The sequence below is a fragment of the Desulfosarcina cetonica JCM 12296 genome, assembly GCF_001311845.1.
GTDB classification, from domain to species: domain Bacteria; phylum Desulfobacterota; class Desulfobacteria; order Desulfobacterales; family Desulfosarcinaceae; genus Desulfosarcina; species Desulfosarcina cetonica.
In genome coordinates this window covers 1-57,353 of sequence record NZ_BBCC01000004.1, presented here as the reverse complement: position 1 = coordinate 57,353, position 57,353 = coordinate 1, and the positions used below count along the sequence as shown (strand labels likewise).

The following is a 57,353-nucleotide window of genomic DNA, read 5'->3' as shown; positions in this document are numbered from 1 at the left end:
GTAAAATCGGTGACGGTAAAATTTTTGTCTTCTCCATCGAGGAGGTCATCCGAGTCCGTACCGGAGAAAAAGGCAAAGACGCAATCTGAGCCGCATATGCGTAAAAAGCGTCTCATTTCAAAAAGAATCACGAATTAATTTACTCAACACTTCTTTGTGGAGGAAACATGACCCCAGCACAAGTAATGGCAATGGCGAAGGAAAAAGGCGCTAAGATCGTCGACATCCGCTTTATGGACTTTCCGGGGATGTGGCAGCATTTCAGTGTTCCGATCAGCGAACTCAGTGAAAGCAGCTTTGAGGAAGGTTTCGGTTTCGACGGTTCCAGTATTCGCGGTTGGCAGCCGATCAACGCCAGTGACATGCTGGTGGTGCCCGATGCCACCACGGCAAAGATTGATCCCTTCTTCAAGGCCCCGACCCTGGTGCTGATCGGCAACATCGTCGACCCGATTACCCTGGAAGCCTATAGCCGTGACCCGCGCAATATCGCCAAAAAAGCCGAGGCCTACCTGAAAAGCACCGGCATCGGTGACACCGCATTCATCGGTCCGGAAGCCGAATTTTTCATTTTCGACGACATCCGCTATGATAGCCAGCGCAACGGCGCCTTCTATGCCATCGATTCCATCGAGGGCATCTGGAATTCCGGCCGTTGCGAAGAGCCCAACCTGGGCTACAAGCCGCGTCACAAGGAAGGCTACTTTCCCGTGCCGCCGACCGATAAATTCCAGGATCTGCGTTCCGACATGCTGCTGACCCTGGAAGCCCTGGGCATCGACGTGGAATGTCAGCACCACGAAGTGGCCACCTCCGGTCAGTCCGAGATCGACATGCGCTTCAAGCCCCTGCTGCAGATGGCCGACCAGCTCATGTGGTTCAAGTACGTTCTGAAAAACGTGGCCTACAAGGCCGGTCACACGGTGACCTTCATGCCCAAACCGCTGTTCGAGGACAACGGGACCGGCATGCACACCCACATCAGTATTTGGAAAGAGGGCAAACCCCTGTTTGCCGGTGAAAAGTATGCCGGCGTCTCCCAGGAAGCCTGTGGGCCATCGGCGGCATCCTGAAACACTGCCGCGCCCTGTGCGCCTTCACCAACCCGACCACCAACTCCTACAAACGTCTGGTACCGGGCTTCGAAGCGCCGGTGAACCTGGCCTATTCCAGCCGGAACCGCTCCGCGGCCATCCGTATCCCCATGTATTCCTCCTCGCCCAAGGCCAAACGCATCGAGTTCCGTACACCGGATCCGTCCTGCAACGGTTACCTGGCTTTCTCGGCCATGCTCATGGCCGTTCTCGACGGCATCCAGAACAAGCTCGATCCGGGTGACCCGCTGGATAAGAATCTCTATGATCTGCCGCCCGAAGAACTGGCCGAGATTCCGTCCGCACCGGGCGCCCTCGATGAATCCCTGGCCGCCCTGGCCGAGGATAACGAATTCCTGCTCAAGGGCGATGTCTTTACCAAAGACGTCATCGACATGTGGTTGGAATACAAAACCGAAAACGAAGTCAATCCGGTGCGCCTGCGTCCGCATCCGCACGAATTCCAGCTGTACTACGACATCTAACAGGACCGGTTTCCCTCGCCTGTAGCTGGTGTTTCTAACTGCGGCAGCACCCGAGATGATGGTGGGCTGCCGTTTTTATTGTAATATTGCCGTCGGGCGGTTATAACGCATCTCATGCAAAAGCGGTTACGCGTTGTTTGGCGCGACCCAACCAAAACCACTGATGCGCTGATGGGGAGGGGTTATGTGCGGCATTGCCGGTATCGTCAATTTCGGATCGCGTGAGGAGATGGTTCCGGTGGTGGGCCATATGCTTGATCTGATGGCCCATCGTGGACCCGATGCAACCGGAATCTACCAGCGGGATTCCGTGGCCCTGGGCCACGCCCGTTTGAGCATCATCGACTTGTCCGACAGCGGTCATCAGCCCATTCATAACGAAGACAAAACCGTATGGATCACCTTCAACGGGGAAATCTTCAACTATCCTGAATTGCGCGAGGATCTGGTTGAGAAGGGCCACCGCTTCTACACCCAGACCGACACAGAGGTGCTTGTTCATCTTTACGAAGCCTACGGCACCGACATGTTTGCGCTGCTGAATGGCCAGTTCGCCTTTGCCATATGGGATGTCAACCGGCAGTCCCTCTTGATGGCCCGCGACCGGGTCGGCATCCGACCCTTCTTTTATCATCGGCATGGCCAGCGGCTGGTGTTCGCTTCCGAGATCAAGGCCCTTTTTGCCGATCCATCCATCCCCCGGGCGCTCGATCCGGGGACGCTTTCAGATATTTTTACCTGTTGGACCACCATGGACGGTGCCACGCCATTTTCCGGGGTCGCGCAGCTCCCTCCCGGCCATTACGCGCGCTTCGACGCGCAAGGCTTGTCCACTTGCCCCTATTGGCGGCTTCCCTTCGGCACGCCGGTCGACGTGGATAAGCCCGTTGGGCAGTGGGTCGAGGACGTGCGTGCGGTGCTTCTGGATGCCACCCGGATCCGGCTGCGGGCGGATGTCCCCGTGGGTGCCTATCTCAGCGGCGGCATCGACAGCACCTACACCAGCACGGTTGTCAAACGCCATTTCAACAATCGCCTGCATACTTTTTCGGTGGGGTTCACCGACCCGCGTTTCGATGAAGCCGCGTTTCAGGAGATCGCCGTTGCCTCGCTGGGCACGGAACACCGCGCGGTGCGGTGCTCGGAGGCCGATATCGGCCGCATCTTTCCCCAGGTGGTCTGGCACGCCGAAACCCCGCTGCTGCGCACGGGACCGTCCCCCCTTTTCCTGCTTTCCCGCCTGGTTCGGGAGAGTGACTTCAAGGTCGTCCTCACCGGTGAGGGCGCCGATGAAGTGTTTGCCGGCTACAACATCTTCAAAGAGGCCAAGATCCGCCGGTTTTGGGCGAAGCATCCGGAATCCAGCCTGCGCCCGGCCCTGCTGGGTCGTCTCTACCCCTACATTTTCAGCGATGCCAAGGCCGGTGCCTTTCTCAAATCATTTTTCAAACGGAACCTGACCGATGTGGATTCGCCGGCCTACTCCCACTATCTGCGCTGGCACAATACCGATCAGTTGAAAGGCTTTTTCTCACCCGACCTCAAAGCCCAGGCCGATACGCTGGACGGGTTTATCACCCGATTCACCCAACGCCTCCCGGACGACTTTACGCACTGGGACATGCTTACCCGGGCTCAGTACATCGAAAGCCGGCTGTTTCTTTCCAACTATCTGCTCTCCTCCCAGGGGGACCGGATGGCCATGGCCAACTCCATCGAGGGACGTTTCCCCTTCCTGGACCACCGGGTTGTCGAATTGGCCGCCAAGATTCCGTCACGCTTGCGCATGCCGGGCCTGACCGAAAAATCGATCCTGAAAAAAGCGGCCCGCGGATTGATTCCGGATGCACTGATCGATCGCGCCAAACAACCTTATCGGGCGCCGATCAGTCGTTGCTTCTTTGGTGAAACGGCACCGGCGTACGTGGCCGACTTGCTTTCGGAACCCAAGTTAAAGCGGTTCGGCTATTTCGACGCGCAGAAAGTGGCCCGCTTGGTCGCCAAATGCGGTCAGGGCAACGGTGCGCTGCTCAGTGAAAGGGAAAACATGGCGGTGGTCGGCATTCTCTCCACCCAGCTGATCCATCATCAGTTCATCGAGGACTTTCATCTTCCCCAGGATCGAAAGCGCGCGCACCGCGAGGTGATGTGACGCCGCAATTCATGTGGATGGCGTGAATAGGGGGGCAACCCCGCAGGGTTGCCCCCGATGTTCGGGCGGGAGATCTATGCTTGACGGAAGACGATCCGTTCGCCTTCGGCTTCGGCGTTGATGCGTGCCCCCTCGCCGATCCGTCCGTCCAGAATTTCCATGGCCAGGGGGTTCTCGATCTGTTTCTGGATCACCCGTTTCAGCGGCCGGGCACCGTAAACGGGATCATATCCTTGGCGGGCGATGAGATCGCGGGCCGAATCGGACAGGATCAATTCGATGTTCTGTTCGGCCAGGCGTTTGGCCAGGCGCTGCATCTGGATGTCGACAATCTTGCCGATCTGCCCCGGTTCCAGGTTGAGGAAGATGATGGTCTCATCGATACGGTTGAGAAATTCCGGTTTGAACCCGGCGCGCAGGGCCTCGGTGACCCGTCGCTCCATCTCTTCGCGGTCACGCCCGCCCAGCTCCTGAATGTACTGGCTGCCGATGTTGGAGGTCATGATGATGATGGTGTTCGTGAAATCCACCGTCTTGCCGTGGCCATCGGTCATGCGGCCGTCATCGAGGATCTGCAGGAGCACGTTGAAGACCTCGGGGTGGGCCTTCTCGATCTCGTCGAAAAGAACCACGCAGTAGGGCCGCCGCCGCACCGCTTCGGTGAGGTAACCGCCTTCGTCGTAGCCCACGTATCCCGGAGGGGCACCGATGAGGCGGGAAACCGAGTGCTTCTCCATGAATTCGGACATGTCGATGCGCACCATGGCCTGTTCGGAATCGAAGATGAATTCGGCCAGGGCCTTGGCCAGCTCGGTCTTACCCACGCCGGTGGGCCCCATGAAGATGAATGAGCCGATGGGCCGGTTGGGGTCCTGCAGGCCCGAGCGGGCCCTGCGCACGGAATTGGAGACGGCGGCGATGGCCTGCTCCTGGCCGATGACCCGCTGGCCCAGACGCGCTTCCATTTTCACCAGCTTCTGGCGTTCGCCTTCCAGCATGCGGCTGACGGGGATGCCGGTCCAGCGGGAGATGACTTCGGCGACATCTTCGTTGTCGACCTCCTCTTTGAGCATTTTCTGGCCGGCCTGGAGTTCTTCCAGGTCCTTCTTGGCCGCTTCCAGCTGGCGCTTGAGTTCGCTGCTGCGACCGTAGCGCAGTTCGGCCACGCGGGCCAGATTGCCCTCGCGTTCGGCGCGCTGCTCCTCAATGCCCAATTGCTCCTGTTCTTCCTTGATCCGGCGGATATTCTGGATCAGGGTTTTCTCCGCTTCCCAATGGGTTTTCATGCCGGCAATCTGGGCGCGCATGGCCTCCAGGCTGTCTTCCAGGCGGGCCAGCCGTTCCTGGGAAGCCGGGTCGCTCTCCTTTTTCAGGGCTTCGCGTTCGATTTCGGCCTGGAGAATCTTGCGCCGGACCTCGTCGATCTCCACCGGCATGGAATCGATCTCGATGCGCAGCTTGGAAGCGCATTCGTCGATCAGATCGATGGCCTTGTCCGGCAGAAAACGATCGGCGATGTAGCGGTGGGAGAGGGTTGCGGCGGCCACGATGGCCGAATCCTTGATCCGCACGCCGTGGTGTACCTCGTACTTCTCCTTCAGACCGCGCAGGATCGAGATCGTATCCTCGACCGTGGGCTCGCGTACCAGCACCGGCTGGAAACGCCGTTCCAGGGCCGCGTCCTTTTCAATGTACTTGCGATACTCGTTCAGGGTCGTGGCACCCACACAGCGCAGGGTCCCCCGTGCCAGGGCCGGTTTCAGCATATTGGAGGCGTCCATGGCACCCTCGCTGGCGCCGGCACCCACCAGGGTGTGCAGCTCGTCGATAAATAGAATGACCTCGCCTTCGGCCTTTTCCACCTCCTTGAGGACGGCCTTGAGCCGATCTTCGAACTCGCCCCGATATTTGGCGCCGGCGATCAACGCGCCCATATCCAAGGCGACCAGGCGCCTGTTTTTCAGGCTTTCGGATACATCGCCGGCCACGATGCGCTGGGCCAGCCCCTCGACAATGGCCGTTTTGCCCACCCCCGGCTCACCGATGAGGACAGGATTGTTTTTGGTCCGTCGCGAAAGCACCTGAACGATGCGCCGGATCTCGTCGTCGCGGCCGATCACCGGGTCGAGCTTACCGCTACGGGCGATATCGGTCAGGTCGCGGCTGAATTTTTTCAGGGCTTCGTATTTCTCCTCGGGATTGGGATCGGTGATGCGTTGGTTGCCGCGGATCTCCATGAGCACCTTGAGGACGGCGTCGCGGTCAACGCCATTGCCGGCCAGGATCCGGGCCGCTTCACCGGCCTTCTTGTCGCACAAGGTCAGCAGAATGTGCTCGACGCTGGTGTATTCGTCCTTCATTTTGCCAGCCTCGCCAAAAGCCGCTTCAAGCACCGCCCGAGCCGTGGCTGAAAGATAGACCTCACCGATGCCACTGACCTTGGGCAGGCGGTCGATGGCCGTGGCGGCGTCGCTGGCGATGCGTTCCGTCGAGGCCCCCAGTTTCGTAAATACCGATCGGGCCACCCCTTCCTTGTCCTCGAGCATGGCGGCCAGGAAATGTTCGGGCTCGATCTGCTGGTTGCCGTGCGTGGATGCCAGGCTCTGGGCACTTTGGATCAGCTCCTGGGATTTAATGGTAAACCGGTCAAACCGCATATTTTCTCCTCCTTTGCGTTTCAAACGGGTGATAGTTTTATTTTGGTCTGCATTTTGCAAAGCAATATAAACATATGCCCGATGATGTCAAACCCGGGGGTGCGATTAATTGATGATATCATTGGGCATGCCATTTGGCCGGGCGTATGCCGAGGCAGCGTTTTTCCCGGCGCGATCCGGTCCACAAGGGCTTGACGCGAAAAAGCGGTTGTGCCAAAAGCGGTGAGAGACAACCGTTTGAAGCAAAAGAAACGGTCTTCCTGGAAAACGATCGCGTCAGGGAGGATGAATTATCGCCAATATGAATTCCAGTGGAGAGCCCATGTCCGGTTTCGTGCCTGTTTCATTGAGTCAGTTTGTGAGGCAATATCTGAAGAAAAACAAGGGGGCCGATGCTGAAACCGTTCGTGCTGGCGTCGAGGATGCGCTGGCGGCTTGGCGCCAGGGGGTTCGCTGTGCCTGCGGGAACCCCATTTGGGTGGCCGGGTCTGCCGTGGCGGGATATGGTTGTTTCCGTTGCATCACGGGGTTGGCGGAACCGGATGGGGATCCGGAGCTCGAGGAGGTTTGCGGCAATCCCTTTTTCGAACTTGAAAATCCGGAAGCGCGCTTCGCCCAGGTGAGTGAGATCATTCGAAACCATCCCCAGGATTATCGCGACCGGTTGGAAGAGATCGGCTTCGACTGGCAGGATGACGACTACGACCTGCAATATGAGGAGGAGGTCAACGAGGAACGCAGCGCTGTTCCGGAAACCGAGAATCAGCGTCGGTTGATCTCTTTTCTAGAGAATGGCGGGCGTGTGACCCGGCGCATTCTGGATGCCTATCTGGAAGAACGCTACACCGACAGCCCCAACCTACCCCTGATCCGTCGATACTTCAAAAAGGCCAACCCCCAGCTCAAGGCGATCCTGCTCAAGGGCCTGTCGCTCAATCCCACGGACCTGGACCTACTGGACGACTTGGCCTATTTCAGTGAGTTCGACAGCATGCTGGGCGAACTGATCGGGTTTTATACCGACGCCTGCATCCGGGAGACGGATATGGAGCGCTTCTCGCTCCTGGCCCAGGATTTCCATATGAACACCTACGACCAGGGGTACGATGCGCTCCAGGAGCTGTCCATCATTTTCCCCAGCGGCACCAAGGGTGCCGTCGTCAGACAGCTTTTCGATACGGTCGATCAATATGCGGGGCCGGAAGATATCCTCTTTTAACGCCGCCTTCGGTCATCCGACGGAGTGCCGGGCGCCGGTTGCCGCCAGGGCGCTGCCCAAAACATCGCCCAGGATGGCGGCGGCACGGGCCAGCGAGGTCTCATCGGCCATGGTGTAGTTGAGCCGTAGGGTTTCCCGGCCGCGACCGGCCCGGGCGTAGAAGAACGTACCGGGCACGAAAGCCGTATGACGGGCCACGGCCTGCTGGTTGACCCTTTCCATATCCATGCCTTGCGGGCCCCGCACCCAGACAAACATCCCGCCTTCCGGCTTCGTCCAGGTGAATTCGCCCGGAAAACAGTTTGCCATGGCATCTAGGAGCGCCTTCTGGCGCGGCCCGTAGAGGTTGATGATGCGGGGCAAATGGCGCTTCAGGTGACCGCCGCTCAGGTACTCGGCGGCCAGGGCCTGGTTGAATGTACTGGTGTGCAAATCCACGCCTTGCTTGGCAAGCACCAGCCAGTGATGCACCGGTTCCGGGGCCAGGCAGAACCCCAGGCGCAGACCCGGAGCAAAGACCTTGGAGAGCGTGGAGATGTAGACCACATGCTTCGGGGCCAGCGCTTTGATGGATCGGACGGGCGTTCCCCGGTAGCGCAGATCGCCGTATGGATCGTCTTCGATCAAAAGCGCATCGTGTCGCTGGATGATCTCGGCGATGGCCTGGCGGCGGTCGGCCGGCAGGGTGCAGCCGGTGGGGTTCTGGAAATTGGGAACCAGATAGATGAACTTTACCGCATGGCGGGAAAGGATCCGATCCAGCGCATCGGGCAGCAATCCCTGATCATCGGTGGTGATTTCGAGATAGCGGGGAGCATACGGGGCAAACGCTTGCAGGGCGCCCAGATACGTCGGGGCTTCCAGGGCGACCTGATCACCCGGGTTGATGAGAATTTTGCCGATTCCGTCGAGCACCCCTTGAGAGCCGCTGGATACCAGGACCTCTCCGGCGGTCGTCGTCAGGCCTTTGCCGGTCAGGTAATCGGCCAGGGCTTCGCGCAAAGGGGGGAAGCCCTCGGTCAGGTCATACTGAAAGGCGTTCGAACCATATTTTTCGATGGTGCATTCGGTTATTTCCCGTATCATGTCCATGGGGAAACTTTCCGGTGCCGGAATCCCGCCGGCCAGGGAGATCATCCCGGGCCGGGAGACGACTTTGAGGATTTCACGAATGGCACTGGCGCCCATGTGGTCTGTCCGCCGGGCCAATATCGCTTCACTGGGCATGTTGATTTTCCTTATTAATAAAGACCGGTTGGTATTTTTATTTAAACCCTATACGTCCGCCGATATTGGGTTTTTTACGAAGCCCTCCTAATTTATTCTCGCAGCTGACCGATAAAAAAGCGCAATTGGTCGTTGGCCTGGTGCAGAATGTTGCCCTCGCGGGTCGACATGTACAAGGTTGCGGCGCCATTCAAGGCGATGATGATAAAATCGGAAATGGCGCGATAGTTTAAATCGGGCTTGAGCAGGCCAACCCGTTCGGCCTCGCCCAACCAGCTTTGGAACAGCTTCGAAAAGCCCACGAACCCTTTCAGGATGTGGCGCCCCATGGTGTCGGACTGACCGGAGAGTTCCACCAGCATGTTGACGAAAAAGCAACCGCCGTCGAACACTTCCCGCCCCAGGTACTCGAGCAGTACATTTTCGATGGTTCGCTCGATGCGCTTCAGTGGATCGCCGATGGAACGGACGTCCTTGAAAACCATCGTGCGCCAGACCGTGGCGGCATCTTCATAAACCGCGTACCAAACCTCTTCCTTGCTTTTGAAGTGGCAGTACAGCCCGCCCTTGGTCAGCCCCGTGGTTTGGAGGATATCGCTGATGGAGGTGTTGAAGTAGCCCTTTACGGAGAAGAGCTGCAATGATTTTTCGATGATATTGCGACGGGTCAACTCCCCTTTGGCGGACATATGGTGCTCCTTTTTTAAAACCAACCGGTCTTTATTTAATTGGGCGCCTGGATAAAGTCAATGGTTTTGTGGGGGCGCCGGTGAAGGCAGGCAAAGCTTTCAAGCCGCCGCTTATCGGACGAATGGACCGAAATCAGCATCCGATGGCCGGCTACCGACCGGTGGGGGAGGAATCGAGATGAATCGGCGCCAGATGAAAATTGTCCCCCGCAGCACCCCGATGGTCACTCCCAGGACGATGAAGATGGCCAGGAAGAGAATTAAAAACGCGATCAATGCAACCAGAACCAAGTCGGTCACGCGGATCTCCTTTTTTCACCGGGTAAGACGGACGGATGGACCATGAATCGGATGTCAGCGATGGTCAGGTATTCCTGCAAGACTGTGACCGACTTGATGCTTGATTTAAAAATATTGAAATTTATGTAATATTTATTCATCCTGGTCCACGCGAATGCCGCCATGGGATGAAAATATCCGTCTTTTCGTGCCTGCCGTGGGAAAAAAAGGTAATTGTGGCGTCGCTTTTTACGAATCCGTCAAACTTCGTTTGACTCGGTATCCGGCGGGTGGTATCGCGAATCAAGACGGACGACCGGCAGCTCATTTTCCATGGGGTTTCCCCAGGGCAGATCCTGACCTGGGCTGCCAGAAAGGGATGGGGACGATGCACAAGCAGATGGATCGTTTTCGCGAATCGGTTGCCCGCGTCGCCGATACATGGTTGGCTTCCGGTCTGCCATCGCGTCAGGTGCTTGATCAGACCGCGGATGAACTCTTGGCCTTGCGCCGTCAAATCGGCGTGGGCGGTATCTGGCAGGATCCACCGACCCTGGTGACCGCCACCCTGGATGATGGATTGGGCCAGGGATTGGCGGTGATTGAAAAATATGCAACCCTTATCGGCATGCGGGTGATCCGCTTGGGGTTGATGCAGACGCCCGAGGCGGTCATTGACGCCTGCCGGCGCCATCAGGCGGATTATCTGGGGTTGACCGTTCTCCAGTACGATACCGAAGACGCGGTGTGCGCCATCGCCCGGGAGTTGCCAGACCATACCCGAATCATTGCCGGTGGTCCCGTATTCCGTGGGGATCCGGATTTCGCACAGCGCGCCGGCGTTCATTACGCTGCCCGCAACGTGGCCGCTTTTTTGCGGTTTATGTTGGCGGCCGCACCTGGATCCGGCAGCAGAATGTCCACCTCCTGAAAGCGCTGTTTTTTTACGAATCCGTCACCCCCTGTCGCGAGCCAAATGGCAACCAAACCCACCATACGTTCCCGGTTATTTCTCAAACCGTCGGAGTTGGCGCTCTCTCTCAAAATCCTCATTCCGACGATGTTTATTTTTCTTCTTTTCGTTTACTTCTCTTTTTGGGTGGTGATTCCTTATGTAGAGAACAAGCTGACGGATCAGTACCAGCAAATGCTGCGCAGTATGGGTACGGTTGTGTGGCATGTGGTGGATGGGTATCATCAAAAAGCCCGATCCGGACGGCTCACCGACACCGAGGCCCGATCGCAGGCCCTGGAGACGGTGCAACACCTAAGCTTTGACCCGGTAGAGAAGGTCTCTTTATGGATCAGTGATTTGTCCGGCGAAATGCTCATTTCAGCGACGCAATTTCATCTGGAAAGTCGATCCCTCAAGGCCCTTTTCCCCTCCGATGATCATCAGGCCTATTATCGGCTGCTGGAAAAGGTCCGGCTGATCGGGGAAGGGACTTTCGATTTCTCATGGCCGCGGGCGGAAGATCTTTCAGACGCCACCCGTAACCAAGCCTATGTCAAACGATATGCACCTTGGGACTGGATCATCGGGACGTCGGTTTCCGAAAAAAATATCCAAGGAGAAATTGCCGATTTGCGGCGTCAGTTGGTCCTGTTGCTCATTGGCATCGGGGGCGTGGCCCTGGTTTTCGGCTTCTATATCTACTGGCAGGCCCTGGCCATTGAGTCCGGGCGGCAACGCGTTGAAGAAATCAACCGGGCCTTGACCCGTATCGCCAATGCGGTCAACACGACGGCCGACATCGACGCCTGTATCGATCGGTGCATCGGACCCTTGGCGAAGTCATCGATGTGGCCAACTTCTTTATCGCCCTTTATGATGTCGAGCAGAAAACGGTTCTTTTTCCCTACTATCTGGACACCGTGGATCCCCAAGCACCGCGTATCGAAAGCATCGAAAACTCGGGTGCGCTGACCCGCAAGGTGATTCTGAACGGCAACCCGGTATTGGCCAATCGGGGGCAGATCCTTTCCTGGGCCGCTCGCCAGGGGGCTTCCCCGGTTGGCACGCTCGCCGCCCAATGGCTTGGGGTTCCGCTGAAAATCCGCAACACGGTGATCGGGGTGATGGCCACCCAAAGTTATACGGATGCGAGCCATTACGACCAGGACGATGTGGCGGTATTTGTTTCGGTCGCCGATCAGGTGGCGGTGGCGATTGAACGCATGCGCAATGAACAGGCCCTGCGGCAAAGTGTCCGGCAGTATCAAATGCTGGCGGAAAATCATCGGGATGTGGTCGTGGCCCTATCGCCAACGGGAGGCCTGACCTATTGCAGTCCGGCGATCCGCGAATTCGGTGGATATGAACCCGCCGAGGAGATCGGGCGGCATATTGGCGCCTATTTTGCCGATGCGCGCGAAAAGGCCAGAGGGGTGCGACGCTTTGCCCGCATGGTGAAAAATCGTCAGACGGGAGTTTTCGAGATGCGCTTCAAGGCCAAGCGCAAAGCCCCTTTCCCCGTGGAAATCAGTCTTAAGCCGGTGCTGGATAATGGTGCCGTGGTGTCGGTGATGTGCGTCATGCGGGATATTTCCGACCGCAAAGCGGCCGAGCTGCAGTTGAAGCAGGCCCGCGATGCCTTGGAAATGCGGGTTCGCGAGCGAACCGAGGATCTTTTGAAATCCAACCAACGCCTGGAGAGCGAAATCCGCAAGCACCAACGGACCGAGGCGATCCTGCGGGAAAGCGAGGAGAAATATCGCACCCTTGTGGAGAACATCCCCGACGTGATCTACTCCACGAACGATCATGGCGACATCGTCACGGTGAACAACCCGTCGGAGACCTTTTTCGGCTACGCGATGAAGGAGGTCATGGGACGCAACTTCTCCTTCTTCCTGCATCCCGAAGATCGCAAGGCGTTTGCCGCGCTTTTTTTGCAGGCCATCGTCGATCGTACGGAAATCAGCAAGGGGTTCCAGGGGCGCTTGATCGCCAAGGACGGCGCGATATGTTGGATTGAAGCCAATTTGCGCCGCCAGTTTGATGCCGGTGGCCATTTCCTGCGTACCGACGGCGTGCTGCGGGACGTCACCCAGACCAAGATGCTGCAGGAACGCTTGATCCGAACCGAAAGATTGGCCGCCACCGGGAAGTTGGCGGCATCGGTGGCCCACGAAATCAACTCGCCGCTTCAGGGGGTGACGTCGCTGCTCAACGTGATGCATCGGGAGTACGCTTCGGATGCGAACCTGATGGCCCACTTGGCCCTGATCAAAGGGGCCTTCACCAGCATCCGGAACACGGTGAAGAACCTCATGGACCTCAACCGACCGGGAAAGGAACGCAACCAGCCGCTTCGGTTAGCGGACATCCTGAACCAGACCGGGGCGCTGGTGAAAAGTTATCTCAAGGACAACAGGGTCCAGCTTCACCTGACCGTTCCTGCTGACCTTCCCCCCATCATGGGGTCACCGCAACAACTGGGTCAGGTCTTCATGAACCTGATCAACAACGCCGTGGACGCCATGTGCGCCAATCCGGCGAATTTAGAGCGCTTCATCAGCATCGTCGCCAGCCTGGAGGGTGACCATATCGTGATATCCGTGGCCGATAACGGCGGCGGGATTGCCGATGAGGACTTGCCGCATATCTTCGACGCGTTTTTCACGCGCAAGAAGCGCATGGGCATGGGCGTGGGCTTGTCCATCTGTCATCGGATCATCGAAGAACACAACGGCAGCATTTCGGTGAGAAATCTGAGTCCCTGGGGAGCGGAATTCACGCTCCGGCTGCCGGTCAAGCGTGTGCAAAACCATAAGACATGAGAAAAAGGAGGCCGGCATGCAATATGGCGCCATGAACTTTCCGGTGGCACCCGTCCTGGATGAGATCGATGCCTTTGCCCGGATGGGGTTCGATTATCTGGAACTGGCCATGGACCCGCCCATGGCCCATCACAGCATTCTGGCGGCAGAGCGCAAGGCGATTGTCAACGCCCTTAAGGCAAACCAGATGGGATTGGTCTGCCATTTGCCGACCTTCGTGAGTACCGCCGATCTCACCGAGAGCATTCGGCGGGCCTCGGTGACGGAGATGCGCCAGTCGCTGGGCGTGGCCGCCGACCTCGGCGCGGCCAAGGCGGTCCTGCACCCCAGCATGGCCGGTGGCATGGGCATTTTTGTCCTGGAGACGGTCAAGGGGTATCTTTTTGATTTCCTGGGAGAGATGGTGACGGCGGCGGAGCAACTCGGCATGGTCCTCTGCCTGGAAAACATGTTCCCGCGCTACCGGATGGGCGTCGCGGTGGAGGACTTCGAGGAGATCTTCGAGGCCTTTCCGGCTTTGAAAATGACCTTGGATACCGGGCATGCCAACATTGACGATGCGCGGGGACGGCGTTTGAAAGCGCTGGCGCAGCGGTTTGAACACAGGATCAACCATCTGCATGTCAGCGACAATCGCGGCCGGGTGGACGATCATCTGGCCGTCGGCCAGGGAACGGTTCGTTTCGATGCGCTGGTGACCCACCTTAAGCGGGTCGGTTACGACCAGACGATCACCTTTGAGGTGTTTGACGAGAATCGGCGCATGCTGGTGGAGAGCCGCGAGCGGATTAAAACCCTTTTTGCCGGTTAGGACGCTTCGTTTGCCTGCAGAATGGCGACGATGCGCGCCAGATAGCGGTCCGCTTTTTCCCGGGCGAAGCGGCAGGCACCGGCGCCGCGATGGCCCCCGCCTTCGAATGCGGCGAGCATTTTGCCCACATTGACATGGCATCCGCGATTCAAAATGCTGTGCCCCACCTTAATGCTGGCGTTGTCTTCGCCGACATGAACGATTTTGACGTTGACCGTGCATTCGGGAAACAGGGAATAAATCAGGAAGCGGTTGCCGTTGGGCACCGGATCGAGAAGTCGGAAATCGGTGATCGACACCTGGCCGGCAAGCCGGGTGTGGGTCCTGAGGGCTTCTTCGTAGAGGATATTGGCCGCCACCACCGCCTCGCAGCGCTGTCGGACCCATGGGTCGATCATCACCTCTCCCATGGAACGGGAGCGCAACAGGCCGATCAGGTGCTCCCAGTAGTTTTTCTCTTCGATATCGTTGGAGATGGTCATGGACAGCAGTACGAACGGGTAGTGTTCCGGGTGGAGAATTTCGTCCAGGGTCAGATCCGCCGAATCGATGCGGTCGGTCTGGCGGACCAGTTCCCGGTAATCCCGCGTGATCTTCTGACGATAGGTGTCATAGATGATACCGGCGGCCGAGGGCGCAAGCCTAAAGGCGCCCGTTATCGGCTTGTCCGGCTGGTTGGAGACGTGGTGATCGAACCACAGGCTGCAACGTTCATGGTAGGGAAGGTTGGCGATGACATCGCCCTCACGGATATCCACCCGTCGGTGTTGCATGTCGCTGGGTTGCACCCAGTGCACCGGTGGGGCGATATGGAGTGCATCCATCAGCAACACGGCACATACGATACCGTCAAAATCAGGCCTTGTAACCACTCTCATCAGATGGGTTCCTCTATCGGCTACCGTTTTGTTTTCCATATTAGGTGCCAGATGCATTCAGCGTGCGCTCATGCGGCGGAGGCAACCGTCCCGGGGCAGGCATCTTTCTGGGACCATTGATAAAAAAGAATGTATCAATATTTGGGGCTTCCCGCAATAGCCAGTGCATGCGCGTTCCCATGGATGGCGCCGGTGGTGTTGGGCGGTGAATTGGGCTTGCAGTTTGGGTGGATCCATGCCAGACAAATTCGCTCATAAGGGCGCGATGCCCGTTAAAGCGAAACGGATGTTCACGTCCATGATCTGGAGAGGCATTCCGACGATGACTGAAAACCAGCTGGCAAACCTGGTCAGGATGGAATCCCCGCAAGCCGTTTTGGAATAGGCCTTGGTGATTGTCCCGCATCTTTCAGTGGATGTGGACGTGATTGCCATGCGAGGTGCCTTTGAGCGCACGGTGGCGCTTTACCAGGGCGCATGGGCTGGCATCAAGGGCTGCAATACCGATTACCACGACCTGAAGCATGTCACCGATTGCTACCTGGCGCTGGTCCGGCTGCTGCACGGCGCCTGCGAAACCGGTGTGACCGTTACCGCTCGTCAGGTCCATCAGGTGCTGGTGGCGGCCCTGCTCCACGATTCCGGATATCTGCAGTACGGTGAGGATTCGGTGGGAACCGGCGCCAAATTCACCCTCAGCCATGTCAGGCGCAGCATGGATTTTTTGGAACGGTACCATGATCGTTTCGATCTTCGGCCGTCGGAGGTGCATGCCTGCATGACAATGATTCACAGCACCGATCTCAACGGCGCGCTGGCTGGCATTCCTTTCCCGGATTCCGCGACAAAATGGTTGGGCAAGATGCTGGCCGGCGCCGATGTTTTGGCCCAGTTGGCCGACCGTACCTATCTAGAGAAGTTGCTTTTCCTGTATTTTGAGCTGGAAGAGGCGCGGCTGCCGGAATATCGGGATGAGCTGGATTTGTTGCAGCAATCCATCCATTTTTACCAACGCATCAATGCGCGCCTGAAAAACCAGCTCGGTGCGCCGGACCGGTTCATGCGCCACCATTTTAAGGCCCGCTGGGACATCGATGAAGATCTTTACCGCCGGGCCATCGACAATCAGCGTCGCTATCTGCGGCAAGTCCTCAAGACGGGAGGCGGGGATCCCCGTGATTACCTGCGCCGGGCCAATATTGTGCAAAAAATCCGATCCCGTTACAACTAGTTGCCTGCCGACGCTTAGACGACGCCCTCGGGCATGGGGGCAATTGCCTCGCCCCCCAGCGGGTAGCCGCCGTCGATGCGCAGTACGCTGCCGGTCATGAACGGGGCTTCGTCCAGCAGGAAGCGCACGGCCCTGACAACATCGTCTATGCGACCGATTCTGGCCAACAAGGTGTGGTCTAAAATGGCCTGGCGTTGCCCGTCGGTCAACAGTCCCCATCCCCGGGTATCGTCCATGGCGGGTCTCGATCACGCCGAGCATCAGTTCGTTGACCCGCACCCGGGGCGCGCCGAGCCGGGCCCAGGTCTCCGTCAAGAGGGAAATGCCGCGGTTGGCGGCGGCATACCCCTCGTTGAACAGGTAGCTGGCCGGACCGCTGCGGCCGACGATGCCGGCGATGGAGGAGAGGTTGACCACCGCACCGTGGCCCGAGGCTTTCAGATGGGGCAGGGCGGCTTCAAAAACCCATCGCTTGGCCCGCAGGGTGGTGGCCAGCTCCAGGTCCCATTGCTCGGGGATGTAGCGGCCATGGACCACCGGCCAGCCGCCGCGTTCGATGTTGTTGATGAGGATGTCCAGGCGACCGAAGCGATCGACCACCCGTGCCATCATATCGGCAATGGCGGCTGTGTCGAGCAGGTTGGTGTGCAGGATCAGGTGCGCGGTACCCGTGCTTTCGAAATCGGCCTGCATGGTCGGTTGGCTTTCGGGCCAGTCGAACCAGGTGGCCGCCACGCGGATGCCGCGCTGGAGCAGATCCATGGCAATGGCCTTGCCGATGCCTTTGACCGCTCCGAGGACCAGGGCGACTTTTTTCGTATCGGACATGGGTCAAGGGGCTTTCGGTGAAAGATTAAAAACGTTTATCCTTACCCACGCCAGGGCGGCCTCCAGGAGTACCCGATCATCCGTGCGTGCCCGGTCGGCATCCGCCGGGTCGGGAAAAAGATCTCCGGGGGTGGCCTGGGCGAACAGCGCCTCGCGGAAGGCGTCCAGATCGTACAGGGCCGTATGGACCGCCTGGCTTTCGGACGGGGTGAGCGGTTCCGGATGCAGGCGGTTCTTGTCGCTGATCAACTCCAGGAGCCGGTCGTTCATGCGGTTGTGCAGGGCAATTTCCTGATCGGCCACCCATTCGTCCACCGTTTGCACGGTGCCGCATTCAAAACCGAGACAATGGGATTCGCGGATCAGCGCCCAGTGCTCGTTCAGCGTTCCGGTCTGCCGGTCGCGCGAAACACCGCGGGCCAGGGGATAGTCCGGCATGAGGCGGGACGGGCCGGATATACCCGGCAGCCGGCCGCGCCGACGAAGGGACAGGCCTTGTCGGCGGAGTCGCTGAAGCGCAGCGAGACCACCGGCAGCCGGTTCCGGGGCCGGTGCTTTTCTCGGTGTAACGATGGAGAAATTCGGTTGAGGAAATCCCGAGAAACTGCTTCAGACAAACGATGTCATAAGGGGCCAGGACCTGTTGCAAATCCCGGCAACAGGCATTGAAACAGGCTACTTCCGGCGCGCAGCGGAAACAAAAGGACTGATCGCGATGGAGTGGCGTGACCGGATTGTGCATATCGATTTTTCCTAGTCAAAGGGTGTTGATGAATCCTGGCGGAAGAGGTAACATGCTGGCCGATCAAGTCAACCGCAAAGTTCGGCTCTGTTTGGACGTGGACGGCGCCACCCGGACCCTGTTGTGGACCATGGACCGGTCAATAATTGACGGATTCGTAAAAAGCCCGATATCGGCGTTACGCGTATCCTTCGTCACTGCGGCGTACGCTAAGTATTTCTCATTCCTCAGGATTCGCAAGCCTTGATCTCGGGCTTTTTACGAATCCGTCGGAAATGCGACTTTTTACGAGACCATCAATAATTTCATCGGACGAAATTTTGCAGCTTTTTTTTCTACCATATGTTGTGCAGGCAACCACGAATCCACCGATATGTAGGAAAAGCGGCGAATGAATGTAAGTCATTGCTTCTTTTGGGATTTTGTGTCGCCGAAAATTCTTGACAATGAAAATGCCGGATGGTATTGATCTTAACTTGCATTACGCTGTAACTATCTTCCCGATATTATACAATTAATCAACCGAAACAACCAATGCCGCAGTGCATTGAATCAAATCCGAAATACGTGTTTTATCAAACAGAGTATGGGGATTTTGCTTATCAGTTACGGTGTCATTGTCCGGATTGAAACCATTCGGACGCTATTCTATGGAAGGGAGGTGCGACGAACAGGAGGTTCTTACCTTTAGTTTCGGAAGTTGGTTGAGTGAAATCTTTTAACTAACGTAGGAGGTATATTAAATGCCAAGTTTTGTAATTCAGGAAAAATGTGACGGCTGCAAGGGTGGCGACAAGACCGCTTGCATGTACATTTGTCCCAACGATCTGATGGTTCTGGATCCCAACGCCATGAAGGCCTACAACCAGGAACCGGATCAGTGCTGGGAGTGCTTTTCCTGCGTAAAAATTTGCCCCACCCAGGCCATTGAAGTTCGCGGCTACGCCGATTTCGTACCGCTGGGAAGCTCCATCATGCCCATGATGGGCACCGAGGATGTCATGTGGACCTGTAAGTTCAGAAACGGCCTTATCAAACGCTTCAAGTTCCCCATCCGGACCACCCCCGAAGGCCAGGCCAATGCCTACGCAGACCTCAAGGGCAAGGACCTCGAAAGCCCTCTGCTGTCCACCCAGGAAGCTGACGGCGTCACCCTTCCGACCCCTAAAATGTAAGATCGGTTGATTGCTGGAAGACAACCTTTAAGAATCTGAATTTTCTACAGGAGGATAAGATATGGCATTACCGAATAAACCTGTGGGTGAACTCAAGGCCGTCCGGATCCCGAAGTTGTTGAGAAAGAAGTTGACATTCTCATCGTCGGCGGTGGTATGGCTGCCTGTGGTACCGCGTTTGAAGTCAAAAAATGGATGAAAGACGGTCAGAGTGTTCTGCTGTGCGACAAGGCCGCCATGGAGCGCTCCGGCGCCGTTGCCCAGGGTCTGTCCGCCATCAACACCTACGTCGGTGAAAATGCGGTTGAAGATTACGTCCGCATGGTCCGTAACGACCTGATGGGTCTGGTCCGCGAAGACCTGATCTTCGACCTGGGCTGCTATGTTGACGACTCCGTCTACCTGTTTGAAGAATGGGGACTCCCCGTTTGGAAAAAAGACGAAGCCGGAAAGAACATGGACGGTAAAAAAGGCCAGAAAATGGGCACCTTGAAGTCTGGTGCGCAGCCGGTCCGTACCGGTAAATGGCAGATCATGATCAACGGTGAGTCCTACAAGCGTATCGTTGCCGAGGCCGCTAAACTGGCTTTGGGAGAAGACAACATCATCGAACGCTGCTTCATCGTTGAACTGCTTCTGGACGCCACGGTGCCGAATCAGATCGCCGGCGCGGTGGGTTTCTCCGTTCGTGAGAACAAAGTCTACATCATCAAATGCAAAACCATGATGATTGCCTGCGGCGGCGCTGTGAACATCTACCAGCCCCGTTCGGTCGGTGAAGGTAAAGGCCGCGCCTGGTATCCGGTATGGAACGCTGGTTCCACCTACACCATGGCCATGAAGGTCGGCGCCGAACTGACCATGATGGAAAACCGTTTCACCCCGGCCCGTTTTAAAGACGGTTACGGCCCGGTCGGTGCCTGGTTCCTGCTGTTCAAGGCCAAAACCCTCAACGGTCTGGGCGAAGCCTTCGCCGGTAGCGACGCCGCCAAGAAAGAGCTGGAAAAATACGCTCCTTACGGAACCGCCGCCATTACCCCGACCTGCCTGCGTAACCACCTGATGCTGTTCGAAATGAAGGAAGGCCGCGGCCCGATCATGATGGATACCGTGACGGCACTGGCCGCCCTGGGCGCCACCATGGACAAGAAAGAACTCAAGCACCTCGAGTCCGAAGCTTGGGAAGACTTCCTGGATATGACCTGCGGTCAGGCTAACCTGTGGTGTGCTCAGGATTGTGAGCCGGAGAAGAAAAACTCCGAAGTTATGCCCACCGAGCCCTACCTGTTGGGTTCTCACTCCGGTTGCTGCGGTCTGTGGGCTTCCGGCCCCGATTACGACTGGGTCCCGGATGCATACAAAATCAAAGCCCGCAACGGCAAGGTCTACAAACAGATGACCACCGTTGAAGGTCTGTTCACCGCTGGCGACGGCGTGGGCGGCTCCGGTCACAAGTTCTCCTCTGGTTCCCATGCCGAGGGTCGTATCGCTGCCAAGCAGATGTGCCGCTACGCAACGGACTTTGCCGATTTCACCCCGACCCTGAAGCAGTCCAAGGAAGAACTGGTCGACCTGGTTTACAAACCGGTCCGCACCTTCCTGGATAACTGCGAATACACCACCGCCATCGACATCAACCCCAACTACATCAAACCCAATGATGATGTATCGCCTGATGAAGGCCACCCATGAGTATGGTGCTGGAACCGCCACCTTCTACATGACCAGCAGCAAGTCTTTGGAAATCGTCATGGATCTGCTGGCCACCATGCGTGAAGACTGCGAGAAGCTGGCTGCCGGTGACCTGCATGAACTGATGAGATGCTGGGAAATCGAGCATCGTATCTGGACCGTGGAAGCCCACCTGCGTCACATCCAGTACCGCAAAGAGACCCGCTACCCGGGCTTCTACTATCAGGCGGACTATCCGGGCCAGGATGACGAGAATTGGTTCTGCTTCGTCAACTCCAAGTTCGATCCGGAAAAGAAGGAATGGGATGTCAAGAAGGTAGACTACATCAAAATCATTCCGTAGTGATATGTCGGCAGATGAATTAGCCGAATAGCAGCTCACCTCCAGGTGTCTTTACGACACCTGGAGGTTTTTATTACCGAATTGGCAGCGTATTTTCTCTCGGGTAGTACCCATCTGGAGCAGGGCAGATGGATAGCCGTTGGAGCCTGAAACCGGCACCTGGAGATCCGCCACCGCCGGCAATGTGGTTTCCAGTTCCCCGTTTCCAGCTTCAATAAAAGGGTATTACCCGAAACGAAGGCCGTTAAATCCTCAATTTTATTCATTACCTTTTAGAAACGTTGATGCACGGAGGGATAGCATGACAAACGACAAAGCAGCCCCTGCGAGTGGAAGCATTATGGTGGTCGGTGGCGGCATCGCCGGTCTGACCACGGCCCTTGAGGCCGCTGAAGTGGGGTATGAGGTGTATCTGGTCGAAAAGAATCCTTATCTGGGCGGAAGAGTTGCACAGCTGAATCAATACTTTCCCAAGCTATGTCCTCCGACCTGCGGACTTGAGATCAACTTTCGGCGGATCAAGGACAATCCCCGAATCAAAGTGTTCACCCTGGCGGAAGTGGAAAGCGTCGACGGCGGGCCCGGGAACTACAAAGTCAGTGTCAAGCTTAATCCCCGTTACGTGAATGAGAATTGCACCTGCTGCGGCGCCTGCGGCGAGGCCTGCGAGACCGAAGTCTCCGACGAGTACAACTTCGGCATGTGCAGAACCAAGGCCGCCTACCTGCCCTTTCAAATGGCCTTTCCGGCAAAATATGTCATTTCGCCCCAGGTGATCGGCACCGACGACGCCACCAAAATCAAGGAAGCGTGCAAATACGACGCCGTGGACCTTGAGATGCAGGCCAAGACCGTCGACTTGCCCGTGGGCGCCATCGTCTGGGCCACCGGTTGGGAGCCTTACGATGCCCACCGCATCGACAATCTGGGCTTCGGCCAGTACGACAACATCGTCACCAACATGATGCTCGAACGCCTGGCGTCCAACAACGGCCCCACCCAGGGAAAGATCCAGCGCCCATCCGACGACAAGGCACCGGCCAGCGTGGCCTTCGTCCAGTGCGCCGGCTCCCGTGACGAGAATCACCTGCCCTACTGTTCTTACATCTGCTGTATGGCTTCGCTCAAACACGCCACCTACATCCGTGAGCAGTATCCGGATACCAAGGTATACATTTTTTACATCGATATCCGTTCGCCCGGCGACCGGTACGAGAAATTCTACAATAAGATCAAGGAAGACGAAAACGTCATTCTGATCAAGGGCAAGGTCGCCGAAGTCAGCGAAGATCCAGATACCAAGAACATCACCGTGGTTGCCGAAAATGCGGTCACCGGGGAGAAGATCCATCAGACGGTGGAGATGGTCGTTTTGGCCACGGGCATGCAGCCCACCGCCGCCAACACCAAACTGCCCGCCGATCTCAATGTCAATGATGACGGTTTCATCATCAACGACTACGCCAAGGGCGGCATGTTTGCCGCCGGCTGTGCCAACAAGCCGGCAGACGTGATTTCATCCAACCAGAATGCGACCGGCATGGCCCTGAAAGCCATTCAAACCCTGGTGAAAAGGTAGGAGGTAACCCATGAACAAAAAGTATGGTGTGTATATCTGCGAAGGTTGTGGCATCGGGGAATCACTCGATGTGAAGGCCCTGTGCGGGGTTCCCGAAGACGAGGGTGTGCCTGTCAAAACCCATCCCTTTCTGTGTGGCCAGGAGGGTGTGGAACTGCTTAAAAAAGACATCGCCGACGGCACGAATTCGTTGGTTATCTGTGCCTGCTCACGCCGGGTCAACTTTGACATCTTCCGTTTCGACGGTTGCATCGTCGACCGTGTCAACCTCCGCGAGGGGGTGGTCTGGTCACATCCGCGCAGTGAGTTTCCGGCGCTGACCGAAGAAGAGAAGGAAGATGAGGACAACTTCGATCGCGTCCAGATGATGGCTGAGGACTACATCCGTATGGGCATGATCCGGGTCGAGAAAATCAAGCTTCCCGAGCCCTTTCTGTTGGAAAATATATCCAAGAAAATTCTCGTCCTGGGCGGTGGTATCACCGGTATGAGCGCGGCCATCGATGCGGCCAAGACGGGGTACGATGTGACCATCGTTGAAAAGACGGACAGCTTGGGCGGCTATGCGGCCAAGGTGAGAAAGCAGATGCCGGTGGCGGCGCCCTACGACAGCTTGATCGAGCCGATCGTGGCCGCCAAGATCAAGGAAGTCGAGGCCATGCCCAACATCACCGTCAAAACCGGCACCGTGGTGGCCCGTATCGCCGGCCAGCCGGGTGAGTTCACGGTGACGTTGAAAAAACCGGGCGAGAAGATTCCCTTTGACGTCCCCTACCCGCTGCCCGACGAAATGAAGGTCGATGAGAGCGGCAAGGAGTTGGATGTCGAGAAACAGCGCGAAGCCTATTTGGCCTACAACGAAGGCAGAAACGATATCCTGCAACTCGATCCCGACGGCGAGCTTTTCGGTGCCGTCATTCTGGCTGCCGGCTGGCGTCCGGATGATCTAAAGAAGGGCGATTACAGCCATCTGGGTTATGGCGAGCTCCCCGACGTTCTCACCAACGCCCAGTTTGAAGAGATCGCCAAGGCCGGCAAAATCGTGCGTCCGTCCGACGGTCAGCCCGCCAAATCGGTCGTCTTCGTGCAGAGCCCGGGCAAGGGTGAGTCGGACGGCGATTTTGCCTATGCCGGTGCCGTGACCAGCATGGTTTCGCTGAAACAGGCCAAGTACGTCCGTGAGGATTACGCGGAGGATGGCAAAGCCTTCATTTTTTATCAGCACATGCGCACACCGGGATTCTCCGAGCTGTTCTACAAAGGGCTTCAGCAGGATCCGGGTATTTTCATGACCAAGGGCGCGGTGATGAGCGTGACCAAGAACGGCGACGGCATGATCGTGGAAGCCGAGAACACCCTGTTGGGCGAAAAGCTGCAGGTCAAGGCCGATGTGGTGGTCCTCGGTGCCGGTATGGTACCGGTGACCAAGGACGATCCGGTGGTCAACCTGGCCTACCGCCAGGGCCCCGGCTTCCGCGATATCGGTCTGTTCAACAGCTATGTGGACTCCAACTTCATCTGCTTCCCCTACGAAACCCAGCGGACCGGTATATACGCCGCCGGTGCCATCCGTCGCTCCATGACCATGGAAGAGGCCATGGAAGACGCCTCCGGCGCCGCTCTCAAGGCGATCCAATGCCTCGAATCGGTTAACCGCGGCGTCAGCGTCCATCCGCGTTCCGGTGACATGACCTTCCCGGACTTCTTCTTCCAGCGCTGCACCCAATGCAAGCGCTGCACGGAAGAGTGTCCTTTCGGCGCCCTGGACGATGACGAAAAGGGGACCCCGAAACCCAATCCCACGCGCTGCCGCCGCTGCGGTACCTGCATGGGCGCCTGCCCCGAGCGTATCATCGGGTTTGCCGACTACAACATCGACAGCATTGGTTCGATGGTCAAATCCATCAAGGTGCCCTCCGAAGACGATTACACCGAACCCCCGCTACGCATCCTGGGCCTGGTCTGCGAGAACGACGCCTATCCGGCACTGGATATGACCGGTTTGAATCGCATGGGGTATTCGGCGGATGTGCGCATTATTCCGATTCGGTGCCTGGGCTCCATGAACGTCATCTGGATCAAGGATGCCCTGTCCCAGGGCATGGACGGTGTCTTCCTGTTGGGCTGCAAGCATGGCGATGACTACCAGTGTCACTTCGTCAAGGGCTCCGAACTGGCGGACATCCGAATGAAAAAATCGGTGATGCGCTGGCCAGCCTGGCCTTGGAAAACGAGCGGGTGGCCCAGTTTGAGGTCGCCATTGACGACTACGACAAGGTTCCCAAGATCATCAACGATTTCGTGGAATCCATTGAGGCGCTTGGCCCGAACCCGTTTAAGTTTCTAGCCAACTAATGATATGAGGGCAGGGTGTCGTCCGGCGCCCTGCTTACCCTTTTGTCCAAGTGAGGAGGTTATCAATGGCGGATTCATATCTGGTCAATCCTGATGTGAGTTTTATTGAAGAAGTGAGCCGGCTGGGTGGCGCCGATGTCAAAAAATGTTTCCAGTGCGCCACCTGCTCGGTGGCGTGTCCGATCTCTCCGGATACCAAACCGTTTCCCCGCAAGGAGATGATCGCTACTTCCTGGGGCTTGAAGGATCGCTTGATCGGCAACGGCGACGTCTGGCTGTGCCACAACTGCGGTGATTGCTCCACCCTGTGTCCCCGCGGCGCCCACCCCGGCGAAGTTCTGGCCGCCGTGCGCGCGGCGACGGTGATTGAGTACGCCACGCCCAAGGCCATCGCCAAGATGGTCAGCGATCCCAAGAAACTGCCCATCCTGCTGGCCATTCCGGCGGCCATTTTCCTGGTCGTGGGCCTGTTGCTCAAGATGGTCGGCGTTGACTGGCTTAATTTCGCGCCCAGCGGCGATCATCTGTGGCAAGCCGACTATATCGGCAACTACTTGGTGGACATCATCATGATTCCCACCTTCTTCGGTGCGGTGGCGGTTTTTGCCTTGGGGCTCAAGCGCTTTTTGGCCGACATGCACGCCAATGCCCTGAAAGAGGGCAAGACCAACAAAGATAAAATCGATCCGGCCGGTTTCATCCAGGCCTTGATCAAGGTCGTGCCGACGATTTTGCGACACGACCGGTTCAACGAGTGCGGTGAGAACCAGGATCGTTCCACGGCGCACATGATGGTGCTCTTTGGTTTCATCGGCCTTTTTATCGTGACCAACTGCTTTTTCGCGGCCGAGTGGATTTTCCACATCGAAGGCCCCTATCAGCAGATCAACCCGGTCAAATGGTTGGGCAACGTCGCCGGGATCTCCCTGGTTATCGGCGGTATCCTGTTGCTGAAAAACCGGCTGGGCAAGAAAGACCAGTTGTCCAGCTACTGGGATTGGTATTTGGTCGGACTGGTGTTGGCCCTGGGCATCACCGGCATGCTGACCCAGATGTTGCGCCTGGGCGGGATGTACGGGATGTCGGCCATCATCTACTATCTGCACCTGATCACGATTTGGACGCTTTTCGCCTACACGCCCTTCTCCAAGCTGGCCCACATCGTCTACCGGACGGTGGCCATGACCTATCAGGAGTACAGCGGCCGTAAATAAACACTGGGGTAGTACATGGGGTAGAAGGAGGGGCATGAGGGTGCCCCTCCTTTTTTGTGCCTATAGGCGATCTGTACCCATTGAATGCGGTCACGGTAGATGGGGTAGACCCCATGATCGTGGGGTCACTATCAACTGCTATTCGGATGCGTCCTTTTCAAGCTCCGCGATCCGGTTTTGGATGGATTCCAGCGAGGCTTTCATGGCATTGGCCTCGGCCTGGAGCATCGCCATTTCATCGGCACTGCTCACCGGATAGGTGGCGCCGAAGGCGGGTGGTGCCGGATATCCGCCGTATCCGCGATATCCGAAACCGCGCCCCCGTCCCCGGCCGCCAGACCCGTGTCTGAATCCCATGCCCCTGCCTCCGCCATAGCCAATATTAACGGGGCGGCCGTATGGGCCGCCACCGCACTGTCCTCGGCGGCCACCGGTCATCGGCCCGGCTCCCATGGGGCCACTTCTGTCAAATCCTGGCATGATAGTATCTCCTTGTTTAGGGTTGAGTAATGGCACACATGGCCATATCCTGTTTTTAGTTGGCGGCGAGTAAAATCACGTCAGCCTGGGTAGCGTTAACGGTTTTGTCCGCGCCCACCACCACCGCGACCTTGGCCTTGTCCGCGACCCCTGCCGCCGCCTGTGCCCTGGCCACGCCCGCTACGTTTTCCACCTTGTCCTTGCGTCGGACGATTTTGCCCGCACGGCCCTTGTCCACGTCCGGCTTGCTGGCCCTTTCCGTCCGGGCCGGTTCCATCTCTTCGAGGCATGTTTTTCACCTCCTTTCTGGGTCATTTCCCACGGATGATTACTCATCCATCCTGCCCCGCCGTCGGCGGTGGCGTCTGCCGCCGCCCCGCATGGCATAATTTCCACCGCTGACCCTGAGGCTTTGCCGGTAACCAATGCCTCGCCAACGATATGGCGGGCCGTGGCCAGAATTCTGCCATACGTCTGCCGGGACACCTGCATGAGGTTGGCTGCCGATTCCTGATCCAAGCACTCGAAATCGCTTAAACGAATTGCCTCCAGTTCTTCAACGGACAACATCAGCTCGCCGGAGATCGGCATCCCCTGGGGGACAAAGGCGGCGATGGTCGGATAACTGGAAACAAACCTGGGCTTTTTGGGTCTGGGCACGGTTCAACCTCATAGTAATGGTCTTTTGATTAAAAAATAAAAGTTATAATACCGGTTGTCAAGGACAATTAAGGTCATTTGACCAAAATAATCATCCCGGCTTCGGCGGGCGGGAAAAATGGGACGGGGATGTTTTATGCGTTTTGATCTATCGACGTCTTTTCTTTAAGGGGGGGTGGAACGCATAAAAACATCCCCGTCCCCAAAACGACGTCCAAAACGACACGAGTCCCCAAAACGACAAAACGACGTCCTACGAATTCGTCAAGTTTCAGAAACGTTCTTGATTACCGGATGCTTAATAATGGCACGGGGCAGCGGCGGAAGAGCCTTTCGGCATTGGACCCGAAAAGAACACCAGCAAGGTCGTCGCGGCCCTTTTTGCCCATGACCATCAAGTCTGCGTTTTCCTCTTTGATGGCTTCGATCAGCTCAAGAAAAGGCACGCCCAACCGGAATACAATTTTGGGTGACGGATGGGCGCGACTTATGCTCTTCAGCATTTCGTCAATCTGACGCGTGCGGTCCTTCTTTACCTGCTCAACATAAGACGCCGCGCTTTTTTGTACATATTGTTCGATTTGGCGGTCAAACTGACCTTCGGCCACCTTGAGAATCGTATCGATATCCCGCTTGTTGATGACGTTGACAACCACAAGCGCTGCTTCGAAACTTTCGGCTAAACGGGCGGCGTATGCCAGCACATCCTTGGCATAGCGGGAACAGTCACAGCCGACCAGTATTTTTCGGATGTCATGCATGGGTTCCCTCCCTCCCTGGGTTCAATCCCTTTTGGGCAGGATAAAACCGGCCGATGCCTTATCGGGCGGCCACACGGTTTCATATCTACCGTTGATGATTTGCAGCACCAATGTATGGATATTGTTTTGGCGCTCAAAATCCTCGTGAGAATAGAATTTAACCGGACCAAACGGGGTTTTCATATAAATGCAGTTCAGTGCCTGGCGAATGTCATGCGGCGCAAATGACTTCGCCGTTCTCAATGCTTCGGCGGCAACCATCAATGCCGAGTATGCCTCTGCACCATGGTAATCCGCCTTGTGCCCGAAGCGTTGCGCATATCTTTTGTGAAAGGAACCGTTGTCGAGGGTATCCACCTGATCGGACCATAACGCGGCAGTCAAAAGAAGATCGGCGTCTGCACCAGCTGCTTGGGCAAATGCCGCCAGTGTAAATCCGCCGCCGCCGCCGCAAAGCATGGAATCGATCCCCAAGGCCTTTATGCTTTTTACCAGCATTAGTGCATCTTCAAAATACGAAATCATGTAAATCACGTCGGGTGGCTCGAAGGTCAAGGGGGCCAGGCGGGAACGCAAACGGGCCGGCGTCAGCGTCACTCGGTCATAGCCGATATGGGTGATAATCTCGATGGCCTGCTCGCGACAAAATTCCATCATCCGCAGGGCGCCTTCTGTGCCGAACATGCTATCTTCATGCAAAATGGCCATGGATTTGGGTTTGAAATTTTTAATCCAGAAATCTTCAAGGCCCTGGGTATATTCGCTGATGGGTGGATTCAACCGGTAAATGTTGGTCCACCCGCGTTGGGTGATCTTGTCTGCCGATGCCGTGCAAACGAGGAAGGGAAGGTCTCCGCTTTCAGCCATTCTGGCCATCCGGTAAGTGGCGTCACTGGCGTAGCCGCCCACGAGCATAACGGCCCCGGCCGATGCCATGCGCCGATAGGCGTCGTCTACCCTGGCGGCATCGCCCCGGTCATCGGCAAACCGGAGCTCAACGGAGCGGCCATGGATGTCACCGGCACGATTGACATCTTCGACAGCCATCTCAAAGGCGTTTTTCATCATCTGTCCGAAGGCTTCCAACTGACCGCTCAGCGGGACCGGCACCCCGATGACAACCGGCTGGGAGGCCGCGCAAATGGAGGCCACCGAGCCCATGAGGCAAGCCGCCAAAAAACATAGGCTGACATAGGTAACGCAGGTTTTGCGCATCACGCGATCTCCCTCATTTGGTCAGGGAACCGGCTATCCGGGCCCATTCCGGAAAAAGGTTGGCGTCAATTGAGAACAGAGCGGTCCCGACAAAGTAAAAAAACAGGCTGATTATCAACACACCGATAAGATTGATAAAGATGCCGACCTTGGCCATTTCCGCGATGCGGATGCGGCCGCTGCCAAAAACGATGGCATTGGGCGGCGTTGCCACCGGCATCATAAAAGCGCAGGAGGCGGAAAGGGTCGCCGGAACCATTAGCAGCAGGGGGTTGGTCTGCATGTCGATCGCCAAGGAGGCCAATATGGGCAGTATCATCTGGGTGGTGGCGGTATTGGAGGTCACCTCGGTCAAAAAGGTCAACCCGAAACAGATAATCATGATCATGATGATCGGATGCATTCCCTGAAGTCCTGAAAATTTTTCTCCAATCAACGCGGAAAGCCCGGTAACCTGGAAACCTTTGGCCATGGCAAATCCACCACCGAACAGCAAGACGATGTTCCAAGGGATGTTTTTGATCACTTCGGATCCCATGATGGTGGGATAGGACGCATCCCTGGCTTTAACCGGAATCAGAAACATCAGCATGGCCATAAACAGTGCCACGGTGCCGTCATCGATCATGTCGGGATATGGAATCAGCTGAGACCAGCCTGGAATGGAAACAATGCCCATGTTCAGCTTTTTTCTGAAAATCCACAAAATGGCCGTCAGTGAAAAAACGATCAGTATGACGCTCTCTTCGTAACTCATTTTGCCGAGTTCTTTGTATTCGCGTCCCACAATGGACTTGTCCACCGTTACATGGGGGGGAACCCGGAAAAACACCCGCGTGAGAACAACCCAGATAATGACGAGCATGATTGCACTCAGCGGAAGCCCCATGATGAACCATGTGCCAAAGGCGATGGGTTTGGCGGTCGGAAACGTGATTTCGAAAATCCTTGAAAACGACAGATTGGGCGGGGTGCCGACCAGTGTGGCCATTCCCCCCACCGAGCAGGCATAGGCAATGCCGAGCATCAGCCCCACGGTAAATTTATGGGTTTCCTCGATGTCGAACTTGGCCTCCAATTGGGACACAATGGCCAACCCGATGGGAACCATCATGATGGCGGTGGCGGTGTTGGATATCCACATGGACAAAAAGCCCGCTGCGATCATGAAACCCAAAATGATTCTCGCCGGGCCCCCGCCGATGAGGCGGATAATGAAAAGCGCCATCCGCTTGTGGAGGTTCCACTGTTCCATGGTCAGCGCGATCATGAACCCCCCGATGAAAAGGAAGATGGTGCTGTTGACGTAAATCGGCGCGATGGCCTTGCCTTTCATGATGCCCAGCAGCGGGTAAAGAATGATCGGCAATAAGGCGGTGGCAAAAGGGGGATGGCGTCGGTGATCCACCACACCGCCATGAGCATCGCAACCGCGGCCATGCGGGTCACAATCGGCTTTCCCGGATCCAGATCGACAAAAAGCAGGGTGATCAAAAAAAGCGCAAGCCCAAGGAGAAGGCCTGCTTTTTGGGTCATCGTTCTGCTTGGCTGAATATGGTCGGTGTCCATGATCGAATCTCCTCGTTCGACGTGTTGACCGGATGGCCCATATTATAAGTAAGGGTGCGATGAACAAAGAATACCCTTTGTTTTAGAGCGCATCAAGTCCCAAACCCCTCCCGAAGGAGGAGCGGTATGGCAAGGGTATCCGGCGATGGCGCCTGGAAAGGAGGCCGCCTTGCTGGGGCAGGGTACGGCGAACGCGCGGGGCGATGAATAAGAATTGACTCGGTTGTCGCACCCAGCTTTGAATATGCTGGTTATAACCAACCCCTTGACACTAAATGAGATTTTTGCAAACGTGGATCGGTTCCACCGGTTATTTTCATCCCACGAACGGAGCACCACCCCATGGCATTGACCAAACTGGATATTGTTGAACGAATTTGCGAACAACGATGAATGGAGCTTGAAATGTGCGGCCGGTTTGTCGAATTCACATCCATAAAGGAATTGAGAGAACAATTTCCCATCGATGTTGCAAATGTGGACGTGTTGGCCAGCTATAATGTTGCCCCTATCCAGGAGATCCTTGCCATCGCCCGCTACAAGGCAGAAAATCACTTGGTGCGGTTTCATTGGGGGCTGGTGCCATCCTGGGCCAAGGATGTATCCTTTGGCAACAAACGCATCAACGCCCGATCCGAAACCATCGCCACCAAGCCCAGTTTCCGCAATGCCTTCAAAAGACGCCGATGCCTGATTCCTGCGGATGGTTTTTATGAGTGGAAAAAGACCAACAGCGGAAAACGGCCGGTCTTTGTCACGCTACCGGATGGGAAACCTTTTGCCTTTGCCGGCATTTGGGAAACTTGGCGTGCCAAGGAAAATGAAACGGCCTACAGATCCTGCACGATCATTACCAGAGAAGCCAGTGAATCAATGAAAGAGATCCACCACCGCATGCCGGTGATTCTCAAACAGGAGGCGTTTGATTCATGGCTGGACACGAAAAATCAGGATGTCGAGCGGCTTCAAGAAATCATCAAGAACCAAATCCATACAGAACTCATAAACGTTCCTGTGTCAATGCGGGTCAATTCAGTTCGAAACAATGGTCCGGAAAATATTCGGCCGGCGAAATAAACATGTTCATCTTCCTCGATACCTAAACCACCGGTAGCGGTCCCGATGGGAATACAAGGGGACATTCTATTGGTTTATTGACTGACTTTTCATCGAGGCTTAACCCCAGTGTCGCGCCGGTTTTCAGTAATATGTTGACGTGGTTTGGAATCAAGGACCATGCGTAACAAGGCGTTTCGGTGTCGGTTAAGATGGTTCCCAACCGTTCCAGAAAATTGTCCCGGTCTTCATTGTCATAAAATATCTTTCGACGTTCAATCCCCTGAAAATAATATGATGTAACGCTCCCAGTACGTCAATACGGGCTTTTCATAGTTACCATAAAACATAAAAAATGGAACCAATATTTCAGCCCGAAGCAACAGAAAAGGAAATACTAAAACAATGGCCCAATAAAGAGGGATATGTGTCCAATAGGTATGATGGTGGTGCTGACGATGATCGAAAATATAAAAATAGATCATGTCTAAGTCAGGTGCAACGCTTCCTAAAAGGCCAGCAGTAAAGACGATCTTCATATTTACTGCGCCCTTCACATACCTTGATGCCATTATTTTTGTTGATAAGTATCCTAATGGCAAATGACCGAGTATCATCGTCGTTTTTTCTTTATTTATAATCGCGGTTAACAGGTAGCGATGTACGAGCGGTCCTTTGTGAAACCGCTGGTTATCTGAAAATTAGATCCAGACATTATTGCCAGCTGTCATTTCACCCCCAGCATCGCCAGTATTAATCGTACCAGCAGGCTCGACAAGCATTACTTTGCATTCAATTTTTGCGATTGGCTTATGTTCTATGCCTTTTTATGGTTTGCATACTTTGCATGGCCTATATCCCGCCTCAATAGCATCTTCTCTTGAAGTGAATTTCTTCGTGCATTTTTTGCAATTATAATATCGGCAGCTTGGCTTATGAAATATGTGACTATCGACATTACCATGATAGATTAATGTTTTCCCGGTTGCTACACTTGAAACAAACAGAAAAATCACAGCTAAAGACAAAAACAAACTTTTTTTTTATTTGCCTATTGTGTGACATTTTAGTCATCTTAAGTGACAGGTTGCATGATGATTTAAGTACCTATAAACTTCAACAAGACCGAAACTGTCAGTATCAAGAACAATATTCCGAAAATCACAAATTGGTTTTCAATGAGTCTAAGGTACAGTTGGTTTAAATCTGGCTGCTCAGTTCTGAAAATATTATTCATTATAAATAGAATAAAAAAGCCACCATAAATTCCGAAATAGCCATTAGCTATTTCTTCTCTAAAATGGATTAGCTCATTGGTTTTTGAATAAAACAACAAATAGAAAGCATACAAGAAGCCTATGAATATGATAAGTGAAATATAGTGCCGATTTTTATATGCTCCGCCATCTCGTGCTATTCTACGAAGTTTCCAATTCGAAAGCATCAAACCAGAGCAAATGGCCAAATCTTGTACGATTAGTTTGTTCATTAAGTTATGTAACGTGGCCATCAGTTGCCGCCAGGGCTTCAACTGAGTGGCCAAGTATTTGATGGTGAACAATCTGGGACTGACTTCCCAAGCCCCACCGGCCCTGGCGGTCAAATGCATGGCAGGGTTATGCCGCCCATTTTGGTCGAACATTCTCAAAATAGTCGAAATGATTTAATATCGTCCGCATTTTAGCTTCAATCTCTATCCAAGTATGGGGATGAAATTTCAAAGTCCATACAATTGTAGACAGTATGCTCATAGCGATGTAAACGGATATCTGAAGGCAATCCTTGTCATCAATTCGTCTCTTTCCAAAATAGCCCTCAATCTGTCCACGTGCAAACACCTCGCTCACAGGCCATGTAAACCATTCCAGCTTAACAAATTCATGAAGAGGATCTCCCCAATCATATCTATTAAAATCAAGAACGCCAGCATATCCTTGATTATTAATAATGATGTTTCCCAAATGGAAGTCATCATGTTGAAACTGGTCTTTTGCAGCTTCAGATGTGTCGTAATGCATCTCTATGAACTTTAAGACTTTCTTATCGTTTTCGAATCTATAATCCTGATCGAAATACCGATTCACATAGTATTCATGTTTTTTCCATTTTCGGTTTTTCCAATCAGTCGTTTCGCAACTTAAACTGTTAATTTTCTTTAAATCCGCACCAGCTTCAATGCCGCTTTTGTATTGGAGTTCTTCAGACATGCTGGCGATGTTGTCTTCAGCATCAATGCCTGGCAGAAAGCTATAGACTGCGGATACAGATTCCCGACTATCGTTCCTGAACATCATTATTGGTTTGTTGCATCTCACGCCAATTTTATACAATTTTCGCATTAGTTCAAATTCTTGTGTCTTGCTGTCTATTGTTTTCATTGAAGACACACGCAGTAAATAGTCTCCTTTATCGGTGGTTATCTTATACTTTTTTTCAATAGAGAAACCCTTTTCAATCGGAGTGAGACTTTGTACGGGGGAGATGTGTTTTTCTATTTCTTTTCGTAAATAGTCCTCAATCATGGATTACCCCTGCATGGTAGTATTCATGCTATTGAGCACGTATAAGATAATAGCGCCAAAACAGGCGAATGATGGGAGCCTGATTGCATCTATTATTATTAATACACTTTGCAATAGTGGTCTCCTTATTATTGTATGCCAACGGGCTGCTCATGGGCGCGCGGCTTTTTGCGCGTCCATTTTTATAAAAATATTTCCGGCTCTTTTCTATCCTGGCAGTTTTGTTGTAATGCCTGAATAGCAGATTGAAAATTTGGTTCGTTCATTTGTCTTGCATCTTCCGGACAAATTTTCACACATGCAAAGCATATAAGACATTGCCACCTATCGGTCTGAGTTACATCATCGGAGGAAATTGCTCCGGTAGGACAAACATCGGCACATTGTCCGCATTGTGTGCATTTTGATATGTCTGTTTCAGGGGTCAGGGCTACAACCGATCGGGCTTTTTTTATCATATTCAGGTTTACAGGTTCGATATAGGGGAACTGGCCGGGAATGGTAAAAGCAGTTAAATCTTCCAATGATTTCACGTTTTGCAGTTTCTTTCGAATCGCAACACCAAACTCCTGCGCTTTCCGAATATCACTTTCATCAGGACGATTTAGTGCAATCGGACAAGTTTTTGATGAATACGAATGCTCAGCAACGAAGGCACCTCCGGCTACCGGAATCATTTTAGCATCCACAGCTATATCATGTAATTCTTTGAGGGAATCTTCAAACGCTCTATTTCCATATACTGCAACAAGCACTACAGGAGTTCGCTCCGCGTTTAATGAGGTCAAGTATGGTATTATTTCCTCCGGCACGCGACCGTAATATACCGGAGCTGCGAGAATAACAACATCGTCTTTTCCTGATAGTATTTGACTATTGCGTTGTTGCCTTTTGGTTATATCAATCATTTCAACAGATTCAGGACTAATGCCCTGAGTAATATTTTCTGCAATTGTTTTTGTCGTTCCGGTTGGGGAGAAATATACACAACGAACAGCTTTTATTTTCATTTACTACCTCCATGTTTTTAATGCACAACAGTGGCAATAAGTGGAAAATAAACTCAAAAAATTTCCACTTTTTATTTTTAGGATATACTCATATCTAAGGCCGACCCATGTCAACAAGATTTTTAATGAAAATCAAGAATTTATAACAGGCTATAATAACATATGGGGTTGCGAGGATCACAATAGCTGGGAGGGAACGCCAGTGGTCACCGTAACCCCGGTTATCCTGATCGGGTGATGGCTCTCAAAGCGGATAAATGTTCGCTACATTCTCGAAAAAGCGTTTTTCATTCAACCATTGGATACGCGGGCCAAGGGCAAAGCCAGAGGGTATGATTATTCGTCGACGCCCAAAAAACGCAGCCATCAATCCGCGCCTTTCGATCGACGCCATTCGTAAAGCGCGACGGCGGTGGCGACAGCCGCATTGAGCGACTCCACGCCTTCGGCCATGGGGATGGCCACGGCATGCGCCTGCCAGCGGGTCGGCAGACCCGGACCCTCCATGCCGGCCAGCAGACAGAAGGTTTCCGGGAAGGCGATCGCTTCCAGCGGTTTTCCCGATGCGGCCAAGGCAAGCACGGGCAGATCCTCGGGAAGGTGCTCCAGGGCCGGGCCGGACAGCAGATTAACGCTGAACACCGTGCCTGCCGAGGCGCGGATGGCCTTGGGGTGAAAAGGGTTGGCACTTTCAGCCAACAGGACGATCCGATCGACGCCGAAGGCGGCAGCGCTGCGGATGACCGCGCCGACGTTCTCTGGATCCTGGAAGGGGATCAGCAGGCTGCAGCCCTCCGCCAGGGGCATGGCGGGATCCCAGATCGGCAGGTCGGGCACCTGGTATTGCAGGATCGGGCTGCGGGTGCCGAAGGGGTCCAGGGCCTGAAACAGGGGGGGCGCCAACTGCAGCCAGTCCATCTGTGCCGGTGCGTTTTCGGGTGGTGGCTGGCGCTCGCCACTGGTGATCCATGCCAGGCACTGCGCAGGATGCCTATCCATCACGTCGGCCACCAGACGCGCGCCGCATACCAGGGCCTTGCCCTGTTTTTTGATGCCGCGCCCGCCGAGCAGTTTTTTCAGGTCCTTGAAAAGGGGATTGGCCTCGCTTTCGATGGCGTGGATCCGGTGCCGGGATTGGGGGGCGGTCACGGGAATCCGCTGGGTCTCCCGACGGTAGCACACCAACGGCGCCGGTGCGGGGTCTGGGGGATCTGGTAGGGAATATCCGCCTGCAGGGCATAGGCATCGCCAAGGGCGCGGCCGGCGGCCTCGATCTCGTCATCACAGTGCGGCCCCTTCATGAAAATCACCGTTCCGTGTTGTTCCAGGCAGCCGGCCACCCGCGCCAGGGTATCGGCCATCGGCTCCACCGCCCGGGTGATCACGCCGGCCACCGGCCGCTCAAAATCAGGGGCGATGCCCCGCTCGATCACCTCGATGCCGGATAGGGCCAATTCCTTTACCGCCATTTTGAGAAAATCGATGCGCGGCCGTCGGCTTTCGGCCAACAGGAGTTCAAGCTCGGGCAGAAAGATCTTCAGGGGGATGCCCGGCATGCCCGGCCCGCTGCCCAGATCCATGAGCGGCGAGGGTAGGGCGGTCTGCAGGGCCGGCAGGATCGAATCGGCATAGAGTTTGATCACCATGTTTTCGAAATTGTGGATGCGGGTCAGGTTCAGTTCGGCATCATGCTGCCGCAAAAGCTGATGGTAAGCCCATAGCTGGTCCAGTTGCCGGGTGGAAAGATGGATTCCGCAGCGTTTTAGGAGCGCATCCATCAGGCTGGGTGCGGGGGGGGGCGCAAGCGCCGTTCACCTGGCTTTACGGCTGATTGTGGGCCTTTGGATTTCACGCGGGAAGCCTTTCGGGGGTGTTGATTCTCGTCTGCCATGCGATGGCGCCTTTCATCGGCCGATTGCTTTGAAACCGCAGAGGTTGACCGATGCGGGCCCGTCTTTTATATAAGAATGCTGACACGGCTTATAAATCATCGAATCCGAGGGTGCAAGGGGTGCGCGCTCAGCGGCATCCCCAGCGCTGTCGTGTTTCGGTCGCATAAGGGGGGGAGATATGGGAGATACGGCATGTCTGTCGGACGGCAGACCTTGGCATGACTATTATGCGCAGTTTAGCGAGTTTTCGGACGCCACGGTTCGCCCAGGCTGCCAGCCCTGGGTGTTCACCCACGCCACACCTGCGGCCAAAGCCGTCGTGCTCTGCCACGGCCTGACCGATTCACCCTATTTTCTCAAAGCCATCGGCCGGTACTTCCATCACCAACTGGGGTATGACGTCTATCTTCCCCTGCTCCAGGGGCACGGTCTCAAAAAGCCAAAAGGCATGGAAGGCGTCCAGCTGGAGGCCTGGAAGGCTAACGTCGACTTTGCCGTGCGCACCGCTGCCGGCAAGGCGGCGTCGGTTTCCATCGGGGGGCTTTCCACCGGCGGAACCCTTAGCGTCTACACGGCCTGCACCGATCCGACGATCACCGGCGACCTGTTTCTTTTCTCCGCCGCTTTGGACCTGGCCGGCGGCCCCGGCGGCGTTATTGGCGAAATGAAAGAACGGCTTCTCCTGACGCCCCTGGCCGATCTTCTGGACAGCGACGCTCCCCTGATCGGCCCGAACCCCTATCGTTACGCGCGCATGGACATGGATGGCGCCCGGGAGCTGGCGCGCCTGATCAAGGAGACCGACGCTCTTCTCAGCGGATTTGACACGGCACATCCGTTCCCCACACGGTTTTCGCGGCCCACTCGGAGAGCGATACCACCGCCGATATCCAGGGAATTCGCAACCTCCGGCAGAAAACCCCGGATCAGCGTTTCGAGGCGTTTATCATTCCCCGAAAAAAGGCGGTTCCCCACGCCAGCCTGGTGCTGGCCGAACCGATTTTCGCCAGCCATGCCAAACCCGGAGATCCGCCTTTGGAAACCGCCAACCCGATGTTCGCGGAGATGATGGAAGCAGTCGCGAATTTCGTCAATCAAGCTTCTTGAAGGCTTCCCGGCGGCCGGTATATTTCTCCCGGATCAGGGGTTTCATCACCTTGCCGGTGGCGCTGCGCGGGATCGGATCGAAGATCACCTTGCGCGGAACCTTGTAGGTGGCCATCTTCGTCTTGGCATAGGCGATCAACTCCTCCTCGGTCATGGATGCGCCGGTCTTGAGCTGAACCACGGCAAGCACGATTTCCACCAGCCGGTCATCCGGGTAGCCGATACAGGCCACATCCTCGATGTCGGCATGATCCATGAGGGCGTCCTCGATCTCCACCGGATAGATGTTTTCTCCGCCGCTGGTGATCATGTCCTTCATGCGATCGACGATGTAGTAATAGCCTTCCGCGTCGGTTCGCAAAAGATCGCCCGTGCAAAGCCAGCCGTTTTTGATCGTGGATGCGGTCATCTCCGGGTTGCCGTGATAGCCTTTCATCATGCGGTCGGTGGAAAACAGCAATTCGCCGACCTTTCCGCCAGGCAGTTCGCTGCCGTCGAAATCGACGATCTTGGCCTCCACCCCATAGGTCGGCTTGCCGATGGAGCCGGGTTTCCGCAGAACATCTTCCGGATAGAGGTTGAAGAGGCCACCACCGCCGCCTTCGGTGATGCCGTAGATGTTGGAAACACCGCAGGGAAGCAGCTCCACCAGCTTTTTCATGATGTCGAAGGGTACCGGCTGGGCGCCGATCTCCATGTATCGCCAGGCCGAAAGGTCATAGTCGGCCAGCTTGATCTTGCCGTGCTCGATGGCGTTGAGCACCATGATGGCGATGGGTACCACGAACAAGGTGTCGGTGCATTTTTCCTCGGCCAGGGCGTCGATGATGTAGCGGGCGTCGTTGAATTCGCGCAGGATCGTGCCGGTGGCGCCGGTGGCGTAGAAGGGCGCCCACAAGAAAAGCGTGCCGCTATGGAAAAGCGGCAGGAAAAGCAGGTAGTTGTCGTTTTTTTGAACAAAGTAGGACATGCCGTTGCCGGCGGCGGTGTTTTTCAGTGAGAAGTGGGTGTGCATGACCGGCTTGGGGGTGCCGGTGGTGCCGGAGGTGAACATCATGGCCAGGTCGTGATGGTCATCCACGTCGACCATGGCGTCGGACAGATCGGGGTAGGCGCCGACCTCGGCGTAATCGGTCATGTCATCCGGCGCGTCCGGGCCGACGCAGATATAGTGCTTGATGGTGCCCAGCTTTTCGCGGATCGGCTGCACGACGTTCAGAAATTCACTGCCCAGAATAAAGACCTCGGGTTTGGCGACGCCGGCGGCGAAAAGTACATCGTTGCTTTCGAACCGGAAATTGAGGGGCACGACCACGGCGCCCAGACGGATGATGGCATAGTAGGTGATGAGCCACTCCAGGGAGTTGTTCTGCAAATGCATCACGTAGCTGCCGTCCTTGACGCCGCACGCCTTGGCCAGATAGTTGGCCGTGCGGTTGATGGCATCGTTGAACGCTTTCCAGGTGAGTGTCCGGCGCTCTCCGGTGGACGGGGTCCGTTCGATCAGCACACCTTGTCGGCAAGGTGACGGGCATGCATGGCGGCGTATTTAGAGTAGTTCACGATCAACCTCCTGTTGGAAGAAATGTCATTGGACTATCGGCGTTTTACGCATTCATCAATATTACTATAGATGCGGCGGGATCACCACGCGGTATTACCCGCTTGATTGCGTGGCCAGCTTTTCCCTTAGTTTGCGGTGCAGGATCTTGCCCGTTGCCGTGCGGGGCATCTCGTCGCTCTTGATGAACACGATCTGTTTGGGCCGTTTGTAGCCGGCCAGTTTTTCCCGGCAGCAATCACTGATCTCCTTCTCATTGACGTCCTCTTCGGAAAAACCCTGCTTGAGGGTCACGACGGCCACGATTTTCTCGCCCCATTTTTGATCCGGCACGCCGATGCAGGCACAATCGAACACGCACGCGTTACTGCTCACCACCTCTTCCACCTCGCTGGGATAGACATTTTCGCCACCGGTGATGATCATGTTATCCTTGCGGTCAACGATATAGTAGTAGCCGTCTTCGTCCCGGCGGCCCATGTCGCCGGCCGAGAACCATCCGCCATTGAAGGCGGCGGCGGTCTTTTCCGGAAGCTTGTAGTATTCATCGAAAAGCATGGGGCCGCGCGAGAAAATCTCACCCACTTCACCGGTGGGAACCTCGTTGCCCTCGGGGTCCAGAAGACGGACGAATTCGGTACCCAATACCTCGCGGCCGATGGAGCCGGTCTTGATCAGTTGGTCTTCGGGTTTCAGCACGGTGACGCAACCGGCTTCGGTGGAACCGTAGCCTTCATAGAGCTCGGCGTTGGGAAAGAAGTCCATGATCTCCCGCTTCATCTTGCGCCGGACCGGTGCCGATGAGCAGAGCAGTTTGCGGATCGAGCTGACATCCCGCAGGCGATCCGCATCGTTGGCATTCAAAATCAGGTTGTAGTGGGTCGGGATCAGGGAGATGAAGGTGATCCGCTCCTGCTCGACGATTCTGAGCAGATCCGAGGCCTGGAAGGAGAGCGCCGGATGGAGGTACACGCTGCCGCCCAGATAGATGAAAATGAAGGTGTAGAAGGTCGAATTGATATGGCAAAGGGGCATGATATTCAAGCAGTAGTCATTCGCGTTGAATTCCATTTCCAAGGCATTGATCAGATAGAAGGCGATGTGCGATTCATGGGTGCGGATCACCCCCTTGGGCTTGCCCGTGGTGCCGGAGGTGTAAATCAGGATCCATGGATCGGACGGCAAGACGGTCGCCACGGGCTCTTCTTCCGGCGCGCCGGCAATGAAGCCTTCGTATTCACGGTAGCCGTCGGCCTTTCCACCGACGACCACATAGTTCTCGTCGGCGATGTGGGTGAAGTCTTTTTTGACCGGATCGATGACCGTGGTGAACTGTGCCTGCACCACCATGGCCTTGGCGTCGGAGTCATTGACGATATAGGCCACTTCGCGTCCCACCAGGCGGAAATTGATCGGTACGATGAGAATGCCGGTTTTGGCCACGGCCAGGTAGAGTTCGATGATTTCGATGCAATTGTCCATGAACACGGCGACCTTGTCGCCCTTGGCCAGACCCAACGCCGTGAGCCGGTGGGCCAACTGGTTGACCCGCCGGTTGGTCTGCGCGTGGGTAAAGCGGCGCTCGTGGTCCGTGAGTGCGAGTTTGCGGGGTACTTCCGCGCGTTGATTTTAAATTGCTGTCCCAGATTCATCCAGTGCGCCATGTTTGTCCTCCCCATGTCTGTGATTATGCCCCCACCCGTTTCCGGATGCGGGGCGACCGCGCCTGATCCCTGACGGTGGCGGTACCATCGCTACCGGCGAGCTTCCATGCGGAACTCGATGCCCTTGATCAACGACCGCATGGTGGTGTTGTAGGGGGTCTGGATGCCGGCCCGGGTGCCATATTCGACGAATTTTCCGTTGATGTAATTGATCTCCGTTCGCCGGGAGGCTTCGATATCCATCAGCATCGACGGCTTATGATGGCCCGCGCTGCGCATGTAGTCCACGGCATTCTGGTAGTAATCCCATCCCAAATGAATTTCGTTGGCGCGCGCCACGGCCAGGCATTCCTTGATCAGGCGTCGATGACGCCGAAGGTCATGGGATCACCCATGGCCTGGGCCATGGTCAGCCCGGTGGCCGCGCATACCGGGTTCATGGAAGCGTTCATGACCGTCTTGCGCCAGACCATGGGAACAATCTGGTGGGTATGCTCGGTGACCAGGCCACTGGCCGTCAGGTCCCGGGCAATGTGCCGGGCCGCATCCGTGGCGGCAGGATCGAGCTCCTGGATGTAGTGCGGCGGGTGGTGGAAGGACATGGTGACGTGGGCCGGTCCCAACAGGCCGCAGCCCCAGTTCACCACGGCGCGCATCACCGGTGTTTTGCCCAAAACATTGGCGATTTCGTATTCCGTGTCGATCCCGTTTTGCCAACTGACCACGTAAATGCCTTCCTGGTACAGATCCCCCAGTGCCGAGGAGATCAGCGGCAACGCCTGGGCCTTGACACAGATGAAAATCGCTTCGGGTCCGGCGGCGATCAGCTCGTCGATCTGGTTGCAGGTTTCGGGGACCTTTTGTTCGATGGTTTCCGCCCCCTCGATGATGATGCCCCGCTGCCTGGCCGTATCCACCAGTTCGGGCACAATGTCGCAAAGGGTGACACGGTGCCCGCCGCGAGCCAGGAAAGCGGCGACGATGCACCCCACCGGGCCGGCCCCGATGATGCCGTAATGCCAACGCTGATTTGAATTGGATTTGCCCATGAGAACCTCTTCGTGTTGTTCGGGTCGATGCTATTCGTTGATATCGAAGGTCGTGGCATCCAAAATGCGGACACCATTTTCTTTAAGGATCGTGATGGCCTGGTCGTTGTCGGAGAAGCGAAAGATCATCACGGCGTTGCCCACCGATGTGCCCGTGTAGGCGTACATGAATTCGATGCGGATGCCGGCCTGCATCAAAGGCTGCATGACCTCGGCCAGGCTGCCGGGTCGGTCGGGGATTTCCGCGGCCACGACCTCGTTGACGAAGGCGGGAACGCGCATTTCCATCAGGATCTGGCGGGCCTTGGCCACATCGGAGAGCAGCAGGCGAAGCTGGCCGAAGGCGCCGGTGTCCACCAGGTTGAGGGCGCGCAGGTTGATCCCGGCATCGCTCATGGCCTTGATGACGTTGTAAAGCCGGGTGGGTGAATTCTCGATGGAAATGACGATCTGTTTTAGTTTCATGAAGACTCCTCCCGATCAGATAGCTTCAATTAAATTAAACAAAAAAAAGATTTGACAGAATTTAATAAGGATTTTATAAAAATTAGCATAATGAAGATAAAATGAATGGTCAATATTTTTTTACATTCATTTTTATCAAAACCGACGGGAGAATTCAGCAATGAAGAGACAGATCCTTTCAGGAAACGAGGCGGTGGCCCTGGGGGCCTACCAGGCCGGGGTGAAGGTTGCCAGTGCCTATCCGGGCACGCCGAGTACCGAGATATTACAGAACTTTGCCACCTACGACGCGTATATGCCGAGTGGGCGCCCAACGAAAAGGTAGCCCTGGAGGTGGCCATCGGATCGGCCATGACCGGCGTGCGCACCCTTTTCACCGCCAAGCATGTGGGGCTCAATGTGGCGGCCGATCCGTTGATGACGCTGGCCTATACGGGCATTCCCGGCGGTCTGTTGATGGTTTGCGCCGATGATCCGGGGATGCACAGCTCCCAAAACGAGCAGGACAACCGCTTTTACGCGCGTTTCGCCAAGATTCCCATGCTGGAGCCGTCCGATAGCCAGGAGGCCAAGGCCATGGTGGCCGAAGGGCTGCGTCTGTCTGAAGCCTTTGATACCCCCACGCTTTTGCGCATGACCACGCGGGTATGTCATTCCAAGGGGATTGTCGGCGTGGACGCCGATGCGTCGATCGACGTGCCGGTGGCCGAAGGTTTTAAGCGGGATCTGAAGAAGTTCGTCATGATTCCGGCCTTTGCCAAGCTGCGGCATCCCCTGGTGCTCGAAAGGGAGGCCAAGTTGGCCGAGGTGACCGAGGCGAGCGCCTTCAACCGCATCGAATGGAAGGATACCGCCGTTGGCGTGATCACCAGCGGGATCGCCTACCAGTATGTAAAGGAGATTCTGCCGGATGCATCGGTTCTCAAGATTGGCATGACGTTTCCGCTGCCCAGGAAGATGATCGCCGCGTTCGCCGCCAAGGTGGACCGTCTCTTTGTGGTGGAAGAACTCGAACCGTACATCGAGGATGAAATCCGCATCATGGGGCTGGCCGTCGAGGGCAAGACGTTCTTCCCCAGGCTGGATGAGCTCTCGCCGGACGTGGTGGCCGCCGGCTTCGCCAAGGCCGGCGTGCTGCCCTATGACCTTCCGCCGGCCGCCCAAAAGGCACCCGGCAGCGAGATGCCGCGGCCGCCGCTGCTGTGTGCCGGCTGTCCCCACCGGGGGCTGTTCTTTGCCCTTAACAAGATGAAGGCCATCGTCCACAGCGATATCGGCTGCTACACCCTGAGCGTGCTCCCGCCACTGCAGAGCATCGACTCCACGCTCTGCATGGGCGCCAGCATCAGCATGGCCCACGGCACGGCCAAGGCCATGGCCCAGGCCAAGATCGAAGACAAGCGGCCGGTGTTTGCCGCCATCGGCGATTCGACCTTCTTTCACTCGGGGATCACCAGCCTGCTGGATGTGATCTACAACCGGGGCAACGTGAATGTGATCGTCATGGACAACCGCATTACCGCCATGACCGGTGGCCAGCAGAATCCGGGAACCGGACGTACGCTGCAGATGGAGGAGACCGTTGCCGTCGACATCATCGAACTGGTCAAGGCCCTGGGCGTCAAGCGTGCCCGGGAGATCGATCCCTTCGACCTGGAAGGTACCCTGGCGGCGCTCAAGGAAGAAGTCGATTACGACGGACCCAGCGTGTTGGTCACCCGGCGCCCCTGCATCCAGCTCTTCCGTCAGGACCCGCAAGCCGTGCGCGTCGTGGACGAGGCGGCCTGCATCGGCTGCAAGATGTGCCTGAAGCTGGGCTGCCCGTCCATTTCCCAGGGCGGCATCATTCCGGATGAAGAAGGCAAGAAGGAGCGCCGCTATGCGCGCATCGATGCCGCCACCTGTTACGGCTGCACCCTTTGCGAACAGATCTGCAAACAAGACGCCATTTCCGTGATGGCCGGCTGATTACCGAGAGAGACAGGAGACGAACAATGAAACGTGAGAATACCAATACGACCAACGTGCTGGTGGTCGGAACCGGCGGTCAGGGCGTGATCACGGCCAGCGAAATTCTCTCGGACGTGGCCATGTCCAGCGGTTTCGACACCAAGAAGAGTGAGATCCACGGCATGTCCCAGCGTGGCGGCGTCGTGACCAGTCATGTGCGCTACAGCGAGAAGGTTTACTCTCCGATGATCATGGAAGGCGAGGCGGACATTCTGCTCTCCTTCGAACTGGCCGAAACCGTCCGCTGGCTGCATTTTCTCAAGCCCGACGGGCGGGTGATCAGTAATCTGCAACGGATCATCCCGCCGGCCATTTATGCCGGCATGGGCAGCTATCCCGAGGATGCCGAGGCGGTGATCCGGCAGCGTAGTGAGAACGCCATCTTCGTGGATGCCCTGCCCCTGGCGGAAGGATTCGGCAACCCGCGACTGGTGAACACGATCTTGCTCGGCGTGGCCTCGACCCTGTTGTCGCTCCCCCTGGATGGCTGGAAAGCGGTCATCGCCGAGCGGGTGCCGTCCAAGTTCATGGCGCTGAATCTGATGGCCTTCGACAAGGGGCGGGAACTCGGATAATTATTGGGGGTTTTACTTCTCCATGTACGAGAATTTTCAAAGTCGGTTTGCAAAGTCTGGATCAGGTCCGATACCAAGGCGAAAGCGGCTCGAAAGCGGAGCATATATGGCATATGTGAGCATTTCGGGCCGCTTTCCAACACCGGTAGCGGGGCTTAGACGGACTTTGCGAGCCGACTTTCAAGCGTCGTTCAGCTTAACCGGCAGACTGCTCGAATCCTTGATCGTGGAGAGCACAAAAGAGGATTTGAAGTTCTGGATACCCGGAATGGCGGCCAGCTTCTTCATGGCGAATTCCGAGTAGCTTTTGATGTTGCCGAGAACGACTTTGAGGATGAAGTCATCTTCTCCGGTGACCTGGTGGCACTCCAGGACTTCATCCAGGGCCAAAAGGCGCTCCCGGAAACGGTCGATGGATTCGAGTTCATGGGCCACCAGGGAGATGGAGACGATGGCCATCACCTCGAGGCCGATTTTTTCGCGGTCCAGAATGGCGGCATACTGGGAAATCACCCCGGCGGTCTCCAGACGGCGCACACGTTCCAGCATGGCCGGCGGGGAAATACCGATGATGGACGCCAGCTTGGCATTGGTGATGCGACCGTTGGTTTGCAGGATTTCGAGGATCTTCTTGTCGATTTCGTCAATTTTCATGGGGGACGCTCGATGGGTTGCTCGGCCGTGGACAGTTCGGAGCTGGCAATGGGGTGCATTCCTGGCGGGCGGTGTCCGTCACGGGCGATAATTTTAGGATATTCCGATATTCAGAGATTTATACTTATTAAATGAGTTCTCGATTGACAAGAAAAAAACAAAATGCCCTTAATTTTTTAAATTGTCTAATAAATAAAAAAGGTCGGTAAATCTCCAAGCGTGGGCATTCCGTCCGATGCAGGGGGCGACCATGTTTGGGTAACGCGGCAGGAGGGATGCGTCATGGAAATAGCGATTGTGGGTGCCGGTGTACTGGGGTCAATTTTTGGCAGCCTATTTACTCAAAAAGGGTTTCCGGTGACCCTGATCGAAGTGCTCGACGAGCGGGTTCGCCTGATCGACAAGGAAGGCTTGTGGATGCAGTGGCCCGATGGGGAACGGACCCATGCGCGCGTCAACATCACCACCGATGTGAACGCGGTGGGCGTCAAGGATGTGGTCATGGTGGCGGTCAAGGGGTACCACACGCGTTCGGCCATTGAGAGCGCCCGGCCCATGATTGGCGAGAAGACCGTGGTCCTGTCGGTGCAAAACGGCCTGGGGAATCTGGAGGCGATTGCCGACGTGGTGGGGCCGGAGCGAGTCGTCGGTGGCATCACGGCTCACTCCGGCATGCCGGTGAGCATGAACGAGGTGAAGTATGTGGGTGGCTTGGGCCCCCTTCTGGTCATCGGCCCCTATGACGGCGTCAGCGGCCCGGCTTTGAGAAGATGGTCTCCGCATTTCAGGACGTTGGCCTGGACGTGTACACCACGGCGGATATCAACGGCGTCATCTGGAAGAAACTGATCGCCAATGTGTCCACCAATGTCGTCGCGGCGCTCACCGGCCTGACCGGCGCCACGGCGGTCAAGCATGCGCCGACGGTAAAAGTCATCGAGACCCTCAGCCGGGAGCTGGCCCAGGTGGCCCGGGCCAAGGGCATCCATATCCCCGAGTTGGACGATCCGCCGGCTTTCGCCCTCAAGGCGTTTGCCTCCACCCAGGACAACCGGGTTTCCATGTTGCAGGATGTGGAGGCCGGGCGGCCCACTGAAATCGGCAATCTGAACGAGGTGATCGTTTCCGAAGGGCAATCTTTGAATATCCCGACCCCTTTTAATGAGGCGGTTTCACTGCTGGTGCGCGGTGTCGAGGAGCGCAACCGGCAGAAACTCTCCGTGGTCGAATCGGCCAGCGAGCCCGATGCGGTCCGTGACGCCATCCATGCGGAAGACCTGGATGCGCTGCGTCGCGCCCTGGAGACGTCTCCCCTGGCGCGGGCGCTCTCCATTCAGTTCACCGAGTTCGAGAGCGGGCGCGCCACGGCACGTCTTCCCGGATCGGCCCAGCTGCCCAATTTTCTCGGCTACACCCACACGGGGGCGCTGTTCACCCTGGCGGAGCAGACCATGGCCGCCGTGGCCAACTCGCTGGGGCACGTGGGCCTGCCGCTCAATTGCGACATCGAAGTCTTGAACGCCGCCGAGCCGGCCGAAGACGTGATCGCCACGGCGCGGGTGATCGACACCCAGGGCCGGATCGCCCGGGTGCAGGTCGAGTTGGTCCAGGGCGAAACGATGGTGGCCAAGGTGTCGGAGATGGTATTTCTGCGCAAAAAGCAGTTTTAAAAGTCCGTTTAAATAAGGAGAAGATAATGCTGATCACCGAAATCCTCTCCCGCAACGCGCGGCAATACGGTGATGAAGTGGCCCTGATCGAACGGGATCCGGTCCCGGGCACGCGGCGCGACATCTCCTGGACGCAGTTCGATGCGCAAGCCCATGAGGTGGCCCGGGCCCTTTCGGCGTGTGGTATCGGCAAGGGGGACAAGGTCGTTCTGCTGCTGATGAACTGCCTCGAGTGGCTGCCGATCTACTTCGGTATTCTGCGCACGGGCGCCTGGGTCGTGCCCCTGAACTTCCGTTTTGGCGCGGAGGATATTCTTTACTGCACAACCCTTGCCGAGGCCCGGGTGATGTTTTTCGGCGAGGCCTTCATCGATCGCATCGCCCGTGTCAAGCCGGCCCTCGATGGATCGGTTCACACCTACGTCTTTGTCGGCCCGGCGGAAAAGCGACCGGATGGTGCCGAAGCCTACGCGGCATTTCTGAACAACGCCGCGACCCGTCCTTCACCCGATGTGGCCCTTGGCCCGGCGGACAGCGCCGCGCTCTACTTTACTTCCGGTACCACCGGTCGTCCCAAGGGTGTGCAGCTGACCCACCGCAATCTGGCGTTCGCCTGCCAGGTGGAAAACCAGCACCATCGCCAGACCCATGCGGATAATTTTCTCTGCATTCCCCCCTTGTATCACACGGGCGCCAAGATGCACTGGTTCGGCAACTTTCTGGTCGGCGCCAGGGCCGTCATCCTGAAAAGCATCCAGCCGGCGGACATTCTGGCGGCCGTGTCGGAGGAGAAGGCCACCATCGTCTGGCTGCTGGTTCCCTGGGCCCATGACATCCTGATTGCCATTGAGGAGGGCCGGATCGATCTTTCGGCCTATGACCTTTCCACCTGGCGATTGATGCACATCGGCGCCCAGCCGGTGCCGCCGGCCCTGATCCGGAAGTGGAAAGCGGTTTTCCCCCATCACGAATACGACACCAATTACGGCCTGACCGAATGCACCGGTCCGGGTTGCGTTCACCTGGGGATCGAGAACATTCATAAGGTGGGCGCCATCGGTGTGCCGGGACATGGCTGGCGCTGCATGATTGTCGATTTCAACACCTGGATCGGCGAGCACAAACTCGTTCCGGCGGCTACCGGAACCGCGGGAGAACTGGCCGTACGCGGAGACGGCGTCATGACGGCGTACTACAAGAATCCCGAGGCGACCGCGGCCACCCTGCACGACGGCTGGCTGCTCACCGGCGACATCGCCCGCCAGGACGCGGAGGGCTTCATCTGGTTGGTGGACCGTGCCAAGGATGTGATCATCACCGGTGGTGAGAATATCTTCCCGGTGGAGATCGAAAGCTTTATCATGGGCCACCCCAAGGTGCAGGATGCCGCCGTGATCGGCTACCCGGACCCGCGCCTGGGAGAAATTGCCCTGGCCGTGGTCATGGTCAAGCCGGCGCAAACCATGACCGAGGCGGAATTGATGCAATTCTGCGACGGCCTGCCGCGTTACACGCGTCCGCGCAAGGTCATTTTCGCCGATGTGCCCCGCAGCCCGACCGGTAAAATTGAAAAACCCAAGTTGCGTCGGATGTATACCGGCCATGCCGGAATTCTCGGTTGACAACATCGTAAGAAGCTCGATATCGGTGTTACGCGTACCCCTACCATCATCTTTAACATTGACAATCCGGCGCAACGGCAGCTACTTGCGAAGGCATGTACATTCGAACCATCAAACGCAAGAACAAGGACGGCTCGGTGGTCGAGTACGTCCAGTTGGCCCACAATGTGCGCCACCCCCAAAAAGGCTATCCCAAGGCCGAGGTCATCCACTCCTTCGGCCGGCGCGATCAGCTGGACATCGCCGCCCTGAAGCGCCTGGTGGTCAGTGTCAGCCGGTTTTTCGAGCCCGAAGCGAAAACCGAATCCCCGGCAGCCGCCGTCAGCTTCGTGCGCAGCCGCGCCGCCGGCGGTATCCACCTCTTGCGCCACCTGTGGAACCGACTGGGGATGAACGTCTGCCTATATGCGGCGATCGAATCCCCACCGGTTCCCGCGGCAATCGCCCTGACCGTGTTCGTTTTGGTGGCCAAGCAGGCCCTGGCGCCATCCTCAAAATCGCCGATCCGGCAGTGGCTCGCCGAGGATATCTTTTGGGATGACGGGGCCGACCTCACGGAGCGTCATCTGGTGCAGGCCGAAACCCTCCTGCGGGATCACGCCGACGCCCTTCAGGCCGCGGCCTATGAAGCCGTCGTCCGTCAAGTGGCGGCGGCCGTTTCCCTTCCCGATGGGCAGGCCGCCGGGACGGACGTTCCCGGGCGCCTGGCCGGGTTGCTGACCCATACGGCCGAAGTTGCCACCGGCCTGACCTGGCCGGTGATCCGCGATGAAATGCAACGGCTGCAGTTGGGCGAATTCATCGTCGGTGGTGAATCGCTGCGCCGCTACAGCCCATTGCGCCCGTTGCAGCGCCAGATCCTGGATGCGCTGGCCATGGATCCGCCCCCACCGGATTTCCCCATCGATCTCTAACTCCCATCCTTCATCACCCTCAAAGATGGATATCTCCCCTGAAAATCAACGCATTTTTTGGTGCCTGTAGGCACTACACCGAATTTAATTAATACGGCACATCGATCGATTTTCCCCGCCAAATGGGACATTAACGGATCTATTGGACCGTCATGGACAATTTTTTGGGTGTCTGTAGGCACTACACAAAATTTTATTAGTCCAGTAAATCCTTAATATATAAAATAATTGTCGTGCGGGCCTGTGTTGGCCAATGCATAACGGTTTAAAATCATTTGCGCTTTCAAAAAAAATAGGCTACCAGCGCAACATTTTGGAATTTTATACAAGCTGTCGCCAACACCCGATTCGTCGTCCCCAAAATAGGCGCAGTGAATATAATTAGGTTTCAACTTTTTGATATTAATCTAAAAAGTCGAATGGGAAGGTACCATGCACATGCGATTCAGCCCCAAGACGATCACACCCAATTTTTACCAGCTGGGAACCCCGTTTTTCCCGATGTATTTATCGATCGGTGAGGATGCCATGCTGATCGAGGGCGGCATCAGCGCTACCTTCGACATCGTGGCCGAGCAGATTCAGATGATCGGTATCGATCCCCAGCGCATCAAGTATGTGGCCCTGACCCATACCCACACCGATCACATCGGTGCCTTGCCGCGCCTGAAGGCCTTGTGGCCCCACTTGAAAACCATCGGCAGCCCGTTGGCGGCCAAGATCCTGAGCAACGGCAAGCTGCTCAACCAGTTTCACGGGGTGGACGTCAGCATCAGCAAGATCATGCAGTCCAAGGAAGAGATCGAGAGCCTGCCCGACCGGCTGGAAAACTACGATTTCAGCGTCGACATCGTCGCCCAGGAGGGGGATTGTTTCGATCTGGGAAACGGCATCGTTTGGCGTGTGCATGCCATTCCCGGTCATTCGGCCTGCCAGATCGCCTATCATGAAGAGCGCGAGGGCACGCTGACCATCGGCGACGCCACGGGTTTCTACAACCCCGAGGAGAAGGCCTTCTGGCCCAACTACTTCGACTCGCTACCCGGATATGTGGAGAGCATCAAGAAGCTGGCCGGCCTCTCGGCCAACCGGGTCGCCCTGAGCCATAACGGCGTGATCGAATCCGACCCCCGTGAGTTCTTTGGCAAGGCCCTCAAGGCCACCGGTGCCTACCATCAAGAAATGCTGGCGCGCACCGCCGGCGGTGAAGATCCCCAGGCGATTGCCCTGGAGAAAGCCAAATGGGTGCAGGGTATCGCCGACCACATGCCCTTCAGCATCATGACGGTCTTGTGTGAATTGCTGATCAAGCAATCCCAGAGAATCAACGGTAACGGAGCACCCAGTTTCGACCTGTAATCATCGGTGACCGCCATGCACCTCAATCGAGAAACCCTTCAAGCCCTCAAAACCATCGTCGGCGCGGATGCTGTGCTGACCGACGCCAACGACCTGGTGGTTTACTCCGTCGACGGCACCACCCATTGCCAGGGGAACGCGGAGGTGGTGGTCTTTCCCACCGATGTCGACCAGATCAGCCGTGTCATGCAGCTGTCCGATCAAAACGACATTCCGGTGACCGTGCGCGGGGCCGGTACCAGCCTCAGTGGCGGTCCGGTGCCGATGGCCGGCGGGATCGTGCTTTGCACGTCGCGCATGAACCGGATCCTTGAGATCAATGGGGAGGATTTCACGGTCAAGGCCCAGGTCGGGGTTGTCCTGAACGATCTCAACCAGGTCCTTGCCCGCCAGAACCTCTTTTTCCCGCCGGATCCCCAGAGTCTTCTGGCCGCCACCCTGGGCGGCTGCGTCTCCGAGAATGCCGGTGGCCCCTATGCGGTGAAGTACGGGGTTTTCCGGCATTACCTGCTGGGCATGACCGCGGTATTGCCCAGCGGCGCCGTCGTTACCCTGGGCGGCAACACGATGAAGAACGTTACCGGCTACGATCTGCCCCAGATCGTTTGCGGCGCCGAGGGAACCCTGGCGGTGATCAGCGATGTCACCCTGCGCCTTCTGCCCAAACCCCAGGCCTCCCGCACGGTGCTGGCCATTTTCGACCGCGTGGTGACGGCCGGTCAAGCGGTCCACCAGGTGCGTGCCAGCGGGGTGATTCCGGCCAAGATCGAGCTGATGGACAACTGGGTGGTGCGCCGCATCGAGGAGAACCTGCCCCTGGGAATACCGCTGTCGGCGGAAGCATTTTACTCTTCGAATTGGACGGCAATGCGGAGAGCGTGCAACAGGAAACCGAGGCTGTGATCCGGCTCTGCCAGGCGGCGGGCGCATCGGAGGTGCGTGCCGCCAGGGATGCCGCCGAAACCGCTGATTTCTGGACCGCCCGGCGCATGGGCTTTTCGGCCGTTTTCAGTGCGTCCCCAACGGTCCTGGCAGAGGATGTGACCGTGCCCACCCATCGCATCGCCGATCAGATCGTCCATACCCAGAAGCTGGCCCGGGATCTTGATCTGACCATCGCCATCATCGGGCATGCCGGCGACGGCAATCTGCATCCCTGCATTTTGACCGACAAGGCGGACGCCGCGCACTATGCCCGTGCCCAGCGGGCGGCCGACGAAATTTTCGACGCGGCCCTGGGGTTTGGCGGGGCCATCTCCGGCGAGCACGGCATCGGGCTGGAGAAACAGCGTTTTCTCAAAAAGGCCATGTCGCCCGAGGCGATTTCGCTGCTCAAGGGCATCAAGCGCGCCTTCGATCCCAAGGGGCTGCTCAACCCCGGGAAAATATGGGAGCCTTCGTGATGAACACCTTCCCGACCATCGACGCCTCGCGTTGCATGAAATGCGGTTTCTGCATGTCGGCCTGCCCGGTCTACCAGGTGGACCATGTGGAGAGCCATGTCGCCCGCGGGCGCAACCTGTTGATTCGCATGGCCGAAGCCGGCACGCTGCCCGACGCCGAGCCTACGGCGAGTGTCTGGACAACTGCCTTTTGTGCGGGCGCTGCCAGGCGGTCTGCCCCGCCAAGGTGCCCTCGCCGGCGATCAACGTCCAGGCCCGTCATCGCCGGCTGGCCGAACGGGGGCGGTCCTTCTGGCAACAGGTGCTGTTTCGGGGCATCCTCAAGCATCGCTCCCGCATGGCCCACCTCATGGGCCTGGCCGCCCGGATTCCGGGGGTTAGCCATACCAACGGCCGGCCCCTGCGGCATATGGCCGATGCCCTGAGCCTGTTTTCCGGTGGCATGAGCGTTCCCCGGCTGTCAAAACCGTTTTTATCGGCGCGCATCGATCCCGTTACCCCGCCGCCCAGCGGTACGCCGCGAAAAGGCCGGGTGGCTTTTTTGCCGGCTGCGGCTTCGAGTTCTTCTTCGCCCAGGCCGGTGCCGACATGGTCCACGCGCTGGCCATGGCCGGAATCGAGGTGATCACCCCCGACGGTCTGGGCTGCTGCGGCATGGCCGTGCACAATGCCGGCGATGGACAGACGGCCCGCGCCATGGCCAGAAGCAATATCGATATCCTTTCCGCCTATGACTGCGTCGTTACCGGCTGCGCCACCTGTGGCTCCACCCTGAAGCAATATGGCCAGTGGTTCGCCGATAACGCGCTCATGCATCGCAAGGCCCAGGCGGTGTCGGCCAAGGTGGTCGATTTCTCGGAGTTTCTCGTTCAGCAGGGCCTTCCGGCCACCCCTCACGATGCGTCGTCTCCCATCAAAGTCACCTACCATGACCCTTGCCACCTCAAATGGCACCAAGGCATTGGCGAATTCCCGCGAAAAGTGTTACATTCACTCAGCAGCGTCGAATTCGTGGAAATGGAAAGTGCCGATGCCTGCTGCGGATTGGGCGGCACCTTCGGTGTCAAGCACCGGGAGACCAGTCTTGCCATCCAGGCCAAAAAATGGCCGCCATCCAAAAGAGCGGTGCCCGTATCGTGGCCACCGCCTGTCCGGGCTGCATGATTCAACTCATGGACGGTGCCCGTCGCTTCGGATTGGACGTGGAAGTGGTGCATCTGGGCCAACTCATGGCTGCCGGCACGGCGGGTGCTGAAAGCGCGGCCCACCGGCATTGCCCGGCCGCGGTCGGGCACAACCACCGCCAGGCGGCATAAGAGGCATCGGCAGTACTCAATTCACCTTGCACGGGAGGTGGGTCTACCTTCCGCTCGTATTCGAGATAATCGAGGAGTCGTATGTCTCAATCTGTCTACGTGGGCATTGACCTGGGGGCCTCCAGGACCAAGGTGGCGGTGCTGGATGCCGCCAAGAACGTGATCGGCCGGGCGGTGCACAATTCGGGCACGGATTACGGCCAAACCGCGGAGCTCTGTTTAAAAGAAGCCTTGAGCATGGCCGGTGTCGGCATGGACGCGATCGCCGCCGGTATCGCCACCGGTTACGGTCGCAGCAATGTCACCTTTGCCAATGCCACCAAAACCGAGATCGCCTGCCATGGCAAGGGCTGTTTTCACTACTTTCCGCATGCCATTTCGATCATCGATATCGGGGGGCAGGACAACAAAATCATCAAATTGAGCGATGCCGGCCTGCGCACGGAATTCAAGATGAACCGCAAGTGCGCCGCCGGCACGGGCGCCTTTCTGGAAGAGATGTCCCTGCGGCTCAATATTCCGCTGGAGGCGATGAACGATAACGCCAAAAAGTCTACCGACATGGTCAAGCTGGGCAGTTATTGCACGGTTTTTTCCGGCACCGAGGTGTTGGAGAACATCCGCCATGGCAAGAAGGTCGCGGATATCGTCAAGGGCCTCTTCTTCTCGGTAATCAAACGCGTGCTGGAGATGGATTCCCTGACCGAAAACGTGGTCATGACCGGCGGGGTGGTGGCCCACAATCCCTATCTGGTCGACATGGCCGAGGAGATCATCGGCCGAAAGATCGAGGTGCCGCCGTATCCGCAGTTTTCCGGTGCGATTGGCGCGGCTTTGTTTGCGATTAACCAATGACGGCGTCGTCAAACGCCCAATATCTAAATAATCGGAGGAGATGATGGCAGAAGAGAAAAAAGTGGTCCGCAAGGTGATTCAGACCTCCAAGGACATGGGCCGGTTCATGAAGGATTACTACTACGAGCTGAACGAGGCCGCCACCACCGGAAACCGCAAGATCGCCTGGTGTACCAGCGTCGGTCCCACCGAACTGTTGCGTGCCATGGGCTTTCTGGTCTATTTTCCCGAGACCCACGGGGCCATGCTGGGCAGCACGCGCACGGCAACGGACATGATCCCGGCGGCCAATGCCCTGGGTTATTCACCGGAGATTTGCTCCTACCTGACGGCCGATGTGGGTGCCTACCTGAACAAGTTCACCCCCTTGTCCAAGGCCTACCCGGGCATCGAGACCGTTCCCAAGCCGGATGTGCTGGTCTTCAACACCAATCAGTGCCGGGACGTCCAGGACTGGTTCGCCTATTACGCCCGGGAGTACAACGTGCCCGTGATCGGGGTCTACACCAATCGTTCCGTGGGTGATGTGACCGAGACCATCGTGGACGATGTGGCCAAGCAGATCGAAGGCCTGGTCAAGCCGCTGGAGGAGATTTCCGGCAACCGTTTCGACATGGACAAGTTCAAGGAAGTGGTCGGCCTCTCGCGGCGATGCTCGGACCGCTGGAAAGAGGTCCTGGAGACCAATGCCGCCAAGCCGGCGCCCATGACCTTTTTCGACTCCTCCACGCTGATGGGGCCAGCCGTGGTGGGTCGGGGCACCCAGGTGGCCGTGGATCTCTACGACCAGCTTTTGGCCGAGTTGAAGGACAAGGCCGCCAAAAGGGAAGCCGCCGTCGAGGATGAAAAATTCCGCATCTATTGGGACGGCATGCCCGTGTGGGGCCGGTTGTCGGCCCATTCCAAGCTGTTCGCCGGCCTGAAGGCCAACGTCCTGTCGTCGACCTACTGCAGCAGCTGGATTTTCACCGCCCTGGATGCCGACGACCCCTTCCGCAGCATGGCCCGGGCCTACACCGAGCTGTTCATCGTGCGCTCCGATGACTACAAGGAGACGTACATCAAGGACAAGCTTGACTTCTTCGACATCGACGGCATCATCTACCACGACGCGCGCACCTGTCCGAACAACTCCAACTGCCGTTACGGCATGGTCAAGCGTGTGGAGAAGCTCAGCGGCATTCCCAGCCTGACCATCGACGGTGATTTGTGCGACATGCGCTGCGTCTCCGACGAGCAGACCAAGACCAAGGTGGAAGCCTTCATCGAACAATTGGACGAGTTGAAAGGATAAGGCTTGTTCTTCGACGATCGCTGGCCGGTCCTATACACCGACAACCATCTGCTGGCCCTGTACAAGCCGGCGGGCCTTTTGGTGCAAGGCGACCGGACCGGCGACGTCAGCCTTTTGGAACTCGGCAAACAATGGCTCAAAGTGCGCTACGCCAAGCCGGGCCAGGTGTTTCTGGCATGGTGCACCGCCTGGATCGACCGGTGGCCGGGGGTGGTGCTGTTCGCCCGCACCTCCAAG

General features: G+C 56.7%; 55 protein-coding genes and 7 pseudogenes (1 of these 62 running past the window's edge). 34 read left to right on the top strand and 28 right to left on the bottom strand.

What is annotated here, in order from left to right; translation table 11 throughout:
* The 4 genes from JCM12296_RS01765 to asnB form a co-directional block, all read left to right on the top strand.
* A protein-coding gene (locus tag JCM12296_RS01765; protein WP_054689176.1) for a P-II family nitrogen regulator crosses the window boundary here: on the top strand, positions 1-89 show its final stretch. It extends 250 nt beyond the left edge of the window; 89 of the gene's 339 nt are visible here — the last part of the coding sequence; its start codon lies beyond the left edge, outside the window; the stop codon is at positions 87-89.
* Between the two features lie 78 nt (positions 90-167).
* On the top strand, positions 168-1,073 hold the full coding sequence (locus JCM12296_RS51275) for a glutamine synthetase beta-grasp domain-containing protein (RefSeq protein ID WP_281491897.1): 906 nt from the start codon (positions 168-170) through the stop codon (positions 1,071-1,073).
* Entirely contained in the window at positions 1,049-1,579 is a 531-nt protein-coding gene (locus JCM12296_RS51270; RefSeq protein WP_306303936.1) for a type I glutamate--ammonia ligase, read from the top strand. The genes JCM12296_RS51275 and JCM12296_RS51270 overlap by 25 nt, the downstream gene beginning before the upstream one ends.
* 184 nt (positions 1,580-1,763) lie before the next feature.
* Positions 1,764-3,731 (top strand): asparagine synthase (glutamine-hydrolyzing), encoded by a 1,968-nt coding sequence (asnB, locus tag JCM12296_RS01755; protein ID WP_054689174.1) that lies wholly within the window; start codon positions 1,764-1,766, stop codon positions 3,729-3,731.
* 74 nt (positions 3,732-3,805) lie between these two features.
* On the opposite strand, the gene clpB is transcribed toward asnB, so the two are convergent.
* Positions 3,806-6,388 carry an ATP-dependent chaperone ClpB gene (gene clpB, locus JCM12296_RS01750; RefSeq protein ID WP_054689172.1) on the bottom strand — a complete coding sequence of 861 codons (2,583 nt, stop codon included), beginning with the start codon at positions 6,386-6,388 and terminating at the stop codon, positions 3,806-3,808.
* Between the two features lie 322 nt (positions 6,389-6,710).
* Between clpB and JCM12296_RS01745 the strand changes: the two genes are divergently transcribed.
* The gene (locus JCM12296_RS01745) at positions 6,711-7,607 is read left to right on the top strand and encodes a hypothetical protein (protein ID WP_054689170.1); all 897 of its coding nucleotides are present in this window, start codon (positions 6,711-6,713) and stop codon (positions 7,605-7,607) included.
* Between the two features lie 12 nt (positions 7,608-7,619).
* On the opposite strand, the gene JCM12296_RS01740 is transcribed toward JCM12296_RS01745, so the two are convergent.
* The 3 genes from JCM12296_RS01740 to JCM12296_RS01730 form a co-directional block, all read right to left on the bottom strand.
* The gene (locus tag JCM12296_RS01740) at positions 7,620-8,834 is read right to left on the bottom strand and encodes an aminotransferase-like domain-containing protein (protein ID WP_054689168.1); all 1,215 of its coding nucleotides are present in this window, start codon (positions 8,832-8,834) and stop codon (positions 7,620-7,622) included.
* A gap of 92 nt (positions 8,835-8,926) precedes the next feature.
* Entirely contained in the window at positions 8,927-9,523 is a 597-nt protein-coding gene (locus tag JCM12296_RS01735; protein ID WP_054689166.1) for a TetR/AcrR family transcriptional regulator, read from the bottom strand.
* A 111-nt stretch (positions 9,524-9,634) separates the two neighbouring features.
* Complete coding sequence (locus tag JCM12296_RS01730; protein ID WP_054689164.1) at positions 9,635-9,823, bottom strand: hypothetical protein; 189 nt, start codon at positions 9,821-9,823, stop codon at positions 9,635-9,637.
* Between the two features lie 367 nt (positions 9,824-10,190).
* Here JCM12296_RS01730 and JCM12296_RS01725 point away from each other — a divergent pair, with 367 nt between their 5' ends.
* From JCM12296_RS01725 to JCM12296_RS01710, 4 genes are read left to right on the top strand one after another with little or no spacing between them, the layout of a single operon-like run.
* Positions 10,191-10,733 carry a cobalamin-dependent protein gene (locus JCM12296_RS01725; protein WP_054689163.1) on the top strand — a complete coding sequence of 181 codons (543 nt, stop codon included), beginning with the start codon at positions 10,191-10,193 and terminating at the stop codon, positions 10,731-10,733.
* 45 nt (positions 10,734-10,778) lie between these two features.
* Entirely contained in the window at positions 10,779-11,729 is a 951-nt protein-coding gene (locus tag JCM12296_RS43200) for a cache domain-containing protein (protein ID WP_054689161.1), read from the top strand.
* Entirely contained in the window at positions 11,621-13,585 is a 1,965-nt protein-coding gene (locus JCM12296_RS01715) for a PAS domain S-box protein (protein ID WP_246803913.1), read from the top strand. The genes JCM12296_RS43200 and JCM12296_RS01715 overlap by 109 nt, the downstream gene beginning before the upstream one ends.
* A gap of 16 nt (positions 13,586-13,601) precedes the next feature.
* Positions 13,602-14,396, top strand: coding sequence for a sugar phosphate isomerase/epimerase family protein (locus JCM12296_RS01710; RefSeq protein ID WP_054689158.1), 795 nt, complete (start codon positions 13,602-13,604; stop codon positions 14,394-14,396).
* On the opposite strand, the gene JCM12296_RS01705 is transcribed toward JCM12296_RS01710, so the two are convergent.
* On the bottom strand, positions 14,393-15,274 hold the full coding sequence (locus JCM12296_RS01705) for a hypothetical protein (protein WP_054689211.1): 882 nt from the start codon (positions 15,272-15,274) through the stop codon (positions 14,393-14,395). The genes JCM12296_RS01710 and JCM12296_RS01705 overlap by 4 nt on opposite strands.
* A 388-nt stretch (positions 15,275-15,662) precedes the next feature.
* Here JCM12296_RS01705 and JCM12296_RS01700 point away from each other — a divergent pair, with 388 nt between their 5' ends.
* A complete protein-coding gene (locus JCM12296_RS01700; protein WP_054689156.1) occupies positions 15,663-16,505 on the top strand; it encodes a hypothetical protein in 843 nt (280 codons plus the stop codon).
* Between the two features lie 14 nt (positions 16,506-16,519).
* On the opposite strand, the gene JCM12296_RS48800 is transcribed toward JCM12296_RS01700, so the two are convergent.
* The 3 genes and pseudogenes from JCM12296_RS48800 to JCM12296_RS01690 form a co-directional block, all read right to left on the bottom strand.
* Positions 16,520-16,741 carry an SDR family oxidoreductase gene (locus JCM12296_RS48800; RefSeq protein WP_306303933.1) on the bottom strand — a complete coding sequence of 74 codons (222 nt, stop codon included), beginning with the start codon at positions 16,739-16,741 and terminating at the stop codon, positions 16,520-16,522.
* Between the two features lie 55 nt (positions 16,742-16,796).
* Positions 16,797-17,267, bottom strand: a pseudogene (locus JCM12296_RS48795) (SDR family NAD(P)-dependent oxidoreductase); the annotation flags it as partial.
* A 69-nt stretch (positions 17,268-17,336) separates the two neighbouring features.
* Entirely contained in the window at positions 17,337-17,771 is a 435-nt protein-coding gene (locus JCM12296_RS01690; RefSeq protein ID WP_054689154.1) for a hypothetical protein, read from the bottom strand.
* Between the two features lie 356 nt (positions 17,772-18,127).
* On the opposite strand from JCM12296_RS01690, the gene JCM12296_RS01685 reads away from it, so the two are divergent.
* The 6 genes and pseudogenes from JCM12296_RS01685 to qmoC all read left to right on the top strand — a co-directional run bounded on the left by JCM12296_RS01685 (position 18,128) and on the right by qmoC (position 26,433).
* Entirely contained in the window at positions 18,128-18,322 is a 195-nt protein-coding gene (locus JCM12296_RS01685; protein ID WP_054689152.1) for a hypothetical protein, read from the top strand.
* Between the two features lie 496 nt (positions 18,323-18,818).
* On the top strand, positions 18,819-19,250 hold the full coding sequence (aprB, locus tag JCM12296_RS01680; RefSeq protein WP_054689150.1) for an adenylyl-sulfate reductase subunit beta: 432 nt from the start codon (positions 18,819-18,821) through the stop codon (positions 19,248-19,250).
* Between the two features lie 61 nt (positions 19,251-19,311).
* Positions 19,312-21,285 (top strand): annotated as a pseudogene (aprA, locus tag JCM12296_RS01675) (adenylyl-sulfate reductase subunit alpha).
* Positions 21,286-21,586: 301 nt separating this feature from the next.
* Positions 21,587-22,864 (top strand): CoB--CoM heterodisulfide reductase iron-sulfur subunit A family protein, encoded by a 1,278-nt coding sequence (locus JCM12296_RS01670; RefSeq protein WP_054689148.1) that lies wholly within the window; start codon positions 21,587-21,589, stop codon positions 22,862-22,864.
* Between the two features lie 10 nt (positions 22,865-22,874).
* Positions 22,875-25,219: pseudogene (locus JCM12296_RS01665) on the top strand (FAD-dependent oxidoreductase).
* A 65-nt stretch (positions 25,220-25,284) separates the two neighbouring features.
* Positions 25,285-26,433 carry a quinone-interacting membrane-bound oxidoreductase complex subunit QmoC gene (qmoC, locus tag JCM12296_RS01660; protein ID WP_054689147.1) on the top strand — a complete coding sequence of 383 codons (1,149 nt, stop codon included), beginning with the start codon at positions 25,285-25,287 and terminating at the stop codon, positions 26,431-26,433.
* A 138-nt stretch (positions 26,434-26,571) separates the two neighbouring features.
* Here the strand turns inward: qmoC and JCM12296_RS37720 are convergent, their stop codons facing one another.
* From JCM12296_RS37720 to JCM12296_RS43190, 7 genes are all read right to left on the bottom strand, one after another.
* Positions 26,572-26,913 carry a DUF5320 domain-containing protein gene (locus tag JCM12296_RS37720; RefSeq protein ID WP_157067295.1) on the bottom strand — a complete coding sequence of 114 codons (342 nt, stop codon included), beginning with the start codon at positions 26,911-26,913 and terminating at the stop codon, positions 26,572-26,574.
* A gap of 55 nt (positions 26,914-26,968) precedes the next feature.
* Positions 26,969-27,106: a hypothetical protein gene (locus JCM12296_RS43195; RefSeq protein ID WP_246803906.1), complete on the bottom strand. Its 138-nt coding sequence runs from the start codon at positions 27,104-27,106 to the stop codon at positions 26,969-26,971.
* Complete coding sequence (locus JCM12296_RS35670) at positions 27,094-27,573, bottom strand: DUF134 domain-containing protein (protein WP_246803905.1); 480 nt, start codon at positions 27,571-27,573, stop codon at positions 27,094-27,096. The genes JCM12296_RS43195 and JCM12296_RS35670 overlap by 13 nt, the downstream gene beginning before the upstream one ends.
* Positions 27,574-27,860: 287 nt before the next feature.
* Positions 27,861-28,334 (bottom strand): universal stress protein, encoded by a 474-nt coding sequence (locus JCM12296_RS01645; protein WP_054689144.1) that lies wholly within the window; start codon positions 28,332-28,334, stop codon positions 27,861-27,863.
* A gap of 21 nt (positions 28,335-28,355) precedes the next feature.
* Positions 28,356-29,549, bottom strand: coding sequence for an ABC transporter substrate-binding protein (locus tag JCM12296_RS01640; protein ID WP_054689143.1), 1,194 nt, complete (start codon positions 29,547-29,549; stop codon positions 28,356-28,358).
* 13 nt (positions 29,550-29,562) lie between these two features.
* The gene (locus JCM12296_RS01635; RefSeq protein ID WP_246803904.1) at positions 29,563-30,957 is read right to left on the bottom strand and encodes an SLC13 family permease; all 1,395 of its coding nucleotides are present in this window, start codon (positions 30,955-30,957) and stop codon (positions 29,563-29,565) included.
* Positions 30,882-31,118: a hypothetical protein gene (locus tag JCM12296_RS43190; RefSeq protein WP_246803903.1), complete on the bottom strand. Its 237-nt coding sequence runs from the start codon at positions 31,116-31,118 to the stop codon at positions 30,882-30,884. The genes JCM12296_RS01635 and JCM12296_RS43190 overlap by 76 nt, the downstream gene beginning before the upstream one ends.
* 405 nt (positions 31,119-31,523) lie before the next feature.
* On the opposite strand from JCM12296_RS43190, the gene JCM12296_RS01630 reads away from it, so the two are divergent.
* Complete coding sequence (locus JCM12296_RS01630; RefSeq protein WP_054689142.1) at positions 31,524-32,195, top strand: SOS response-associated peptidase; 672 nt, start codon at positions 31,524-31,526, stop codon at positions 32,193-32,195.
* A gap of 254 nt (positions 32,196-32,449) precedes the next feature.
* On the opposite strand, the gene JCM12296_RS01625 is transcribed toward JCM12296_RS01630, so the two are convergent.
* From JCM12296_RS01625 to rsmG, 6 genes are all read right to left on the bottom strand, one after another.
* A complete protein-coding gene (locus JCM12296_RS01625; protein ID WP_054689141.1) occupies positions 32,450-32,791 on the bottom strand; it encodes a hypothetical protein in 342 nt (113 codons plus the stop codon).
* 210 nt (positions 32,792-33,001) lie between these two features.
* A complete protein-coding gene (locus tag JCM12296_RS40935; protein ID WP_246803911.1) occupies positions 33,002-33,190 on the bottom strand; it encodes an Ada metal-binding domain-containing protein in 189 nt (62 codons plus the stop codon).
* A 600-nt stretch (positions 33,191-33,790) separates the two neighbouring features.
* Positions 33,791-34,696 carry an aminoglycoside phosphotransferase family protein gene (locus JCM12296_RS01615; protein ID WP_054689139.1) on the bottom strand — a complete coding sequence of 302 codons (906 nt, stop codon included), beginning with the start codon at positions 34,694-34,696 and terminating at the stop codon, positions 33,791-33,793.
* Positions 34,697-34,878: 182 nt separating this feature from the next.
* Positions 34,879-35,706: an EFR1 family ferrodoxin gene (locus JCM12296_RS01610; protein ID WP_054689138.1), complete on the bottom strand. Its 828-nt coding sequence runs from the start codon at positions 35,704-35,706 to the stop codon at positions 34,879-34,881.
* Between the two features lie 366 nt (positions 35,707-36,072).
* Complete coding sequence (locus JCM12296_RS41165) at positions 36,073-36,888, bottom strand: TrmH family RNA methyltransferase (RefSeq protein WP_218187925.1); 816 nt, start codon at positions 36,886-36,888, stop codon at positions 36,073-36,075.
* Entirely contained in the window at positions 36,852-37,484 is a 633-nt protein-coding gene (gene rsmG / locus JCM12296_RS41160) for a 16S rRNA (guanine(527)-N(7))-methyltransferase RsmG (RefSeq protein ID WP_218187924.1), read from the bottom strand. The genes JCM12296_RS41165 and rsmG overlap by 37 nt, the downstream gene beginning before the upstream one ends.
* Before the next feature lie 292 nt (positions 37,485-37,776).
* Here rsmG and JCM12296_RS01600 point away from each other — a divergent pair, with 292 nt between their 5' ends.
* The gene (locus JCM12296_RS01600) at positions 37,777-38,667 is read left to right on the top strand and encodes an alpha/beta hydrolase (protein WP_054689136.1); all 891 of its coding nucleotides are present in this window, start codon (positions 37,777-37,779) and stop codon (positions 38,665-38,667) included.
* Positions 38,668-38,688: 21 nt separating this feature from the next.
* On the opposite strand, the gene JCM12296_RS01595 is transcribed toward JCM12296_RS01600, so the two are convergent.
* From JCM12296_RS01595 to JCM12296_RS01580, 6 genes and pseudogenes are all read right to left on the bottom strand, one after another.
* Positions 38,689-40,215: an AMP-binding protein gene (locus tag JCM12296_RS01595; RefSeq protein WP_246803902.1), complete on the bottom strand. Its 1,527-nt coding sequence runs from the start codon at positions 40,213-40,215 to the stop codon at positions 38,689-38,691.
* Between the two features lie 147 nt (positions 40,216-40,362).
* Positions 40,363-40,692, bottom strand: a complete 330-nt coding sequence (locus JCM12296_RS43185; RefSeq protein ID WP_246803910.1) for an AMP-binding enzyme — start codon at positions 40,690-40,692, stop codon at positions 40,363-40,365.
* Positions 40,693-40,863: 171 nt separating this feature from the next.
* A pseudogene (locus tag JCM12296_RS01590) lies at positions 40,864-41,826 on the bottom strand (AMP-binding protein); the annotation flags it as partial.
* A 194-nt stretch (positions 41,827-42,020) separates the two neighbouring features.
* A complete protein-coding gene (locus tag JCM12296_RS41155) occupies positions 42,021-42,269 on the bottom strand; it encodes a ketopantoate reductase family protein (RefSeq protein ID WP_218187923.1) in 249 nt (82 codons plus the stop codon).
* Positions 42,270-42,286: 17 nt separating this feature from the next.
* The gene (locus tag JCM12296_RS01585) at positions 42,287-42,979 is read right to left on the bottom strand and encodes a ketopantoate reductase family protein (protein WP_218187922.1); all 693 of its coding nucleotides are present in this window, start codon (positions 42,977-42,979) and stop codon (positions 42,287-42,289) included.
* Positions 42,980-43,009: 30 nt separating this feature from the next.
* Positions 43,010-43,444, bottom strand: coding sequence for an amino acid-binding protein (locus tag JCM12296_RS01580; protein ID WP_054689135.1), 435 nt, complete (start codon positions 43,442-43,444; stop codon positions 43,010-43,012).
* Positions 43,445-43,604: 160 nt separating this feature from the next.
* Here JCM12296_RS01580 and JCM12296_RS43180 point away from each other — a divergent pair, with 160 nt between their 5' ends.
* Genes JCM12296_RS43180 through JCM12296_RS01570 form a run of 3 tightly spaced genes read left to right on the top strand, consistent with a single transcriptional unit; the run spans position 43,605 to position 46,029 of the window.
* On the top strand, positions 43,605-43,769 hold the full coding sequence (locus JCM12296_RS43180; protein WP_246803901.1) for a hypothetical protein: 165 nt from the start codon (positions 43,605-43,607) through the stop codon (positions 43,767-43,769).
* 8 nt (positions 43,770-43,777) lie between these two features.
* Positions 43,778-45,412 (top strand): thiamine pyrophosphate-dependent enzyme, encoded by a 1,635-nt coding sequence (locus tag JCM12296_RS01575; RefSeq protein ID WP_246803900.1) that lies wholly within the window; start codon positions 43,778-43,780, stop codon positions 45,410-45,412.
* 26 nt (positions 45,413-45,438) lie between these two features.
* Positions 45,439-46,029 (top strand): indolepyruvate oxidoreductase subunit beta, encoded by a 591-nt coding sequence (locus JCM12296_RS01570; RefSeq protein WP_054689133.1) that lies wholly within the window; start codon positions 45,439-45,441, stop codon positions 46,027-46,029.
* A gap of 180 nt (positions 46,030-46,209) precedes the next feature.
* Here JCM12296_RS01570 and JCM12296_RS01565 read toward each other — a convergent pair whose 3' ends face one another.
* Positions 46,210-46,683 (bottom strand): Lrp/AsnC family transcriptional regulator, encoded by a 474-nt coding sequence (locus JCM12296_RS01565; protein ID WP_054689131.1) that lies wholly within the window; start codon positions 46,681-46,683, stop codon positions 46,210-46,212.
* Positions 46,684-46,965: 282 nt separating this feature from the next.
* Between JCM12296_RS01565 and JCM12296_RS01560 the strand changes: the two genes are divergently transcribed.
* The 13 genes and pseudogenes from JCM12296_RS01560 to JCM12296_RS01500 all read left to right on the top strand — a co-directional run.
* On the top strand, positions 46,966-47,532 hold the full coding sequence (locus tag JCM12296_RS01560) for a ketopantoate reductase family protein (RefSeq protein ID WP_054689129.1): 567 nt from the start codon (positions 46,966-46,968) through the stop codon (positions 47,530-47,532).
* The gene (locus JCM12296_RS01555) at positions 47,487-48,353 is read left to right on the top strand and encodes a ketopantoate reductase C-terminal domain-containing protein (protein ID WP_054689127.1); all 867 of its coding nucleotides are present in this window, start codon (positions 47,487-47,489) and stop codon (positions 48,351-48,353) included. Before JCM12296_RS01560 ends, JCM12296_RS01555 begins: the two co-directional genes overlap by 46 nt.
* A 26-nt stretch (positions 48,354-48,379) precedes the next feature.
* A complete protein-coding gene (locus tag JCM12296_RS01550; protein WP_054689125.1) occupies positions 48,380-49,975 on the top strand; it encodes an AMP-binding protein in 1,596 nt (531 codons plus the stop codon).
* Between the two features lie 95 nt (positions 49,976-50,070).
* Complete coding sequence (locus JCM12296_RS01545; RefSeq protein ID WP_054689123.1) at positions 50,071-50,889, top strand: hypothetical protein; 819 nt, start codon at positions 50,071-50,073, stop codon at positions 50,887-50,889.
* A gap of 432 nt (positions 50,890-51,321) precedes the next feature.
* Complete coding sequence (locus tag JCM12296_RS01540; protein ID WP_054689121.1) at positions 51,322-52,248, top strand: MBL fold metallo-hydrolase; 927 nt, start codon at positions 51,322-51,324, stop codon at positions 52,246-52,248.
* A gap of 15 nt (positions 52,249-52,263) precedes the next feature.
* Positions 52,264-53,651 (top strand): annotated as a pseudogene (locus tag JCM12296_RS50020) (FAD-binding oxidoreductase).
* Positions 53,636-53,761, top strand: a pseudogene (locus JCM12296_RS50015) (4Fe-4S binding protein); the annotation flags it as partial. The pseudogenes JCM12296_RS50020 and JCM12296_RS50015, both read left to right, overlap by 16 nt.
* An 80-nt stretch (positions 53,762-53,841) precedes the next feature.
* The gene (locus tag JCM12296_RS43170) at positions 53,842-54,276 is read left to right on the top strand and encodes a hypothetical protein (protein ID WP_054689115.1); all 435 of its coding nucleotides are present in this window, start codon (positions 53,842-53,844) and stop codon (positions 54,274-54,276) included.
* Positions 54,240-54,815 carry a (Fe-S)-binding protein gene (locus JCM12296_RS01520; RefSeq protein ID WP_054689113.1) on the top strand — a complete coding sequence of 192 codons (576 nt, stop codon included), beginning with the start codon at positions 54,240-54,242 and terminating at the stop codon, positions 54,813-54,815. The genes JCM12296_RS43170 and JCM12296_RS01520 overlap by 37 nt, the downstream gene beginning before the upstream one ends.
* Entirely contained in the window at positions 54,788-54,967 is a 180-nt protein-coding gene (locus JCM12296_RS01515; RefSeq protein ID WP_054689111.1) for a hypothetical protein, read from the top strand. The genes JCM12296_RS01520 and JCM12296_RS01515 overlap by 28 nt, the downstream gene beginning before the upstream one ends.
* 81 nt (positions 54,968-55,048) lie before the next feature.
* Entirely contained in the window at positions 55,049-55,822 is a 774-nt protein-coding gene (locus JCM12296_RS01510; RefSeq protein WP_054689109.1) for an acyl-CoA dehydratase activase, read from the top strand.
* 40 nt (positions 55,823-55,862) lie between these two features.
* Positions 55,863-57,116 carry a 2-hydroxyacyl-CoA dehydratase subunit D gene (locus JCM12296_RS01505; RefSeq protein ID WP_246803899.1) on the top strand — a complete coding sequence of 418 codons (1,254 nt, stop codon included), beginning with the start codon at positions 55,863-55,865 and terminating at the stop codon, positions 57,114-57,116.
* 3 nt (positions 57,117-57,119) lie between these two features.
* A pseudogene (locus tag JCM12296_RS01500) lies at positions 57,120-57,353 on the top strand (RluA family pseudouridine synthase); the annotation flags it as partial.

Coding starts and splice junctions, on each gene's coding strand:
- JCM12296_RS01600 (WP_054689136.1), top strand. CDS start 37,777: ATGGGAGATACGGCATGTCTGTCGGACGGCAGACCTTGGCATGACTAT.
- JCM12296_RS37720 (WP_157067295.1), bottom strand. CDS start 26,913: ATGCCAGGATTTGACAGAAGTGGCCCCATGGGAGCCGGGCCGATGACC.
- JCM12296_RS43185 (WP_246803910.1), bottom strand. CDS start 40,692: ATGATCATCACCGGTGGCGAAAATGTCTATCCCAGCGAGGTGGAAGAG.
- JCM12296_RS01610 (WP_054689138.1), bottom strand. CDS start 35,706: ATGAAAATAAAAGCTGTTCGTTGTGTATATTTCTCCCCAACCGGAACG.
- JCM12296_RS48800 (WP_306303933.1), bottom strand. CDS start 16,741: ATGGACGATACCCGGGGATGGGGACTGTTGACCGACGGGCAACGCCAG.
- JCM12296_RS51275 (WP_281491897.1), top strand. CDS start 168: ATGACCCCAGCACAAGTAATGGCAATGGCGAAGGAAAAAGGCGCTAAG.
- JCM12296_RS01735 (WP_054689166.1), bottom strand. CDS start 9,523: ATGTCCGCCAAAGGGGAGTTGACCCGTCGCAATATCATCGAAAAATCA.
- JCM12296_RS01540 (WP_054689121.1), top strand. CDS start 51,322: ATGCACATGCGATTCAGCCCCAAGACGATCACACCCAATTTTTACCAG.
- JCM12296_RS43200 (WP_054689161.1), top strand. CDS start 10,779: ATGGCAACCAAACCCACCATACGTTCCCGGTTATTTCTCAAACCGTCG.
- JCM12296_RS01725 (WP_054689163.1), top strand. CDS start 10,191: ATGCACAAGCAGATGGATCGTTTTCGCGAATCGGTTGCCCGCGTCGCC.
- JCM12296_RS01565 (WP_054689131.1), bottom strand. CDS start 46,683: ATGAAAATTGACGAAATCGACAAGAAGATCCTCGAAATCCTGCAAACC.
- JCM12296_RS01710 (WP_054689158.1), top strand. CDS start 13,602: ATGCAATATGGCGCCATGAACTTTCCGGTGGCACCCGTCCTGGATGAG.
- asnB (WP_054689174.1), top strand. CDS start 1,764: ATGTGCGGCATTGCCGGTATCGTCAATTTCGGATCGCGTGAGGAGATG.
- JCM12296_RS01505 (WP_246803899.1), top strand. CDS start 55,863: ATGATGGCAGAAGAGAAAAAAGTGGTCCGCAAGGTGATTCAGACCTCC.
- JCM12296_RS01645 (WP_054689144.1), bottom strand. CDS start 28,334: ATGCATGACATCCGAAAAATACTGGTCGGCTGTGACTGTTCCCGCTAT.
- JCM12296_RS01545 (WP_054689123.1), top strand. CDS start 50,071: ATGTACATTCGAACCATCAAACGCAAGAACAAGGACGGCTCGGTGGTC.
- rsmG (WP_218187924.1), bottom strand. CDS start 37,484: ATGGATGCGCTCCTAAAACGCTGCGGAATCCATCTTTCCACCCGGCAA.
- JCM12296_RS01615 (WP_054689139.1), bottom strand. CDS start 34,696: ATGATTGAGGACTATTTACGAAAAGAAATAGAAAAACACATCTCCCCC.
- JCM12296_RS01630 (WP_054689142.1), top strand. CDS start 31,524: ATGTGCGGCCGGTTTGTCGAATTCACATCCATAAAGGAATTGAGAGAA.
- JCM12296_RS01570 (WP_054689133.1), top strand. CDS start 45,439: ATGAAACGTGAGAATACCAATACGACCAACGTGCTGGTGGTCGGAACC.
- JCM12296_RS01690 (WP_054689154.1), bottom strand. CDS start 17,771: ATGCCGGACTATCCCCTGGCCCGCGGTGTTTCGCGCGACCGGCAGACC.
- JCM12296_RS01705 (WP_054689211.1), bottom strand. CDS start 15,274: ATGAGAGTGGTTACAAGGCCTGATTTTGACGGTATCGTATGTGCCGTG.
- JCM12296_RS01520 (WP_054689113.1), top strand. CDS start 54,240: ATGGTCCACGCGCTGGCCATGGCCGGAATCGAGGTGATCACCCCCGAC.
- JCM12296_RS01745 (WP_054689170.1), top strand. CDS start 6,711: ATGTCCGGTTTCGTGCCTGTTTCATTGAGTCAGTTTGTGAGGCAATAT.
- JCM12296_RS01580 (WP_054689135.1), bottom strand. CDS start 43,444: ATGAAACTAAAACAGATCGTCATTTCCATCGAGAATTCACCCACCCGG.
- JCM12296_RS01670 (WP_054689148.1), top strand. CDS start 21,587: ATGACAAACGACAAAGCAGCCCCTGCGAGTGGAAGCATTATGGTGGTC.
- JCM12296_RS01640 (WP_054689143.1), bottom strand. CDS start 29,549: ATGCGCAAAACCTGCGTTACCTATGTCAGCCTATGTTTTTTGGCGGCT.
- JCM12296_RS43190 (WP_246803903.1), bottom strand. CDS start 31,118: ATGGACACCGACCATATTCAGCCAAGCAGAACGATGACCCAAAAAGCA.
- JCM12296_RS01560 (WP_054689129.1), top strand. CDS start 46,966: ATGGAAATAGCGATTGTGGGTGCCGGTGTACTGGGGTCAATTTTTGGC.
- JCM12296_RS01685 (WP_054689152.1), top strand. CDS start 18,128: ATGCTGGCCGATCAAGTCAACCGCAAAGTTCGGCTCTGTTTGGACGTG.
- JCM12296_RS43180 (WP_246803901.1), top strand. CDS start 43,605: ATGAAGAGACAGATCCTTTCAGGAAACGAGGCGGTGGCCCTGGGGGCC.
- JCM12296_RS01625 (WP_054689141.1), bottom strand. CDS start 32,791: ATGATACTCGGTCATTTGCCATTAGGATACTTATCAACAAAAATAATG.
- JCM12296_RS01585 (WP_218187922.1), bottom strand. CDS start 42,979: ATGGGCAAATCCAATTCAAATCAGCGTTGGCATTACGGCATCATCGGG.
- clpB (WP_054689172.1), bottom strand. CDS start 6,388: ATGCGGTTTGACCGGTTTACCATTAAATCCCAGGAGCTGATCCAAAGT.
- qmoC (WP_054689147.1), top strand. CDS start 25,285: ATGGCGGATTCATATCTGGTCAATCCTGATGTGAGTTTTATTGAAGAA.
- JCM12296_RS01510 (WP_054689109.1), top strand. CDS start 55,049: ATGTCTCAATCTGTCTACGTGGGCATTGACCTGGGGGCCTCCAGGACC.
- JCM12296_RS01550 (WP_054689125.1), top strand. CDS start 48,380: ATGCTGATCACCGAAATCCTCTCCCGCAACGCGCGGCAATACGGTGAT.
- JCM12296_RS01740 (WP_054689168.1), bottom strand. CDS start 8,834: ATGCCCAGTGAAGCGATATTGGCCCGGCGGACAGACCACATGGGCGCC.
- aprB (WP_054689150.1), top strand. CDS start 18,819: ATGCCAAGTTTTGTAATTCAGGAAAAATGTGACGGCTGCAAGGGTGGC.